General features: G+C 71.4%; 65 protein-coding genes (2 of these 65 only partly in view). 61 read left to right on the top strand and 4 right to left on the bottom strand.

From position 1 onward, the window contains the following. The 38 genes from fusA to glmM form a co-directional block, all read left to right on the top strand. A protein-coding gene (gene fusA, locus ACWEO5_RS03340) for an elongation factor G (protein WP_344552033.1) crosses the window boundary here: on the top strand, positions 1-1,312 show its 3' portion. The gene continues 794 nt to the left of window position 1, outside the view; the window shows 1,312 of its 2,106 coding nt (coding positions 795-2,106); its start codon lies beyond the left edge, outside the window; the stop codon is at positions 1,310-1,312. Positions 1,313-1,517: 205 nt separating this feature from the next. Then, entirely contained in the window at positions 1,518-2,711 is a 1,194-nt protein-coding gene (gene tuf, locus ACWEO5_RS03345) for an elongation factor Tu (RefSeq protein ID WP_030457430.1), read from the top strand. 517 nt (positions 2,712-3,228) lie between these two features. Next, complete coding sequence (gene rpsJ / locus ACWEO5_RS03350) at positions 3,229-3,537, top strand: 30S ribosomal protein S10 (RefSeq protein ID WP_012785157.1); 309 nt, start codon at positions 3,229-3,231, stop codon at positions 3,535-3,537. A 14-nt stretch (positions 3,538-3,551) separates the two neighbouring features. Further along, positions 3,552-4,199: a 50S ribosomal protein L3 gene (gene rplC, locus ACWEO5_RS03355; protein ID WP_014136287.1), complete on the top strand. Its 648-nt coding sequence runs from the start codon at positions 3,552-3,554 to the stop codon at positions 4,197-4,199. A 5-nt stretch (positions 4,200-4,204) separates the two neighbouring features. Further along, positions 4,205-4,882, top strand: coding sequence for a 50S ribosomal protein L4 (rplD, locus tag ACWEO5_RS03360; protein WP_014136286.1), 678 nt, complete (start codon positions 4,205-4,207; stop codon positions 4,880-4,882). Continuing rightward, the gene (gene rplW, locus ACWEO5_RS03365; RefSeq protein WP_014136285.1) at positions 4,882-5,199 is read left to right on the top strand and encodes a 50S ribosomal protein L23; all 318 of its coding nucleotides are present in this window, start codon (positions 4,882-4,884) and stop codon (positions 5,197-5,199) included. Before rplD ends, rplW begins: the two co-directional genes overlap by 1 nt. A 45-nt stretch (positions 5,200-5,244) precedes the next feature. After that, positions 5,245-6,081 carry a 50S ribosomal protein L2 gene (gene rplB, locus ACWEO5_RS03370; protein WP_043914588.1) on the top strand — a complete coding sequence of 279 codons (837 nt, stop codon included), beginning with the start codon at positions 5,245-5,247 and terminating at the stop codon, positions 6,079-6,081. 11 nt (positions 6,082-6,092) lie between these two features. Continuing rightward, positions 6,093-6,374: a 30S ribosomal protein S19 gene (gene rpsS / locus ACWEO5_RS03375; protein WP_014136283.1), complete on the top strand. Its 282-nt coding sequence runs from the start codon at positions 6,093-6,095 to the stop codon at positions 6,372-6,374. 67 nt (positions 6,375-6,441) lie between these two features. Further along, complete coding sequence (rplV, locus tag ACWEO5_RS03380; RefSeq protein ID WP_033250909.1) at positions 6,442-6,789, top strand: 50S ribosomal protein L22; 348 nt, start codon at positions 6,442-6,444, stop codon at positions 6,787-6,789. Further along, positions 6,789-7,625: a 30S ribosomal protein S3 gene (gene rpsC, locus ACWEO5_RS03385; protein ID WP_344552031.1), complete on the top strand. Its 837-nt coding sequence runs from the start codon at positions 6,789-6,791 to the stop codon at positions 7,623-7,625. Before rplV ends, rpsC begins: the two co-directional genes overlap by 1 nt. A 5-nt stretch (positions 7,626-7,630) precedes the next feature. After that, the gene (gene rplP, locus ACWEO5_RS03390; RefSeq protein ID WP_030457415.1) at positions 7,631-8,050 is read left to right on the top strand and encodes a 50S ribosomal protein L16; all 420 of its coding nucleotides are present in this window, start codon (positions 7,631-7,633) and stop codon (positions 8,048-8,050) included. Next, positions 8,050-8,274 carry a 50S ribosomal protein L29 gene (gene rpmC / locus ACWEO5_RS03395; RefSeq protein ID WP_030457414.1) on the top strand — a complete coding sequence of 75 codons (225 nt, stop codon included), beginning with the start codon at positions 8,050-8,052 and terminating at the stop codon, positions 8,272-8,274. The genes rplP and rpmC overlap by 1 nt, the downstream gene beginning before the upstream one ends. Next, complete coding sequence (rpsQ, locus tag ACWEO5_RS03400) at positions 8,274-8,546, top strand: 30S ribosomal protein S17 (RefSeq protein WP_014136278.1); 273 nt, start codon at positions 8,274-8,276, stop codon at positions 8,544-8,546. Before rpmC ends, rpsQ begins: the two co-directional genes overlap by 1 nt. Positions 8,547-8,648: 102 nt before the next feature. Next, entirely contained in the window at positions 8,649-9,020 is a 372-nt protein-coding gene (gene rplN, locus ACWEO5_RS03405; RefSeq protein ID WP_030300391.1) for a 50S ribosomal protein L14, read from the top strand. A gap of 15 nt (positions 9,021-9,035) precedes the next feature. Then, a complete protein-coding gene (gene rplX / locus ACWEO5_RS03410; protein ID WP_030457413.1) occupies positions 9,036-9,347 on the top strand; it encodes a 50S ribosomal protein L24 in 312 nt (103 codons plus the stop codon). Then, the gene (rplE, locus tag ACWEO5_RS03415) at positions 9,347-9,916 is read left to right on the top strand and encodes a 50S ribosomal protein L5 (protein ID WP_030457412.1); all 570 of its coding nucleotides are present in this window, start codon (positions 9,347-9,349) and stop codon (positions 9,914-9,916) included. The genes rplX and rplE overlap by 1 nt, the downstream gene beginning before the upstream one ends. 3 nt (positions 9,917-9,919) lie before the next feature. Further along, entirely contained in the window at positions 9,920-10,105 is a 186-nt protein-coding gene (locus ACWEO5_RS03420) for a type Z 30S ribosomal protein S14 (protein ID WP_008747480.1), read from the top strand. A 267-nt stretch (positions 10,106-10,372) separates the two neighbouring features. Further along, entirely contained in the window at positions 10,373-10,780 is a 408-nt protein-coding gene (rpsH, locus tag ACWEO5_RS03425) for a 30S ribosomal protein S8 (RefSeq protein ID WP_100837834.1), read from the top strand. Positions 10,781-10,802: 22 nt separating this feature from the next. After that, entirely contained in the window at positions 10,803-11,342 is a 540-nt protein-coding gene (rplF, locus tag ACWEO5_RS03430) for a 50S ribosomal protein L6 (protein WP_344552027.1), read from the top strand. A 3-nt stretch (positions 11,343-11,345) separates the two neighbouring features. Next, on the top strand, positions 11,346-11,729 hold the full coding sequence (rplR, locus tag ACWEO5_RS03435; RefSeq protein WP_014136272.1) for a 50S ribosomal protein L18: 384 nt from the start codon (positions 11,346-11,348) through the stop codon (positions 11,727-11,729). 48 nt (positions 11,730-11,777) lie between these two features. Then, complete coding sequence (gene rpsE / locus ACWEO5_RS03440; protein ID WP_030457410.1) at positions 11,778-12,398, top strand: 30S ribosomal protein S5; 621 nt, start codon at positions 11,778-11,780, stop codon at positions 12,396-12,398. Beyond that, on the top strand, positions 12,398-12,580 hold the full coding sequence (gene rpmD / locus ACWEO5_RS03445) for a 50S ribosomal protein L30 (RefSeq protein WP_014136270.1): 183 nt from the start codon (positions 12,398-12,400) through the stop codon (positions 12,578-12,580). The genes rpsE and rpmD overlap by 1 nt, the downstream gene beginning before the upstream one ends. 2 nt (positions 12,581-12,582) lie before the next feature. Continuing rightward, positions 12,583-13,035 (top strand): 50S ribosomal protein L15, encoded by a 453-nt coding sequence (gene rplO, locus ACWEO5_RS03450; protein ID WP_030457409.1) that lies wholly within the window; start codon positions 12,583-12,585, stop codon positions 13,033-13,035. Positions 13,036-13,295: 260 nt separating this feature from the next. Then, positions 13,296-14,603 carry a preprotein translocase subunit SecY gene (secY, locus tag ACWEO5_RS03455; protein WP_452159688.1) on the top strand — a complete coding sequence of 436 codons (1,308 nt, stop codon included), beginning with the start codon at positions 13,296-13,298 and terminating at the stop codon, positions 14,601-14,603. Next, positions 14,603-15,262: an adenylate kinase gene (locus ACWEO5_RS03460; protein WP_452159690.1), complete on the top strand. Its 660-nt coding sequence runs from the start codon at positions 14,603-14,605 to the stop codon at positions 15,260-15,262. The genes secY and ACWEO5_RS03460 overlap by 1 nt, the downstream gene beginning before the upstream one ends. Positions 15,263-15,376: 114 nt before the next feature. After that, the gene (gene map, locus ACWEO5_RS03465) at positions 15,377-16,213 is read left to right on the top strand and encodes a type I methionyl aminopeptidase (protein WP_344552064.1); all 837 of its coding nucleotides are present in this window, start codon (positions 15,377-15,379) and stop codon (positions 16,211-16,213) included. A gap of 109 nt (positions 16,214-16,322) precedes the next feature. Further along, positions 16,323-16,757: a large conductance mechanosensitive channel protein MscL gene (gene mscL, locus ACWEO5_RS03470; protein WP_452159692.1), complete on the top strand. Its 435-nt coding sequence runs from the start codon at positions 16,323-16,325 to the stop codon at positions 16,755-16,757. A 231-nt stretch (positions 16,758-16,988) separates the two neighbouring features. Continuing rightward, positions 16,989-17,210: a translation initiation factor IF-1 gene (infA, locus tag ACWEO5_RS03475; protein WP_003956442.1), complete on the top strand. Its 222-nt coding sequence runs from the start codon at positions 16,989-16,991 to the stop codon at positions 17,208-17,210. Positions 17,211-17,245: 35 nt separating this feature from the next. Continuing rightward, entirely contained in the window at positions 17,246-17,359 is a 114-nt protein-coding gene (gene rpmJ / locus ACWEO5_RS03480) for a 50S ribosomal protein L36 (protein WP_003956441.1), read from the top strand. Between the two features lie 173 nt (positions 17,360-17,532). Continuing rightward, positions 17,533-17,913 carry a 30S ribosomal protein S13 gene (gene rpsM / locus ACWEO5_RS03485; RefSeq protein ID WP_452159694.1) on the top strand — a complete coding sequence of 127 codons (381 nt, stop codon included), beginning with the start codon at positions 17,533-17,535 and terminating at the stop codon, positions 17,911-17,913. A 73-nt stretch (positions 17,914-17,986) separates the two neighbouring features. Next, positions 17,987-18,394: a 30S ribosomal protein S11 gene (gene rpsK / locus ACWEO5_RS03490; protein WP_014136257.1), complete on the top strand. Its 408-nt coding sequence runs from the start codon at positions 17,987-17,989 to the stop codon at positions 18,392-18,394. Positions 18,395-18,527: 133 nt separating this feature from the next. After that, positions 18,528-19,550, top strand: coding sequence for a DNA-directed RNA polymerase subunit alpha (locus ACWEO5_RS03495; RefSeq protein WP_030457404.1), 1,023 nt, complete (start codon positions 18,528-18,530; stop codon positions 19,548-19,550). 127 nt (positions 19,551-19,677) lie between these two features. After that, positions 19,678-20,178, top strand: coding sequence for a 50S ribosomal protein L17 (gene rplQ, locus ACWEO5_RS03500; RefSeq protein WP_033213976.1), 501 nt, complete (start codon positions 19,678-19,680; stop codon positions 20,176-20,178). Between the two features lie 91 nt (positions 20,179-20,269). Continuing rightward, a complete protein-coding gene (truA, locus tag ACWEO5_RS03505; protein WP_452159696.1) occupies positions 20,270-21,202 on the top strand; it encodes a tRNA pseudouridine(38-40) synthase TruA in 933 nt (310 codons plus the stop codon). Between the two features lie 42 nt (positions 21,203-21,244). Next, positions 21,245-22,903, top strand: coding sequence for an ABC-F family ATP-binding cassette domain-containing protein (locus tag ACWEO5_RS03510; RefSeq protein WP_452159698.1), 1,659 nt, complete (start codon positions 21,245-21,247; stop codon positions 22,901-22,903). A 229-nt stretch (positions 22,904-23,132) separates the two neighbouring features. Beyond that, complete coding sequence (gene rplM, locus ACWEO5_RS03515; RefSeq protein ID WP_014136251.1) at positions 23,133-23,576, top strand: 50S ribosomal protein L13; 444 nt, start codon at positions 23,133-23,135, stop codon at positions 23,574-23,576. Positions 23,577-23,623: 47 nt separating this feature from the next. After that, the gene (gene rpsI / locus ACWEO5_RS03520) at positions 23,624-24,130 is read left to right on the top strand and encodes a 30S ribosomal protein S9 (protein WP_014136250.1); all 507 of its coding nucleotides are present in this window, start codon (positions 23,624-23,626) and stop codon (positions 24,128-24,130) included. Between the two features lie 134 nt (positions 24,131-24,264). Next, positions 24,265-25,629: a phosphoglucosamine mutase gene (gene glmM, locus ACWEO5_RS03525; protein WP_452159701.1), complete on the top strand. Its 1,365-nt coding sequence runs from the start codon at positions 24,265-24,267 to the stop codon at positions 25,627-25,629. A 41-nt stretch (positions 25,630-25,670) separates the two neighbouring features. On the opposite strand, the gene coaA is transcribed toward glmM, so the two are convergent. Next, entirely contained in the window at positions 25,671-26,663 is a 993-nt protein-coding gene (gene coaA, locus ACWEO5_RS03530) for a type I pantothenate kinase (protein WP_344552020.1), read from the bottom strand. A gap of 99 nt (positions 26,664-26,762) precedes the next feature. Between coaA and glmS the strand changes: the two genes are divergently transcribed. The 7 genes from glmS (at position 26,763) to ACWEO5_RS03565 (ending at position 34,165) form a co-directional block, all read left to right on the top strand. Then, entirely contained in the window at positions 26,763-28,619 is a 1,857-nt protein-coding gene (gene glmS, locus ACWEO5_RS03535; RefSeq protein ID WP_452159749.1) for a glutamine--fructose-6-phosphate transaminase (isomerizing), read from the top strand. Positions 28,620-28,682: 63 nt separating this feature from the next. Continuing rightward, complete coding sequence (locus tag ACWEO5_RS03540) at positions 28,683-29,051, top strand: holo-ACP synthase (protein WP_344552019.1); 369 nt, start codon at positions 28,683-28,685, stop codon at positions 29,049-29,051. 211 nt (positions 29,052-29,262) lie between these two features. Further along, positions 29,263-30,759, top strand: a complete 1,497-nt coding sequence (locus tag ACWEO5_RS03545) for an NAD(P)H-hydrate dehydratase (RefSeq protein ID WP_452159704.1) — start codon at positions 29,263-29,265, stop codon at positions 30,757-30,759. Positions 30,760-30,959: 200 nt separating this feature from the next. Next, positions 30,960-32,144: an alanine racemase gene (alr, locus tag ACWEO5_RS03550; protein WP_344552017.1), complete on the top strand. Its 1,185-nt coding sequence runs from the start codon at positions 30,960-30,962 to the stop codon at positions 32,142-32,144. A 3-nt stretch (positions 32,145-32,147) separates the two neighbouring features. Further along, positions 32,148-33,302 (top strand): alpha/beta fold hydrolase, encoded by a 1,155-nt coding sequence (locus ACWEO5_RS03555; protein WP_452159706.1) that lies wholly within the window; start codon positions 32,148-32,150, stop codon positions 33,300-33,302. Between the two features lie 62 nt (positions 33,303-33,364). After that, positions 33,365-33,877: a tRNA (adenosine(37)-N6)-threonylcarbamoyltransferase complex ATPase subunit type 1 TsaE gene (gene tsaE / locus ACWEO5_RS03560; RefSeq protein ID WP_452159708.1), complete on the top strand. Its 513-nt coding sequence runs from the start codon at positions 33,365-33,367 to the stop codon at positions 33,875-33,877. A 102-nt stretch (positions 33,878-33,979) separates the two neighbouring features. Further along, positions 33,980-34,165 (top strand): hypothetical protein, encoded by a 186-nt coding sequence (locus ACWEO5_RS03565; RefSeq protein ID WP_452159710.1) that lies wholly within the window; start codon positions 33,980-33,982, stop codon positions 34,163-34,165. A 16-nt stretch (positions 34,166-34,181) separates the two neighbouring features. Here ACWEO5_RS03565 and ACWEO5_RS03570 read toward each other — a convergent pair whose 3' ends face one another. Continuing rightward, positions 34,182-34,751: a L,D-transpeptidase gene (locus ACWEO5_RS03570; protein WP_344552013.1), complete on the bottom strand. Its 570-nt coding sequence runs from the start codon at positions 34,749-34,751 to the stop codon at positions 34,182-34,184. A gap of 167 nt (positions 34,752-34,918) precedes the next feature. On the opposite strand from ACWEO5_RS03570, the gene tsaB reads away from it, so the two are divergent. From tsaB to ACWEO5_RS03595, 5 genes are all read left to right on the top strand, one after another. Next, positions 34,919-35,566 carry a tRNA (adenosine(37)-N6)-threonylcarbamoyltransferase complex dimerization subunit type 1 TsaB gene (gene tsaB / locus ACWEO5_RS03575; protein ID WP_452159713.1) on the top strand — a complete coding sequence of 216 codons (648 nt, stop codon included), beginning with the start codon at positions 34,919-34,921 and terminating at the stop codon, positions 35,564-35,566. 54 nt (positions 35,567-35,620) lie between these two features. Beyond that, positions 35,621-36,100: a ribosomal protein S18-alanine N-acetyltransferase gene (gene rimI, locus ACWEO5_RS03580; RefSeq protein ID WP_344552011.1), complete on the top strand. Its 480-nt coding sequence runs from the start codon at positions 35,621-35,623 to the stop codon at positions 36,098-36,100. Further along, entirely contained in the window at positions 36,093-37,181 is a 1,089-nt protein-coding gene (tsaD, locus tag ACWEO5_RS03585) for a tRNA (adenosine(37)-N6)-threonylcarbamoyltransferase complex transferase subunit TsaD (RefSeq protein ID WP_344552010.1), read from the top strand. The genes rimI and tsaD overlap by 8 nt, the downstream gene beginning before the upstream one ends. Continuing rightward, positions 37,178-37,438: a hypothetical protein gene (locus ACWEO5_RS03590; protein WP_344552009.1), complete on the top strand. Its 261-nt coding sequence runs from the start codon at positions 37,178-37,180 to the stop codon at positions 37,436-37,438. Before tsaD ends, ACWEO5_RS03590 begins: the two co-directional genes overlap by 4 nt. A gap of 67 nt (positions 37,439-37,505) precedes the next feature. Continuing rightward, positions 37,506-38,393 (top strand): polysaccharide deacetylase family protein, encoded by an 888-nt coding sequence (locus tag ACWEO5_RS03595; RefSeq protein ID WP_452159716.1) that lies wholly within the window; start codon positions 37,506-37,508, stop codon positions 38,391-38,393. On the opposite strand, the gene ACWEO5_RS03600 is transcribed toward ACWEO5_RS03595, so the two are convergent. Next, positions 38,369-39,547 (bottom strand): class I SAM-dependent methyltransferase, encoded by a 1,179-nt coding sequence (locus tag ACWEO5_RS03600; RefSeq protein WP_452159718.1) that lies wholly within the window; start codon positions 39,545-39,547, stop codon positions 38,369-38,371. The two genes, ACWEO5_RS03595 and ACWEO5_RS03600, sit on opposite strands and share 25 nt — an antisense overlap. Positions 39,548-39,902: 355 nt before the next feature. On the opposite strand from ACWEO5_RS03600, the gene groES reads away from it, so the two are divergent. From groES to ACWEO5_RS03615, 3 genes are all read left to right on the top strand, one after another. Then, positions 39,903-40,208 carry a co-chaperone GroES gene (gene groES, locus ACWEO5_RS03605; RefSeq protein ID WP_014136232.1) on the top strand — a complete coding sequence of 102 codons (306 nt, stop codon included), beginning with the start codon at positions 39,903-39,905 and terminating at the stop codon, positions 40,206-40,208. Between the two features lie 117 nt (positions 40,209-40,325). Continuing rightward, complete coding sequence (groL, locus tag ACWEO5_RS03610; protein WP_452159720.1) at positions 40,326-41,960, top strand: chaperonin GroEL; 1,635 nt, start codon at positions 40,326-40,328, stop codon at positions 41,958-41,960. 136 nt (positions 41,961-42,096) lie between these two features. Then, positions 42,097-43,098: a LysR family transcriptional regulator gene (locus ACWEO5_RS03615; protein ID WP_344552005.1), complete on the top strand. Its 1,002-nt coding sequence runs from the start codon at positions 42,097-42,099 to the stop codon at positions 43,096-43,098. Positions 43,099-43,180: 82 nt separating this feature from the next. Here the strand turns inward: ACWEO5_RS03615 and ACWEO5_RS03620 are convergent, their stop codons facing one another. Next, positions 43,181-43,507, bottom strand: coding sequence for a WhiB family transcriptional regulator (locus ACWEO5_RS03620; protein WP_030457376.1), 327 nt, complete (start codon positions 43,505-43,507; stop codon positions 43,181-43,183). A 533-nt stretch (positions 43,508-44,040) separates the two neighbouring features. On the opposite strand from ACWEO5_RS03620, the gene ACWEO5_RS03625 reads away from it, so the two are divergent. The 8 genes from ACWEO5_RS03625 to ACWEO5_RS03660 all read left to right on the top strand — a co-directional run. Then, positions 44,041-44,652 (top strand): response regulator transcription factor, encoded by a 612-nt coding sequence (locus ACWEO5_RS03625; RefSeq protein WP_014136228.1) that lies wholly within the window; start codon positions 44,041-44,043, stop codon positions 44,650-44,652. Positions 44,653-44,847: 195 nt separating this feature from the next. Then, entirely contained in the window at positions 44,848-45,570 is a 723-nt protein-coding gene (gene shbA, locus ACWEO5_RS03630) for an RNA polymerase sigma factor ShbA (protein ID WP_452159723.1), read from the top strand. Between the two features lie 264 nt (positions 45,571-45,834). After that, positions 45,835-47,337, top strand: a complete 1,503-nt coding sequence (guaB, locus tag ACWEO5_RS03635; protein WP_344552003.1) for an IMP dehydrogenase — start codon at positions 45,835-45,837, stop codon at positions 47,335-47,337. 162 nt (positions 47,338-47,499) lie between these two features. Beyond that, positions 47,500-48,618, top strand: coding sequence for a GuaB3 family IMP dehydrogenase-related protein (locus ACWEO5_RS03640; RefSeq protein WP_452159725.1), 1,119 nt, complete (start codon positions 47,500-47,502; stop codon positions 48,616-48,618). Positions 48,619-48,863: 245 nt separating this feature from the next. Beyond that, a complete protein-coding gene (locus tag ACWEO5_RS03645) occupies positions 48,864-50,516 on the top strand; it encodes a serine/threonine-protein kinase (RefSeq protein WP_452159727.1) in 1,653 nt (550 codons plus the stop codon). A 161-nt stretch (positions 50,517-50,677) separates the two neighbouring features. Next, positions 50,678-51,769 carry a protein kinase gene (locus ACWEO5_RS03650; protein WP_452159729.1) on the top strand — a complete coding sequence of 364 codons (1,092 nt, stop codon included), beginning with the start codon at positions 50,678-50,680 and terminating at the stop codon, positions 51,767-51,769. A 155-nt stretch (positions 51,770-51,924) separates the two neighbouring features. Beyond that, on the top strand, positions 51,925-53,571 hold the full coding sequence (locus ACWEO5_RS03655; protein WP_452159731.1) for a serine/threonine-protein kinase: 1,647 nt from the start codon (positions 51,925-51,927) through the stop codon (positions 53,569-53,571). A gap of 84 nt (positions 53,572-53,655) precedes the next feature. After that, positions 53,656-54,343 carry the beginning of a succinic semialdehyde dehydrogenase gene (locus tag ACWEO5_RS03660; RefSeq protein WP_452159733.1) on the top strand. The gene runs 920 nt beyond the window's last position, so only the first 688 of its 1,608 coding nucleotides appear in the window; it begins with the start codon at positions 53,656-53,658; its stop codon lies beyond the right edge, outside the window.

Consider the following 54,343-nt stretch of genomic DNA (forward strand, 5'->3'; position numbering starts at 1 on the left):
CGGCTCGGCGTTCAAGAACAAGGGCGTCCAGCCCCTGCTCGACGCGGTTGTGAAGTACCTGCCGTCGCCCCTCGACATCGAGGGCATCGAGGGCACCAAGCCGAACAACCCCGACGAGAAGATCGTCCGTCAGGCCTCGGACGACGAGCCGCTCGCCGCGCTCGCGTTCAAGATCATGTCTGACCCGCACCTGGGCAAGCTCACCTTCGTCCGCGTGTACTCCGGCCGCCTGGAGTCCGGCACCTCGGTGCTGAACTCCGTCAAGGGCAAGAAGGAGCGCATCGGCAAGATCTACCGCATGCACGCGAACAAGCGTGAGGAGATCGACTCGGTGGGCGCCGGCGACATCATCGCCGTCATGGGCCTCAAGCAGACCACCACCGGTGAGACGCTGTCCGACGAGAAGCAGCCGGTCATCCTGGAGTCCATGGACTTCCCGGCCCCGGTCATCCGCGTCGCGATCGAGCCCAAGTCCAAGGGCGACCAGGAGAAGCTGGGTGTCGCCATCCAGCGCCTGGCCGAGGAGGACCCGTCCTTCCAGGTCAACACCGACGAGGAGACCGGCCAGACGATCATCGCCGGCATGGGCGAGCTGCACCTTGAGGTGCTGGTCGACCGCATGCGCCGCGAGTTCAAGGTCGAGGCCAACGTCGGCAAGCCGCAGGTGGCGTACCGCGAGACGATCCGCAAGGCCGTCGAGCGCATCGACTACACGCACAAGAAGCAGACCGGTGGTTCCGGCCAGTTCGCGAAGATCCAGATCGCGATCGAGCCGCTGGAGTCCGGCGAGGGCTACGAGTTCGTGAACAAGGTCACCGGTGGCCGCGTTCCGAAGGAGTACATCCCCTCGGTCGACGCCGGTTGCCAGGAGGCCATGGAGTTCGGCGTGCTCGCCGGCTACCCGCTCCAGGGCGTCCGCGTCAGCCTGCTCGACGGTGCGTCGCACGACGTCGACTCGTCCGAGCTGGCGTTCAAGATCGCCGGTTCCATGGCGTTCAAGGAAGGTGCCAAGAAGGCGTCGCCGGCTCTGCTGGAGCCGATGATGGCCGTCGAGGTCACCACCCCCGAGGACTACATGGGCGACGTGATCGGCGACATCAACTCCCGCCGTGGCCAGATCCGGGCCATGGAGGAGCGTCACGGTGCCCGCGTCGTCAAGGCGCTGGTGCCGCTCTCCGAGATGTTCGGCTACGTCGGTGACCTGCGCAGCAAGACCTCTGGTCGCGCGAGCTACTCGATGCAGTTCGACTCGTACGCCGAGGTTCCGCGGAACGTGGCGGACGACATCATCGCCAAGGCCAAGGGCGAGTGACGTCCCGGTAATCGGGATGAATCAGACCCTTTAGGCTAGAAGGAGGGCACCCGGACGCTTGCCCGTCCGGGTTCCGCCCGGGAGCCCTCCGGCACCCCCACCCGCGGGACGGCAACGGGGCGCGACACCAGCGCCCCGTGCCAACAACCCGATCCAGACCAACTGACGTCGTACGGCGTACAGAACTGTCCTCAGGAGGACTGCAGTGGCGAAGGCGAAGTTCGAGCGGACGAAGCCCCACGTCAACATCGGCACCATCGGTCACATCGACCACGGTAAGACCACGCTGACCGCGGCCATCACCAAGGTGCTGCACGACGCGTACCCGGACATCAACCCCTTCACGCCGTTCGACCAGATCGACAAGGCGCCGGAGGAGCGTCAGCGCGGTATCACCATCTCCATCGCGCACGTCGAGTACCAGACCGAGGCGCGTCACTACGCCCACGTCGACTGCCCGGGTCACGCGGACTACATCAAGAACATGATCACCGGTGCGGCCCAGATGGACGGTGCGATCCTCGTCGTCGCCGCCACCGACGGCCCGATGCCGCAGACCAAGGAGCACGTCCTCCTGGCCCGCCAGGTCGGCGTCCCCTACATCGTCGTCGCCCTGAACAAGGCCGACATGGTGGACGACGAGGAGATCCTGGAGCTCGTCGAGCTTGAGGTCCGCGAGCTCCTCTCCGAGTACGAGTTCCCGGGCGACGACCTGCCGGTCGTCCGCGTCTCGGCGCTGAAGGCGCTTGAGGGCGACAAGGAGTGGGGCGAGAAGCTCCTCGGCCTGATGCACGCCGTCGACGAGGCCATCCCGACCCCGGCCCGCCTCACCGACCAGCCGTTCCTGATGCCGATCGAGGACGTCTTCACGATCACCGGTCGTGGCACCGTCGTCACCGGCCGCATCGAGCGCGGCATCCTCAAGGTCAACGAGACCGTCGACATCATCGGCATCAAGACCACCAAGACCACCACCACGGTCACCGGTATCGAGATGTTCCGCAAGCTGCTCGACGAGGGCCAGGCCGGCGAGAACGTCGGTCTGCTGCTCCGCGGCATCAAGCGCGAGGACGTCGAGCGCGGCCAGGTCATCATCAAGCCGGGTTCGGTCACGCCGCACACCGACTTCGAGGCCCAGGCCTACATCCTGTCGAAGGACGAGGGTGGCCGTCACACCCCCTTCTTCAACAACTACCGCCCGCAGTTCTACTTCCGCACCACCGACGTGACCGGCGTCGTGACCCTCCCCGAGGGCACCGAGATGGTCATGCCGGGCGACAACACCGCCATGACCGTCGCGCTGATCCAGCCCGTCGCCATGGAGGAGGGCCTGAAGTTCGCCATCCGTGAGGGTGGCCGCACCGTCGGCGCCGGCCAGGTCACCAAGATCGTCAAGTAATTGCCGATCTGACCCCTGGTCAACTCCGGGGCCCGGCCCACTCCTTCGCGGGAGTGGGCCGGGCCCTCGGTGTTTTTCCGCCGCCAACGGGTTTGCCGACCGCGCGACGGGTGTGACGTGCACCCCTGCGGGTGAACCCGATTGGCGTATCGCCCGCGTCCTGTGGCAAGATGTCTGAGTTGCTCGGTTGAGTACCGATGCTGCGCGCCTCCCGCCGGGAGGACTGGAAGCGAGTCCCACGTACTCGTCGTTCCCGTGAATGGCCGTTCATGCTCCCACGTGCTGTGTGTGGGTGCAGTGGTGTGTAAGCGACACCGCGGCAGCTGCGGGGCGAAAGTACGGGAATCTTCCGGGAAGCGTGTGCGGGGTACCGGCCCGGCTCCACCTCCCCCAGCAGTTCGAAACCGACGAGATCGTTTCGCCGGTTTTTTGCAAGCGCGAGCGCGACACGCCCGAGCGCGGGGGTCGGAGGAGGAGTCGTGCAGCGACGTACGACACAAAGGACTACGAAGTAGCCATGGCGGGACAGAAGATCCGCATCCGGCTCAAGGCCTACGACCACGAGGTCATCGACTCCTCGGCGAAGAAGATCGTCGAGACGGTGATCAGGACTGGTGCGCAGGTCGCGGGCCCGGTGCCGCTGCCCACTGAGAAGAACGTTTACTGCGTCATCCGCTCGCCGCACAAGTACAAGGACTCGCGCGAGCACTTCGAGATGCGCACTCACAAGCGTCTGATCGACATCCTCGACCCCACGCCGAAGACGGTTGACTCGCTGATGCGTCTCGACCTGCCGGCGGGCGTCGACATCGAGATCAAGCTCTGAGAGGCGCACCGAAGATGGCTAAGCAGATTAAGGGCATCCTGGGCGAGAAGCTCGGCATGACCCAGGTCTGGGACGAGAACAACCGGGTCGTCCCGGTGACCGTCGTCAAGGCTGGGCCCAATGTCGTGACCCAGGTCCACACCGCCGACAGCCCGGCCGGCTACGACGCCGTCCAGATCGGCTTCGGCGAGATCGACCCCCGCAAGGTGAACAAGCCCCTCCAGGGCCACTTCGCCAAGGCCGGTGTCACCCCCCGCCGCCACCTGGTCGAGCTCCGTACCGCGGACGCGTCCGAGTACACCCTGGGCCAGGAGATCACCGCCGAGCTGTTCGAGGCGGGTGTCAAGGTCGACGTGACCGGCACCTCCAAGGGCAAGGGCTTCGCCGGTGTCATGAAGCGTCACAACTTCAAGGGCCTCGGCGCCGGTCACGGCACCCAGCGCAAGCACCGTTCGCCCGGCTCCATCGGTGGCTGCGCCACCCCGGGTCGCGTGTTCAAGGGCATGCGCATGGCGGGTCGGATGGGCCACGAGCGCGTGACCACCCAGAACCTGACCGTGCACGCGGTCGACGCGGAGAAGGGTCTGCTGCTCATCAAGGGCGCGATCCCGGGTCCGAACGGCGGCCTCGTCCTCGTCCGCACCGCGGCGAAGGGGCTGTGAAGGATATGAGCACCATTGACATCCTGTCGCCGGCCGGCGACAAGGCCGGCAGCCTGGAGCTGCCCGCCGAGATCTTCGACGCCAAGGTCAGCGTTCCGCTGATGCACCAGGTCGTCGTGGCGCAGCTCGCCGCGGCTCGCCAGGGCACCCACAAGGTCAAGCGTCGTGGCGAGGTCCGCGGTGGCGGCAAGAAGCCGTACCGCCAGAAGGGCACCGGCCGCGCCCGCCAGGGCTCGACCCGCGCCCCGCAGTTCGCCGGTGGTGGCGTCGTGCACGGTCCCGTGCCGCGCGACTACTCGCAGCGGACCCCGAAGAAGATGATCGCCGCCGCCCTGCGCAGCGCGCTCACCGACCGGGCTCGTCACGAGCGCATCCACGTCGTCACCGGCGTGACCGCGACCGAGGCTCCGTCGACCAAGGCCGCCAAGGTCCTGTTCGGCAAGATCTCCGAGCGCAAGAACCTCCTCCTGGTGGTCGAGCGCGAGGACGAGCTGGGCATCCTGTCCGCTCGCAACCTGCCGAACGTGCACATCCTGGACGCCGGCCAGCTGAACACCTACGACGTGCTCGTCTCCGACGATGTGGTCTTCACCCAGGCCGCCTTCGAGCGTTTCGTGGCCGGTCCGGCCGCGTCCGCCAAGGCCGTTGCTGCTGAGGGCGAGCTCGAAGGGACTGCCGCCTGATGAGCGAGATCACCTCCAAGACGTTCACGGACCCTCGTGACGTCCTGATCAAGCCGGTCATCTCGGAGAAGAGCTACTCGCTCCTCGACGAGAACAAGTACACGTTCGTCGTGTCCCCCGGTGCCAACAAGACCCAGATCAAGCAGGCCGTCGAGGCGGTCTTCTCGGTCAAGGTCGAGGCCGTGAACACGCTGAACCGTCAGGGCAAGCGCAAGCGCTCCAAGACGGGCTTCGGCAAGCGCAAGGACACCAAGCGCGCGATCGTGACGCTGGCCGAGGGCAACCGCATCGACATCTTCGGTGGTCCGGTCGCCTGACCCTCGGGTCAGGGACTGCGATCGTCGTAAAGGACGAGGACAGAAATGGGTATCCGCAAGTACAAGCCGACTACGCCGGGCCGTCGCGGCTCCAGCGTGGCCGACTTCGTCGAAATCACGCGGTCCACGCCGGAGAAGTCGCTGGTTCGCCCGCTGCACAGCAAGGGCGGCCGTAACAACGCCGGTCGTGTCACCGCTCGCCACCAGGGTGGCGGTCACAAGCGCGCCTACCGTCTGATCGACTTCCGTCGTCACGACAAGGACGGCGTGCCGGCCAAGGTCGCTCACATCGAGTACGACCCGAACCGCACCGCGCGCATCGCGCTCCTGCACTACGCGGACGGCGAGAAGCGCTACATCATCGCCCCCCGCGGCGTCGCGCAGGGTGACCGGATCGAGAACGGCGCTGGCGCCGACATCAAGCCGGGCAACAACCTGCCGCTTCGCAACATCCCGGTCGGTACCACCATCCACGCGGTGGAGCTCCGTCCCGGCGGTGGCGCCAAGCTGGCCCGCTCCGCGGGTTCCGGCATTCAGCTGCTCGCCCGTGAGGGTCGCATGGCGCACCTGCGCATGCCCTCCGGTGAGATCCGCCTGGTGGACGCGCGCTGCCGCGCGACCGTCGGCGAGGTCGGCAACGCCGAGCAGTCGAACATCAACTGGGGCAAGGCCGGCCGTATGCGCTGGAAGGGCGTCCGCCCGACCGTGCGTGGTGTGGCCATGAACCCGATCGACCACCCGCACGGTGGTGGTGAGGGTAAGACCTCCGGTGGTCGCCACCCGGTCTCGCCGTGGGGCAAGCCCGAGGGCCGCACCCGTCGCCCGAACAAGGCGTCGGACAAGCTCATCGTGCGCCGCCGCAAGACCAACAAGAAGCGCTAGGAGCAGGTCAGATGCCGCGCAGTCTCAAGAAGGGCCCCTTCATCGACGACCACCTTCAGAAGAAGGTGGACGTGCAGAACGAGGCGGGCACGCAGAACGTCATCAAGACCTGGTCCCGTCGTTCCGTGATCTCCCCGGCCATGCTCGGCCACACGATCGCGGTTCACGATGGCCGCAAGCACGTCCCGGTGTTCGTCACCGAGTCGATGGTCGGCCACAAGCTCGGCGAGTTCGCTCCCACGCGCACCTTCAAGGGGCACGTGAAGGAAGACCGCAAGTCGAAGCGTCGCTAATCGCGATTTGCTCCGCGAGCTGTAGCGCCAGAACGACAAAGTGACTTACTCCATTAAGGGGACAACCATGGAAGCCAGGGCCCAGGCGCGGTACATCCGCGTCACGCCCATGAAGGCCCGCCGCGTGGTGGACCTCATCCGTGGCCTGCCGGCCACGGAGGCCCAGGCGGTCCTGCGTTTCGCTCCGCAGGCTGCCACTGTGCCGGTCGGCAAGGTGCTGAACAGCGCCATCGCCAACGCGTCGCACAACTACAACCACTCCAACGTGGACGACCTCTACATCTCCGAGGCGTACGTTGACGAGGGTCCGACCCTGAAGCGGTTCCGTCCGCGCGCCCAGGGCCGTGCCTACCGGATCCGCAAGCGGACCAGCCACATCACCGTGGTCGTCAGCAGCAAGGAAGGGACCCGGTAATGGGCCAGAAGGTTAACCCGCACGGGTTCCGCCTCGGCATCAGCACGGACTTCAAGTCCCGCTGGTACGCCGACAAGCTGTACAAGGACTACGTCAAGGAAGACGTCGCCATCCGGCGTCTCATGACGAAGGGCATGGAGCGCGCCGGCATCTCGAAGGTGGAGATCGAGCGCACCCGTGACCGCGTCCGCGTGGACATCCACACCGCCCGTCCGGGCATCGTGATCGGCCGCCGCGGCGCGGAGGCCGACAAGATCCGGGGCAACCTGGAGAAGCTGACCGGCAAGCAGGTCCAGCTGAACATCCTTGAGGTCAAGAACCCCGAGCTGGACGCCCAGCTCGTGGCTCAGGGCGTCGCGGAGCAGCTGTCCTCCCGCGTCTCCTTCCGTCGCGCCATGCGCAAGAGCATGCAGTCGACCATGAAGGCCGGCGCCAAGGGCATCAAGGTCCAGTGCTCCGGTCGTCTCGGCGGCGCCGAGATGAGCCGTTCGGAGTTCTACCGCGAGGGCCGTGTGCCGCTGCACACCCTGCGCGCGAACGTCGACTACGGCTTCTTCGAGGCCAAGACCACCTTCGGCCGCATCGGCGTGAAGGTCTGGATCTACAAGGGCGACGTCAAGAACATCGCCGAGGTCCGCGCTGAGAACGCCGCTGCCCGCTCCGGCAACCGCCCGGCCCGTCCCGAGGGCGGTCGTCCCGCCCGCGGTGGCGAGCGCGGTGGCCGTGGTGGCGAGCGCGGCGGCCGCGGCCGTCGTCCCGCCGCTGCCGAGGCCCCCGCGGCCCAGGCCGCGGTGGAGGCTCCGGCTGCTGCCGAGAACACCGGAACGGAGGCCTGACCGCAATGCTGATCCCCCGTCGGGTCAAGCACCGCAAGCAGCACCACCCGAAGCGCCGCGGCGCGGCCAAGGGTGGCACCGAGCTGGCGTTCGGCCAGTTCGGCATCCAGGCCGTGACCCCGGCCTACGTGACGAACCGTCAGATCGAGTCCGCTCGTATCGCGATCACCCGTCACATCCGTCGTGGCGGCAAGGTCTGGATCAACATCTACCCGGACCGCCCGCTCACCAAGAAGCCGGCCGAGACCCGCATGGGTTCCGGTAAGGGTTCGCCGGAGTGGTGGATCGCGAACGTGCACCCGGGTCGGGTCATGTTCGAACTGTCGTACCCGAACGAGAAGATTGCTCGCGAGGCGCTCACCCGTGCCGCGCACAAGCTTCCGATGAAGTGCCGGATCGTTCGGCGCGAGGACGGTGAGAGCTGATGTCGGCCGCTACCAAGGCTGCTGAGCTTCGCGAACTGGACAACGAGGCCCTCGTTGCCAAGCTCCGTGAGGCCAAGGAGGAGCTGTTCAACCTCCGCTTCCAGGCGGCGACCGGGCAGCTCGACAACCACGGACGGCTCCGGCTGGTCCGTAAGGACATCGCGCGGATCTACACCCTGATGCGCGAGCGCGAGCTGGGCATCGAGACGGTGGAGAACGCCTGATGACTGAGAACACCAACGAGACGCGCGGTTTCCGCAAGACCCGTGAGGGTCTCGTCGTCAGCGACAAGATGGACAAGACCGTCGTCGTCGCCGTCGAGGACCGCGTCAAGCACGCGCTGTACGGCAAGGTCATCCGCCGTACCAACAAGCTGAAGGCGCACGACGAGCAGAACGCGTGCGGCGTCGGCGACCGTGTCCTCCTGATGGAGACCCGGCCGCTGTCCGCGACGAAGCGCTGGCGCGTCGTCGAGATCCTCGAGAAGGCCAAGTAACAAGGTTGTTCGCGGTACGGCCGTATGTGCACCAGGCCCCCAGGGGCGCGGGTGTGAGCAGCGGCCGGCCCGTCAACACTTGTTGACGATCAGGAGAAAGCTGTGATCCAGCAGGAGTCGCGACTGCGCGTCGCCGACAACACGGGTGCCAAGGAGATTCTCTGCATCCGCGTTCTCGGTGGCTCCGGTCGCCGCTACGCCGGTATCGGGGACGTCATCGTCGCCACCGTCAAGGACGCGATCCCCGGCGGTTCGGTGAAGAAGGGCGACGTCGTCAAGTGCGTCGTCGTTCGCACCGTCAAGGAGCGCCGTCGTCCGGACGGTTCGTACATCCGCTTCGACGAGAACGCCGCCGTCGTTCTCAAGAACACCGATGGCGACCCCCGCGGTACCCGCATCTTCGGCCCGGTGGGCCGCGAGCTGCGCGACAAGAAGTTCATGAAGATCATCTCGCTGGCGCCGGAGGTGCTCTAACCCATGGCGAACAGCATGAAGATCAAGAAGGGTGACCTGGTCCAGGTCATCACCGGCAAGGACAAGGGCAAGCAGGGCAAGGTCATCCAGGCCATCCCCGCTGACAACAAGGTCCTGGTCGAGGGTGTCAACCGGGTCAAGAAGCACACCAAGCCGGGCCCCGGCACCCAGGGTGGCATCGTGACCGTCGAGGCCCCGGTGCACGTCTCCAACGTCCAGCTGGTCGTGGAGAAGGACGGCAAGAAGGTCGTCACCCGCGTCGGCTACCGCTTTGACGACCAGGGCAACAAGATCCGCGTTGCCAAGCGGACCGGTGAGGACATCTGATGTCTGAGACGACTGTTGAGAAGGTGACCCCCCGCCTCAAGGAGAAGTACCTCTCCGAGGTCAAGGGTCAGCTGCACGAGCAGTTCTCGTACGAGAACGTCATGCTGATCCCCGGCCTGGTCAAGGTCGTGGTCAACATGGGTGTCGGCGAGGCCGCCCGTGACAGCAAGCTGATCGAGGGTGCCATCAAGGACCTGACCGCGATCACCGGTCAGAAGCCGGCCGTCACCAAGGCCCGCAAGTCCATCGCGCAGTTCAAGCTGCGCGAGGGCCAGCCGATCGGTGCCCACGTCACCCTCCGCGGTGACCGCATGTGGGAGTTCGTGGACCGTCTGGTGTCGCTGGCGCTGCCGCGTATCCGTGACTTCCGCGGCCTCTCGCCCAAGCAGTTCGACGGCCGTGGCAACTACACCTTCGGTCTGACCGAGCAGGTCATGTTCCACGAGATCGACCAGGACAAGGTCGACCGTCAGCGCGGTATGGACATCACCGTCGTGACCACCGCTCAGACCGACGATGAGGGCCGGGCGCTGCTGCGCGCTCTGGGCTTCCCGTTCAAGGAGGCGTGAGCCATGGCGAAGAAGGCCCTGATCGCTAAGTCCGAGCGCAAGCCGAAGTTCGGCGTCCGGGCGTACACCCGGTGCCAGCGCTGCGGCCGCCCGCACTCGGTGTACCGCAAGTTCGGCCTGTGCCGTGTCTGCCTCCGTGAGATGGCACACCGCGGCGAGCTGCCGGGCGTGACCAAGAGCTCCTGGTAATCCCTTACCAGCTGTTCTGACATCAGCGAGCAGTGTGCCCGACCTCGACGCTTTTGGGTTCCCGGAAGGGATCCCGTAAGGTGTTGGGGTCGGGCCCCTGCTGCGGCGTCCTCTTCGGGCGAGCCGCGGCCCTCTCGTGAGGGTCCGCGAACATTCAGTCTTACTACGTCGTAGGTCCCCTGCGCTTGTGCCCCTTTCGCACTCCACCGAGTGCGCGGAGGGGGACCTGGTGCGGAGAAACCACGGCGGGAGAGGCCTGAGGCCACCATGACCATGACCGACCCCATCGCAGACATGCTCACGCGTCTGCGTAACGCGAACTCGGCGTACCACGACTCCGTGGCGATGCCGGCCAGCAAGATCAAGGCGCACGTCGCCGAGATCCTGCAGCAGGAGGGGTACATCTCCTCCTACAAGGTTGAGGAGCCCGCTGAGAACGAGGTTGGCAAGAAGCTGACCATCGAGCTCAAGTTCGGCCCCAACCGCGAGCGTTCCATCGCCGGCATCAAGCGCATCAGCAAGCCGGGTCTGCGTGTGTACGCAAAGTCCACCAACCTGCCGAAGGTTCTCGGCGGCCTGGGCGTGGCGATCATCTCCACGTCCTCCGGCCTCCTGACCGACAAGCAGGCCGCCAAGAAGGGCGTAGGCGGAGAAGTTCTCGCCTACGTCTGGTAATTCGGGAAACGGAGGTACAGCAATGTCGCGCATTGGACGGCTGCCCATCCAGGTTCCCGCTGGTGTGGACGTCACCATCGACGGCCAGACGGTCTCGGTGAAGGGCCCCAAGGGCACCCTCACCCACGTCGTCGCCGCGCCGATCGAGATCGGCAAGGGCGAGGACGGCACTCTGGTCGTCACCCGCCCGAACGACGAGCGTCAGTCGAAGGCCCTGCACGGCCTGTCGCGCACGCTGGTGGCGAACATGATCACCGGCGTGACCGCGGGCTACCGCAAGTCGCTGGAGATCAGCGGCGTCGGCTACCGAGTCACGGCGAAGGGCTCCGACATGGAGTTCGCGCTGGGCTACAGCCACCCGATCCTGGTCACCGCGCCGGAGGGGATCTCCTTCGTCGTCGAGACGCCCACCAAGTTCCACGTGGACGGCACCGACAAGCAGAAGGTCGGCGAGATCGCCGCCAAGATCCGCAAGCTGCGCAAGCCCGACCCGTACAAGGCCAAGGGCGTCAAGTACGCGGGCGAGGTCATCCGCCGCAAGGTCGGAAAGAGTGGTAAGTAAGCGATGAGCGTCTCTGTCAAGATCGGCAAGGGCAACGCCTACAAGAACGCCGCCCGCAAGCGCCGTGCCATTCGCGTTCGCAAGCGCGTCGTCGGCACCGAGGTGCGTCCGCGCCTCGTCGTGACGCGTTCGAACCGCCACATGGTCGCCCAGGTCATCGACGACGCCAAGGGTCACACCCTGGCGTCGGCGTCCACCCTCGACGTGTCCATCAAGGGCACCGAGGGCGACAAGACCGAGCTGGCCAAGAAGGTCGGAAGCCTGGTCGCCGAGCGCGCCAAGGCCGCCGGCGTCGAGTCGGTCGTCTTCGACCGCGCGGGCAACCGGTACGCCGGCCGCATCGCCGCCCTGGCGGACGCGGCCCGCGAGTCCGGGCTCGACTTCTAAGCCGCTCGTCGACTCTGTCGGCGGACGTAAACGAGAGAGGTAATTCCAATGGCTGGACCCCAGCGCCGCGGTAGCGGCGCCGGCGGCGGCACCGGTGGCGAGCGGCGCGACCGTAAGCGGGACGAGCGGGGCGGCGCCCCGGTCGCCGAGAAGACCGCTTACGTCGAGCGCGTCGTCGCGATCAACCGTGTCGCCAAGGTTGTCAAGGGTGGTCGTCGCTTCAGCTTCACCGCGCTGGTCGTGGTGGGCGACGGTGACGGCACCGTGGGTGTCGGTTACGGCAAGGCGAAGGAGGTTCCGGCCGCCATCGCCAAGGGCGTTGAGGAGGCCAAGAAGAACTTCTTCAAGGTCCCCCGTATCCAGGGCACCATCCCGCACCCCATCCAGGGCGAGAAGGCCGCCGGCGTCGTGCTGCTGAAGCCGGCGTCCCCCGGTACCGGTGTTATCGCCGGTGGCCCGGTGCGTGCCGTCCTGGAGTGCGCCGGCGTTCACGACATCCTGTCGAAGTCGCTCGGCTCGGACAACGCGATCAACATCGTGCACGCCACCGTGGCCGCTCTGAAGGGCCTCGTGCGCCCCGAGGAGATCGCCGCCCGTCGTGGCCTGCCCCTGGAGGACGTGGCCCCGGCCGCGCTGCTCCGGGCCCGTGCGGCTGGGGTGAGCGCCTGATGGCTCGCCTGAAGGTCACTCAGACCAAGTCGTACATCGGTAGCAAGCAGAACCACCGTGACACCCTCCGTTCGCTCGGCCTGAAGCGGCTGAACGACACCGTGGTGAAGGAGGACCGCCCGGAGATCCGCGGCATGGTCCACACCGTTCGCCACCTCGTCACGGTCGAGGAGGTGGACTGATCATGTCGGACTCGCCGATCAAGCTCCACAACCTGAAGCCCGCCCCGGGCGCCAAGAAGGACAAGATCCGTGTTGGTCGCGGTGAGGGCTCCAAGGGCAAGACTGCAGGTCGTGGTACCAAGGGCACCAAGGCCCGCTACCAGGTTCCGCAGCGCTTCGAGGGTGGCCAGATGCCCCTCCACATGCGCCTGCCGAAGCTGAAGGGCTTCAAGAACCCGGCCCACAAGCAGTTCCAGGTCGTGAACCTGGACCGCCTGGCCGAGCTCTACCCGAACGGTGGCGAGGTCACCGTGGCCGACCTGATCGCGAAGGGCGCCGTTCGCAAGAACGAGCTCGTCAAGGTCCTCGGCCAGGGCGACATCGCGGTGGCGCTGCAGGTGACGGTCGACGCCGTCTCCGGCTCCGCCGCCGAGAAGATCACCGCGGCCGGCGGTTCGGTCACCGAACTGCTCTGACGCCGTCGATCTGACGCACGGACAGACACCGGGCCCCGGCCCCCTCTTGCGAAAGGGGGGCCGGGGCCCGGTGCCGTTGACACCCCTTGCACACGCTCGATTTGTGTGTCAAACCCGGGCAAGCCGTACCCCGTGAGTGGGGGAGCGGCCGCACACGCTTCTTTCCGGGACCCGGGCACTGTTAGAGTCCGTGAAGTTCCCTTTCCCCACATCAGGACCGACCCTTCCGCCGACGACGCGCGGGAGGCGCAGGAGGCACCGTGCTCAGTGCGTTCGCGCGGGCGTTCCAGACGCCCGACCTGCGCAAGAAGCTGCTGTTCACGCTGGGCATCATGGTGCTGTTCCGGCTGGGCGCCCACATTCCGATGCCCGGAATCAACTTCCAGGCCGTTCACGAGTGCGTGAAGGGCCAGAACGAAGGACTGTTCGGGCTGGTCAACCTGTTCAGCGGCAACGCGCTGCTGCAACTGACCATCTTCGCGCTCGGCATCATGCCGTACATCACGGCCAGCATCATCCTGCAGCTGCTCACCGTGGTCATCCCGCGGCTGGAGGCCCTGAAGAAGGAGGGGCAGGCCGGCACCGCGAAGATCACGCAGTACACCCGCTACCTGACCATCGCCCTCGCGGTGCTGCAGGGCACCGGCATCCTGGCGACCGCGTCCAGCGGCGCGCTGTTCTCGGGTTGCGCCCAGGCCAACGACATCGTGCCGAACCAGTCGGTCTTCCGGATCGCCACCATGGTCATCATCATGACCGCGGGCACCACCGTGATCATGTGGCTGGGCGAGCTGATCACCGACCGCGGCATCGGCAACGGCATGTCGATCCTGATCTTCACCTCCATCGCGGCCGGCTTCCCGGGCTCGATGTGGGCGATCAAGACCACCGGCACCCTGCTGGGCGGCTGGGGCGAGTTCGCCTCCGTCATCGCGGTCGGCATCATCGTGGTCTGCCTGGTCATCTTCGTCGAGCAGGCCCAGCGCCGGATCCCGGTGCAGTACGCGAAGCGCATGGTCGGCCGCCGTTCCTTCGGCGGCACCTCGACCTACATCCCGCTGAAGGTCAACCAGGCGGGCGTGATCCCGGTCATCTTCGCCTCCTCGCTGCTGTACATCCCCGCGCTGGTGGTGCAGTTGACCAACTCCCAGGCCGACTGGGCGATCTGGATCAAGAACCACTTCGTCAAGGGCGACCACCCGGTCTACATGGCCACCTACTTCGTCCTGATCGTCTTCTTCGCCTTCTTCTACGTCGCGATCTCCTTCAACCCCGAAGAAGTTGCCGACAACATGAAGAAGTATGGTGGGTTCATCCCGGGCATCCGGGCCGGCCGGCCGACGGCCGAGTACCTGAACTACGTGCTCACCCGCATCACGTGGCCGGGTTCCCTCTACCTGGGCCTCATCGCGTTGATCCCGATGGTCGCCCTGGTCGCCTTCGGACAGCAGACCAACTTCCCGTTCGGCGGCACCTCCGTGCTCATCGTCGTCGGCGTCGGACTCGAAACTGTTAAGCAGATCGAGAGCCAACTCCAGCAGCGCAATTACGAAGGGTTCCTCCGCTGATGCGAATCGTCCTCGTCGGACCCCCCGGGGCCGGGAAGGGTACTCAGGCGCACGTTCTGGCCAAGACCCTGTCCATTCCCCACATCTCCACCGGTGACCTGTTCCGCGCCAACATCAGCCAGGGCACCCCGCTGGGTGTCGAGGCGAAGTCCTACATGGACGCCGGGCGCCTCGTGCCCGACGAGGTCACCATCGGGATGGCCAAGGACCGCATGCTCCAGCCGGACGCCGCGGGCGGCTTCCTGCTGGACGGCTTCCCGCGCAACCTGGGCCAGGCCGAGGCGCTGGACGCCTTCCTGGCCGAGCAGGGCATCGCGCTGGACGGCGTGCTGGACCTTGAGGTCTCCGAGGACGAGGTCGTCAAGCGGATCGCCGGTCGCCGGCTGTGCCGCAACGACGGCGCCCACGTGTTCCACGTGGTGTACAACCCGCCGAAGACCGAGGGCGTCTGCGACGAGTGCGGCGGCGAGCTGTACCAGCGCTCGGACGACACCGAGGAAGCCGTTCGGGTCCGGCTGGAGGAGTACCACTCCAAGACCGAGCCGATCATCGGCTACTACCAGGAGCAGGGCCTGCTGGTCACCATCCCCGCCCTCGGCAAGGTGGACGAGGTGACCGAGCGCGCGGTCGCCGCCCTGGAGCAGAAGAAGAACGCCTGACACCACGGGACGTCGTGAGACGGCCGGGTCGCCCCGAAGCGGGCGACCCGGCCGTCTCGTGCGTCGTACGGTGGAGGGCAGTCCGAGATTCAGAACGTGGAAGGCGTTGACCAGATGGTGGAGATCAAGACCCCCGAGCAGATCGCCAAGATGCGGGCGGCCGGGCTGGTCGTCGCCGAGGCCCTGAAGGCCGCCCGCGAGGCGGTCGCCCCGGGGGTGACCACCGGGGAGCTGAACGACGTCGCGGACGCGGTCATCGCCAAGCACGGCGCCACCTCGAACTTTCGCGCGGACCACGGCGGCCTGTGGTTCCCGGGCGTGATCTGCGCCTCGGTCAACGAGGAGGTCGTGCACGGCATCCCCGGCGAGCGGGTGCTGAAGGCCGGCGACCTGATCTCGATCGACTGCGGCGCGATCCTGGACGGCTGGCACGGCGACGCGGCGATCACCGTCGCGGTCGGCGAGACCGCCGCCGAGAACGTGATGCTGTCGAAGGTCACCGAGGGCTCGATGTGGGCCGGCATCGCCCAGATGAAGAAGGGCAACCGGCTGGTCGACGTCTCCCGGGCGATCGAGGGCTTCATCCGCCGCCAGCCGCTGCCGCCGAAGGGCAAGTGGGGCATCACCGAGGGCTACGGCGGCCACGGCATCGGCACCGCGATGCACATGGAGCCGCACGTGCTGAACTACGTGGCCGGCCGCGGCAAGGGCATGAAGCTGGTCCCGGGCACCGTGCTGGCGATCGAGCCGATGGTCTCGCTCGGCACCCCGCACACCGAGGTACTGGCGGACGACTGGACGGTCGTCACCACCGACGGGACCTGGGCCTCGCACTGGGAGCACTCGGTGGCCGTCACCGAGCAGGGCCCGCTGGTGCTGACCGCCTTCGACGGCGGCCGGGCCGAGCTGGCCAAGCTGGGCGTCACCGCGGCGCCGGACCCGCTGGGCTGACCCGGCCGGAGTGAGTCCCTTCTCTCAGCGGAGCCCGGAGGTTTTGGACCTCCGGGCTCCCTGTCCTATTTTCATCAGCTGACACCTGCAGCTATCCAGGGGAGAGACAGTGCTCAAGGGCTTCCGCGACTTCATGATGCGCGGCAACGTGATCGACATGGCCGTCGGTGTGGTCATCGGTGCCGCCTTCACCGGCGTGGTGACCGGCTTCGTCACCGCCTTCCTCACCCCGGTGGTCGGCGTGGTGGTCGGCGCGGCCGGCGACTTCAGCGCCTACACCTTCTCGGTGGCCGGCGTGCACTTCCCGTACGGGCAGTTCCTGAACGTGCTGATCGCGTTCGTGCTGACCGCCGCGGTGCTGTACTTCTGCGTGGTGCTGCCGGTCTCCAAGGCCACCGCCCGGTACCTGCCGAAGAAGCCCTCGGTGCCCAAGCGCCCCTGCCCGGAGTGCCTGACCGACATCCCCGAGGCCGCCCGCCGCTGCGCGGCGTGCACCGCCGTGGTGGAGCCGGTCGTCCCGCTCCAGGTCACCGCGAAGCGCTGAGCCGCGGAACGCCGGGCGGTGCCGGGCCGCGCCGCGGGACGCCGGGCCGCGGCGCCGCGCTGTGCTGATTTCGCTCCGGTGCGGTGCTTGGTTTACGATGGTGCGTCGGCTCTCTCGTAGCGTGTTCCCGCACGCCCTCCGCCCAGGGGATTCCCCGGGTCGAGGTGAAGCCTGGTTCGCACGAGCGTTCCGCATACGGTAGCCGGACCCGAAGGGTGGATCTCGCAGTTCATGGCTAAGAAGCAAGGCGCCATTGAGATCGAGGGCACCGTGATCGAGTCTCTTCCGAACGCGATGTTCAAGGTCGAGCTGCAGAACGGTCACAAGGTCCTCGCGCACATCAGCGGCAAGATGCGCATGCACTACATCCGCATCCTCCCGGATGACCGGGTCGTGGTGGAGCTCAGCCCCTACGACCTGACCCGCGGCCGGATCGTCTACCGCTACAAGTAACAACCGCCAGATCTAGACCCCGGAGAACCTGAATCATGAAGGTCAAGCCGAGCGTCAAGAAGATCTGCGACAAGTGCAAGGTGATCCGCCGCCACGGCCGGGTCATGGTGATCTGCGACAACCTGCGCCACAAGCAGCGCCAGGGCTGATCCACCCCGCATTTCTCGTAGGACCTTCGCGCGACGCGCACCAACGTCATAAGCGGGCCGCCCGATCCGTCCGATGGACGGACTGCCACCCCCGGTCAGAGGCCGGGGCTCCCTGTCGAGAGACAGCGAGTAGGCGGCACGTCAGACCTCTGAGAGAACCACAGGAGCCTTGAATGGCACGCCTTTCCGGCGTTGATCTCCCCCGCGAGAAGCGGATCGAGATCGCCCTCACCTACGTCTACGGCATCGGCAAGACCCGCGCCCAGCAGGCGCTCGCCGAGACCGGCGTGAGCGGTGACGTCCGCGTCCGCGACATCACCGAGGACGACCTCGTCAAGCTGCAGAAGTTCGTCGACGCGAACTTCGAGGTCGAGGGTGACCTCCGCCGCCAGGTCGCCGCCGACATCCGCCGCAAGGTCGAGATCGGCTGCTACGAGGGCCTGCGCCACCGCCGCGGCCTGCCCGTCCGCGGCCAGCGCACCCACACCAACGCGCGTACCCGCAAGGGCCCGCGTCGCGCGATCGCCGGCAAGAAGAAGCCGGGCAAGAAGTAGTCCGTCCCGTCAACCGGACATCCCTCCGGCCCGCGGGTTAGCGGACCGACCACCTCAGTAGGAGAACAGACTTATGCCCCCCAAGGGTCGTCAGGCTGCCGGCGCGAAGAAGATCCGCCGCAAGGAGAAGAAGAACGTCGCCCACGGGCACGCTCACATCAAGAGCACGTTCAACAACACCATCGTTTCGATCACCGACCCCTCGGGCAACGTGATCTCGTGGGCCTCCGCCGGCCACGTCGGTTTCAAGGGCTCGCGCAAGTCCACCCCGTTCGCCGCGCAGATGGCCGCCGAGGCCGCTGCCCGTCGCGCGCAGGAGCACGGCATGCGCAAGGTCGACGTCTTCGTCAAGGGTCCCGGCTCCGGCCGTGAGACCGCGATCCGCTCGCTCCAGGCCACCGGCCTGGAGGTCGGCTCGATCCAGGACGTCACCCCCACCCCGCACAACGGCTGCCGTCCGCCGAAGCGCCGCCGCGTCTGACGCGGAGCCTGGGTTCACCAGGCGCCCGGTGTTTTAAACCTCGTACGGGCTCCCGTTTGTCGCGGGAGCCCGTACGCTTGAGTTCTATCGGCATCAAATAGTGGGTGCCGAAGACAACTGGAGGATCCAGAACATGCTGATCGCTCAGCGTCCTTCGCTGACCGAAGAGGTCGTCGACGAGTTCCGCTCGCGGTTCGTGATCGAGCCGCTGGAGCCGGGCTTCGGCTACACCCTCGGCAACTCGCTCCGCCGCACGCTCCTCTCCTCGATCCCCGGTGCCGCCGTCACCAGCATCCGGATCGACGGCGTCCTGCACGAGTTCACCACCGTGCCGGGCGTCAAGGAGGACGTCACCGACCTCATCCTGAACATCAAGCAGCTGGTCGTCTCCTCGGAGCACGACGAGCCGGTCGTGATGTACCTGCGCAAGCAGGGCCCGGGTGTGGTCACCGCCGCCGACATCGCGCCCCCGGCCGGTGTCGAGGTGCACAACCCCGAGCTGGTCCTCGCCACGCTGAACGGCAAGGGCAAGCTGGAGATGGAGCTGACCGTCGAGCGCGGTCGCGGCTACGTCTCCGCCGTGCAGAACAAGGCCTCGGGCCAGGAGATCGGCCGCATCCCGGTCGACTCCATCTACAGCCCGGTGCTCAAGGTCACCTACAAGGTCGAGGCGACCCGTGTCGAGCAGCGCACCGACTTCGACAAGCTGATCGTCGACGTCGAGACCAAGCCCGCCATGCGTCCGCGCGACGCGATGGCCTCGGCCGGCAAGACCCTGGTCGAGCTGTTCGGCCTGGCCCGCGAGCTCAACGTCGACGCCGAGGGCATCGACATGGGCCCGTCGCCGACGGACGCCGCCCTGGCCGCCGACCTGGCGCTGCCGATCGAGGAGCTGGAACTCACCGTCCGCTCCTACAACTGCCTCAAGCGCGAGGGCATCCACACCGTGGGTGAGCTCGTCGCCCGCTCGGAGGCCGACCTGCTCGACATCCGCAACTTCGGTGCGAAGTCGATCGACGAGGTCAAGGCGAAGCTGGCCGGCATGGGCCTGGCCCTCAAGGACAGCCCGCCCGGGTTCGACCCGACCGCCGCCGCCGACGCCTTCGGCGCCGACGACCTGGACGACCAGGGTTACGCGGAGACCGAGCAGTACTGAGTTTCGACACCGGGGGCGGTCCTTCGCCGGACCGCCTCCGGTGGCGTGAGAAGTCGTGCGGACGCGGTGTCCGCACGCCCGCCGCGGTACCTGGTACGGCCGCGGTCGGAGATCCAAGGAGCTGAACATGCCCCGTCCCACCAAGGGTGCCCGTCTCGGCGGCGGCCCGTCCCACGAGCCGCTGCTGCTGGCCGGCCTGGCCCGCGAGCTGTTCCAGTACGGCCGCATCACCACCACCGAGGCCAAGGCCCGTCGCCTGCGCCCGCTGGCGGAGAAGCTGATCACCAAGGCGAAGAAGGGCGACATCCACAACCGTCGCCTGGTGCGCAAGACCATCACCGACGTGTCGGTCCTGCACACCCTCTTCACCGAGATCGCCCCGCGGTTCGAGAACCGCCCCGGCGGTTACACCCGCATCACCAAGATCGGCGGCCGTCGCGGCGACAACGCGCCCATGGCCGTGATCGAGCTGGTCGAGGGCGAGATCGCCACCAAGGCGACCGTCGCCGAGGCCGAGGCCGCCACCAAGCGCTCCGTCAAGGAGGCCGAGACCAAGGCCGCCGAGACCAAGGCCGCCGAGGCCGAGGAGACCAAGGCCGACGAGGCCGCCGAGACCACCGAGGCCTGAGCTTCGCCGTAGGTCTTCGTCCGGGCCCGTTCTCCCGCTCGCCGGGGGAGCGGGCCCGTTCGCATCCCAGCAGGGAGACAGGGGAGTTGGAGTGGTGAACGACTGCGCGGAGCTGCCGCCGGTGAAGGACGGCCCGGCGGACGGGCACACCCGGGTCAGGCTGGACCTCGCCTACCACGGCGCGGAGTTCTCCGGCTGGGCCCGGCAGCGCGAACGGCGCACCGTGCAGGGCGAGTTGGAGGACGCGCTGCGGATCGTGCTGCGCAGCGAGCAGAACTTCCCGCTGACCGTGGCCGGCCGCACCGACGCCGGGGTGCACGCCCGCGGCCAGGTCGCGCACGTCGACCTGCCGGACGCGCTGTGGGACCGGCACGGGGAGAAGCTGCTGCGCCGGCTCGCCGGGCGGCTGCCCGCCGACGTCCGGGTGTACCGGGTCGCCGCGGCGCCGCACGGCTTCGACGCCCGGTTCGCGGCGATCTGGCGCCGCTACGCGTACCGGGTCGCCGACCACCCCGGCGGGGTCGACCCGCTGCTGCGCGGGCACGTGCTGTGGCACGACCGGCCGCTCGACCTGGAGAAGATGAACGAGGCGGCGGCGCTGCTGGTCGGCGAGCACGACTTCGCGGCGTACTGCAAGAAGCGCGAGGGCGCCACCACCATCCGCACCCTGCTGGAACTGCACTGGGACCGGGTGCCGATCGACCCGTACGCGGCCCAGGAGGGCTCGCTCGCGGTGGCCACCGTGCGGGCGGACGCGTTCTGCCACAACATGGTGCGCGCGCTGGTCGGGGCGATGCTGCTGGTCGGCGACGGGCACCGGCCGGTGGAGTTCCCGGGCGAGGTGCTGGCCGGCGGGGTGCGCAACTCGGCGGTCAACGTGATCCGGCCGCACGGGCTGACCCTGGAGGAGGTCGGCTACCCGGCCGACGAGCTGCTCGCGGAGCGCAACCGGATCTCCCGGCGGCTGCGGACGCTGCCGGGCGCCGACGGGGGCGTGACCGGCGGGGGAGCGGCGGGCGGGTAATCCGTTTTGTCGCGGGGTGGGGGCTTGGCACAATTCCTTCGCATGGGACACGTCGAGATTTCGCACCTTGAGTACTACCTGCCGGACGGGCGGGTGCTGTTCGACGACGCGTCCTTCCGGGTCGGCGAGGGCGCCGCGGTCGCGCTGGTCGGCGCGAACGGCGCCGGCAAGACCACGCTGCTGCGGATGATCGCGGGGGACACCCAGCCGCACGGCGGCTCGGTGACGGTCACCGGCGGGCTGGGCGTGATGCGGCAGTTCGTCGGCACCACCGGCCGGGAGAGCACCGAGGACGCCCCGGGCGCGCTGCCCGCCGACGCCTCGGTGCGCGACCTGCTGGTCTCCGTCGCCCCCAAGCGGATCGCCGACGCGGCCCGCCGGGTGGACGCCGCCGAGCTGGCGATGATCGCCCAGGACGACGAGAAGTCGCAGATGGCCTACGCCCAGGCGCTGTCCGACTGGTCGGACGCCGGCGGCTACGAGTACGAGGCGGACTGGGACGTCTGCACCACGGCCGCCCTCGGGATGCCCTTCGACCGGGCCCAGTGGCGCGGCCTGAACACGCTCTCCGGCGGCGAGCAGAAGCGGCTGGTGCTGGAGGCGCTGCTGCGCGGCCCGGACGAGGTGCTGCTGCTCGACGAGCCGGACAACTACCTGGACGTGCCGGGCAAGCGCTGGCTGGAGGAGGCGATCCGGGCCACCAACAAGACCGTGCTGTACATCTCGCACGACCGCGAACTGCTCTCCCGTACCGCCGAGAAGATCATCGCGGTGGAGTCCGGCGCGACCGGCTCCAGCGTCTGGGTGCACGGCGGCGGCTTCGACACCTTCCACGAGGCCCGCAAGGCCCGGTTCGAGCGCTTCGAGGAGCTGCGCCGCCGCTGGGACGAAGAGCACGCCAAGCTGAAGAAGCTGGTGATCACGCTCCGGCAGGCGGCCGCAGTCAGCCACGAGATGGCCTCCCGGTACGCCGCCGCGCAGACCAGGCTGAAGAAGTTCGAGGAGGCCGGCCCGCCCGAGGCGCCGCCGCGCGAGCAGTCGATCACCATGCGGCTCAAGGGCGGCCGCACCGGCGTGCGGGCCTTCACCATGCAGGGCCTGGAGCTGTCCGGCCTGATGAAGCCCTTCGACCTGGAGGTCTTCTACGGCGAGCGGGTCGCGGTGCTGGGCTCCAACGGCTCCGGCAAGTCGCACTTCCTGCGGCTGCTGGCCGGCGACGACACGGTGAAGCACGGCGGCACGTGGAAGCTCGGCGCCCGGGTGGTCCCCGGCCACTTCCGGCAGACCCACGCCCACCCGGAGCTGCTCGGCCGCACGGTCCGCTCGATCGTCGAGGAGGAGCACGCGCTCTCCCGCGGCGCGGCGATGTCCGCGCTGCGCCGCTACGAGCTGGACCGGCAGGAGGAGCAGAAGTTCGAGTCGCTGTCCGGCGGCCAGCAGGCCCGGCTGATGATCCTCAAGCTGGAGCTGTCCGGCTCGACCGCGCTGTTGCTGGACGAGCCCACCGACAACCTGGACCTGGAGAGCGCCGAGGCGCTGCAGCAGGGCCTGGAGGCGTTCGACGGCACCGTGCTGTGCGTCACCCACGACCGCTGGTTCGCCCGGAGCTTCGACCGCTTCCTGGTGTTCGGCTCGGACGGCCGGGTCTACGAGGCCCCGGAGCCGGTCTGGGACGAGACCCGGGTGGTCCGGGACCGCTGAATCGAAGTCCGTCACGCCGGGCCGGTTTGGATTCCACCCCACCGGCCCGGTAAGGTTGGCCGCTGTTGTGCGTATTGGCTCGCTCTATCTCACGTGAGAGGTCGGTACGCCGGAGACGACAGGCCGAACTCCAGCGGCTGCCCGAATTGCGTCCGGGCGGATCGGCTGGAGGCCCCGGGCCTTGGTGCTCCTGTCAGGACCCACTCACTGAAAAGCGAAGGCTACGACCGTGCGTACGTACAGCCCCAAGCCCGGCGACGTCCAGCGTCAGTGGCACGTCATCGACGCGACCGACGTCGTGCTCGGCCGCCTGGCCTCCCAGGCCGCCAACCTCCTGCGGGGCAAGCACAAGGCGATCTACGCGCCGCACGTTGACACTGGTGACTTCGTCATCATCATCAACGCCGACAAGGTGCACCTCTCGGGCAACAAGAAGACCCAGAAGCTGGCCTACCGCCACAGCGGCTTCCCGGGCGGTCTCCGCTCGGTCCGCTACGACGACCTGCTCGCGAACAACCCGGAGAAGGCCGTCGAGAAGGCCATCAAGGGCATGGTTCCGAAGAACAGCCTGGGCCGTCAGATGCTCTCGAAGCTGAAGGTCTACTCGGGCGACCAGCACCCGCACGCTGCGCAGCAGCCGGTGCCGTTCGAGATCACCCAGGTCGCGCAGTAATTCCGGCCACCCACACCCCAACTGACGTAGAAGAGCTGAGGAACACCGTGGCCGAGACTGCCATCGAGAGCACCCTCGAGGTCGAGTTCGACGACGAGAACGTCGACGAGTACACCACCGAGACCGAGTACACCACCGAGTCGCTGGCCGGCCGCTTCGGCGAGGCCGTCCCCGGCGCCGGCCTCGGCCGCCGCAAGGAGGCGATCGCCCGCGTGCGCATCGTCCCCGGCACCGGCCAGTGGAAGATCAACGGTCGCACCCTGGAGAACTACTTCCCCAACAAGGTGCACCAGCAGACCGTGAACGAGCCCTTCAAGCTCCTTGAGCTGGACGGCCGTTACGACGTCATCGCCCGCATCGCCGGCGGCGGCGTCTCCGGCCAGGCGTACGCGCTGCGCCTCGGTGTCGCCCGTGCGCTGAACGAGGCGGACGTGGACAACAACCGCGCCGCGCTCAAGAAGGCCGGCTTCCTGACCCGTGACTCGCGCGCCGTCGAGCGCAAGAAGGCCGGTCTCAAGAAGGCCCGCAAGGCGCCGCAGTACAGCAAGCGCTAATCGCACCCTTCATGCGATCCTCGCCCCGGAGCACTCTGTGCTCCGGGGCGTTGTGCCTCCCGGACCGTGCGGGGTCCGCGGGGACGGCAGCACCCGAGCCCAACACCGGCGCGACAGGACGGACGAACGCGAACATGGCACGACTCTTCGGTACGGACGGGGTGCGCGGGGTGGCCAACGAGGGCCTGACCGCGGAGCTGGCGCTTGGCCTGTCGGTGGCCGCCGCCCATGTGCTCGGCGACGCCAACGCGTTCGAGGGGCACCGGCCGGTGGCCGTGGTCGGCCGAGACCCCCGGGCGTCCGGAGAGTTCCTGGAGGCCGCCGTGATCGCCGGCCTGGCCAGCGCCGGGGTGGACGTGCTGCGGGTCGGCGTGCTGCCCACCCCCGCGGTGGCGTACCTGACCGGCGCGCTCGGCGCGGACTTCGGCGTGATGCTGTCCGCCAGCCACAACGCGATGCCCGACAACGGCATCAAGTTCCTCGCCCGCGGCGGCCACAAGCTGGACGACGCGCTGGAGGACGCCATCGAGGCGCACTACCGCCGCTACGGCGCCGGCGACGAGAGCTGGAAGCGCCCCACCGGCGCGGCGGTCGGCCGGGTCCGCCAGTACAACGAGGGCTTCGACCGGTACGTGGCGCACCTGGTCGCGGTGCTGCCGAACCGGCTCGACGGGGTGCGGGTGGTCATCGACGGCGCGCACGGCGCGGCCGCCCGGGTCGCCCCGGAGGCGTTCGCCCGGGCCGGCGCCGAGGTGGTGTACACCCTGGGCACCGAGCCGACCGGCCTGAACATCAACGACGGCGTCGGCTCCACCCACCTGGAGCGGCTGCGCGCCGCGATGAAGGAGCACCGGGCCGACCTCGGCGTCGCCCTGGACGGCGACGCCGACCGCTGCCTGGCCGCCGACGCGGAGGGCAACGAGGTCGACGGCGACCAGATCATCGCGATCCTGGCGGTCGGCATGAAGGAGGCCGGCACGCTGCGCCGCAACACCGCCGTCGCCACCGTGATGTCGAACCTGGGCTTCACCCTGGCGATGGAGCGCGAGGGCATCGACCTGGTGCGCACCGCGGTCGGCGACCGGTACGTGCTGGAGGAGATGAAGCAGCACGGCTACGCGCTGGGCGGCGAGCAGTCCGGCCACGTGATCCTGCTGGACCACGCCACCACCGGCGACGGCACCCTGACCGGCCTGATGCTGGGCGCCCGGCTGGCCGCCACCAAGCAGCCGCTGGCGGACCTGGCCTCGGTGATGACCCGGCTCCCGCAGGTGATGATCAACGTCAAGGGCGTGGACAAGGACCGGGTGGAGTCCTGCGTCGAGCTGCAGGCCGCGCTCGCCGCGGCGGAGGCCGAGCTCGGCACCACCGGCCGGGTGCTGCTGCGCAAGTCCGGCACCGAGCCGCTGGTGCGGGTGATGGTCGAGGCGGTCGGCCACGAGCAGGCGCAGGACGTCTGCCAGCGGCTCGCCGACGCGGTGCGGCTGCACCTGGGCTGAGGCCGGGCCGGGGGAGGGGCCGTCCCTCCCCCGGCGCGGGCTCAGAGCTTGCGCAGCAGCGCCCGGCGGACCTTGTGGTCCTGGCCCTTCTGCAGGACCAGGGTGGCCCGGCCGCGGGTGGGCAGCACGTTCTCCAGCAGGTTGGGCCGGTTGATGGTCCGCCAGACCTGGCGGCCGTAGTCCATCGCCTCCTCCTCGGGCACCTCGGTGAAGCGCCGGAAGTAGGAGTTCGGGTCCTGGAAGGCGGTCTGCCGCAGCTTGCGGAACCGGTCCAGGTACCAGGCCTCGATGTCGTCGGTCCGGGCGTCGACGTAGATCGAGAAGTCGAAGTAGTCGGCGACCGCCATCCGGGTCCGCCCGTCGGTGCCCGGCAGGGCCGGCTGCAGCACGTTCAGGCCCTCGACGATCAGGATGTCGGGGCGCTCCACCACCAGCTGCTCGTCCGGCACGATGTCGTACACCAGGTGCGAGTACACCGGCGCGGTGACCCGCTCCTTGCCGGCCTTCACGTCCGCGACGAAGCGCATCAGCGCCCGGCGGTCGTACGACTCGGGGAAGCCCTTGCGGGCCATCAGGCCGCGCCGGCGCAGCTCCGCGTTGGGGAGCAGGAAGCCGTCGGTAGTGACCAGCTCGACCCGGGGGTGTTCGGGCCAGCGGGCCAGCAACGCCTGCAGCAGCCGGGCCGTGGTGGACTTGCCGACCGCGACCGAGCCGGCCACGCCGATGATGAACGGGGTGCGCACCCGCTCGGTGTCCGGCGTGTCGAGGAAGCTCCCGATCGCGCCGCGCAGCTCGTGGGTGGCGTGTACGTACAGGTTCAGCAGGCGCGACAGCGGCAGGTAGACGTCCCGGACCTCGTCGAGGTCCAGGGCCGTGCCGAGCCCGCGCAGGCGCTCGACCTCCTCGGCGGTCAGCGGCAGCGGGGTGCGCTCGCGCAGCGCGCTCCACTCGGCGCGGTCCAGATCCACGTACGGGGAGGGGGTGGGCGCGGGGGGCGCACCCTTCGTACAGAGTTCGGTCAGCACGGTGTCCATTGTGGGCCGTCCGCAGGGTGCCGGGTGCTGTGGTGTCGGTCACCCGGTGTGGTCATCCGACCCCCCGGGGGTCGAACATCCGCACATATGCTGGCGCACATGTGCGGAATTGTTGGATATACGGGGCCACAATCGGCCCTCGACGTAGTGATCGCGGGACTGCGGAGGCTGGAGTACCGGGGTTACGACTCGGCCGGCGTCGCGGTCCAGACGGAGGGCGCCGCCGGGCAGTGGCTCCTCTCCACCGACAAGCGGGCCGGAAAGCTCGTCAACCTTGAGAAGTCGCTGGCCGAAACCCCTCTCCCGGCCGGCACCACGGGCATCGGACACACCCGGTGGGCCACCCACGGCGGCCCCACCGACGCCAACGCCCACCCCCACCTGGACGACCACCGCAAGGTCGCGGTGGTCCACAACGGCATCATCGAGAACTTCGCGCGGCTGCGCGCCGACCTCGCCGACCGGGGCCACACCCTCCGCTCCGAGACCGACACCGAGGTCGTCGCCCACCTGCTCGCCGAGGCCTACGACGGCGACCTGGCCGAGGCCATGCGCGCCGTCTGCCGCCAGCTCGACGGCGCCTTCACCCTGGTCGCGGTGCACGCCGACGCCCCCGGCACGGTGGTCGGCGCCCGCCGCAACTCGCCGCTGGTGGTCGGCGTCGGCGACGGCGAGAACTTCCTCGCCTCGGACGTCGCCGCGTTCATCGCGCACACCCGCGAGGCCGTCGAGCTCGGCCAGGACCAGGTGGTCGAGCTGCGCCCCGAGGGCGTCACGGTCACGAACTTCGACGGCACCCCCGCCGAGGTCCGCGAGTACCACGTCGACTGGGACGCCTCGGCCGCCGAGAAGGGCGGCTACGACTACTTCATGCTCAAGGAGATCGCCGAGCAGCCGAAGGCCGTCGCCGACACCCTCCTCGGCCGGATCGGCACCGACGGCCGGCTCACCCTCGACGAGCTGCGCATCCCCGACCAGGTGCTGCGCGAGGTCGACAAGGTGGTGATCGTCGCCTGCGGCACCGCGTTCCACGCCGGCATGATCGCCAAGTACGCGATCGAGCACTGGACCCGCGTCCCCTGCGAGGTCGAGGTCGCCAGCGAGTTCCGCTACCGCGACCCGATCATGGACGACCGCACCCTGGTGATCGCCATCTCGCAGTCCGGCGAGACCATGGACACCCTGATGGCGCTGCGGCACGCCCGCGAGCAGGGCGCCAAGGTGCTGGCGATCTGCAACACCAACGGCTCGACCATCCCGCGCGAGTCCGACGCCGTCCTCTACACCCACGCCGGCCCCGAGGTCGCGGTCGCCTCCACCAAGGCGTTCCTCACCCAGCTGGTCGCCTGCTACCTGGTCGCCCTCTACCTGGGCCAGGTGCGCGGCACCAAGTGGGGTGACGAGATCTCCTCCGTCATCCGCGAACTCGGCGACGCCCCCCGGCAGGTCGAGCAGGTCCTCGGCACCATGGAGCCCGTCCGCGAGCTCGCCCGCTCGCTGGCCGACGCCCGCTCGGTGCTCTTCCTCGGCCGGCACGTCGGCTACCCCGTGGCCCTGGAGGGCGCGCTCAAGCTCAAGGAGCTCGCCTACATGCACGCCGAGGGCTTCGCCGCCGGCGAGCTCAAGCACGGCCCGATCGCCCTGATCGAGGAGGGCCTGCCGGTGGTCGTGGTGGTGCCCTCGCCGCGCGGCCGCTCGGTCCTGCACGACAAGATCGTCTCCAACATCCAGGAGATCCGGGCCCGCGGCGCCAGGACCATCGTGATCGCCGAGGAGGGCGACGAGGCCGTCGTCCCCTACGCCGACCACCTGATCCGCATCCCGGCCACCCCGACCCTGCTCCAGCCCCTGGTCTCCACCGTCCCGCTCCAGGTCTTCGCCTGCGAGCTGGCCACCGCCAAGGGCCACGAGGTCGACCAGCCGCGCAACCTGGCCAAGTCCGTCACGGTCGAGTAGCCCGCGTATCGTCCATCCCCGGGGCGGTCGGCCCGTCCCGGGGACGGACGAGGGAGTACGCAGGTGATCATCGGGGTCGGCATCGACGTGGCGGACATCGGACGGTTCGAACAGTCCCTGGAACGCACCCCCGGGCTCGCCGAACGCCTCTTCACCCCCGCCGAACTCACCCTCCCCTCCGGCCAGCGCCGCGGCACCGCCTCGCTGGCCGCCCGGTTCGCCGCGAAGGAGGCCGTCGCCAAGGCCCTCGGCGCCCCGCCCGGCCTGCGCTGGGAGGACGCCGAAGTCCGGGTCGAGGAGTCCGGCCGCCCCCTGCTCCACATCACCGGCACCGTCGAGGCCCGCGCCGCCGCGCTCGGCGTCACCTCCTGGCACGTCTCGCTCAGCCACGACGCGGGCGTCGCCTCGGCGGTGGTCATCGCCGAAGGCTGAGACGTTTCGGGAGCGCGCGCATTCAGGGGCCCGGGGAACGGCGGGTCCGTGCTGCTGGTGGTCGGAGCCCACCGGAGGTTCGTGCTGCTGCGTGTCTTCAACGGAACCGGAAGCAGATGCGCGCCACGGCAGTGAACCGGCAGCAGCCTGGGCCTCGCCGTTCCCCGAGCCCCTGGTGGTGCTCCTCCCCCCCCGAGAACGGAGAATCCGCATGCGCCACGCCCACACCGTCGAGCAGGTCCGCGCCGCCGAGGCCGCGCTGATGGCACGGTTGCCGGAGGGGACGCTGATGCAGCGGGCCGCCGCCGGGCTGGCCGCGGTCTGTGCCGGGTTGCTGCCCCGGGTGTACGGGAGCCGGGTGCTGGTGCTGGCCGGGTCGGGGGACAACGGGGGCGACGCCCTCTTCGCGGCCGCCCGGCTGGCCCGGCGCGGGGCCCGCGCCGAGGCGCTGCTGCTGGACCCGGCGAAGGCGCACACCGGGGGCCTGGCCGCGCTGCTCGCCGCCGGCGGGCGGGTCACCGCGGACCCGGACGCCTTCGGCCGGGCCGACCTGGTGCTGGACGGCATCGTCGGCATCGGCGGCCGCGGCCCGCTGCGCCCGGCCGCCGCCCCGTTCGCCACCGCGCCGCGCCGCGGCCGCGTGGTCGCCGTGGACGTCCCGTCCGGGGTGGACCCGGACACCGGAGAGGTCGCCGGGCCCGCGCTGCGCGCCGACGTCACGGTCTGCTTCGGCACCCACAAGCCCGGCCTGCTGATCGACCCCGGCGCCGGGTACGCGGGCGTCGTCCACCTGGTCGGCCTCGGGCTCGACCTGCCGCCCGCCCCCGTCGAGGCGCTCCAGCGGGCCGAGTTGGCCGCGCTGCTGCCCGTCCCCGGCGCGGAGAGCGACAAGTACCGGCGCGGGGTGGTCGGCGTCGCCGCCGGGTCCGCCCGCTACCCGGGCGCGGCCGTGCTGGCCGTCGCCGGGGCGCTGTACGGCGGCGCCGGGGCGGTGCGCTACACCGGGCACGCCGCCGCGGAGGTGGTCCGCCGCCACCCCGAGACGCTGGTCACCGAGGACGGCCCGGCCCGGGCCGGACGCGTCCAGGCGTGGGTGGTCGGCCCCGGCGGCGGCGCCGACGCCGAACGCGCGCTGCGCGAGGCGCTGGACACCGGCGTGCCCGTCCTGGCCGACGCCGACGCGCTCACCGAACTCGCCCGCCTCGGCCCGGCCGCGCTGGCCGGGCGGGACGCGCCCGTCCTGCTCACCCCGCACGCCGGGGAGGCGGCCCGGCTGCTCGCGGGCGTCGACGAGGAGGCCGACGCCGAGGAGGTCGCCGCCCGGCGGCTGTGGGCGGCCCGGCTGCTCGCCGCGAGGTACCGGGCGACGGTGCTGCTCAAGGGCTCCACGACGGTCGTCGCCGACCCGGACGGCCGGGCCCGGGTCAACTCCACCGGCACCGGCTGGCTCGGCACCGCGGGCAGCGGCGACGTCCTCTCCGGCCTGGCCGGCTCCCTGCTCGCCACCGGCCTCACCCCGCTGGACGCCGCCTCCGCCGCGGCCCACCTGCACGGCCTGGCCGGCCGCCACGCGGCGGGCGACGGCGCCCCGATCACGGCCCTGGACCTGGCGGGAGCGCTCCATCAGGCATGGGGGACGATCCAGGGGCCCGGGGAACGGCGAGAGCCCCGCCGGGGGCTCGGGGAACGGCGAGCCCGGGTCTGCTGACGGTGCACTGCCGTTGCGCGCGTCGGCTTCCGGTTCGGTTGAAGACACGCAGCAGCACAAACCTTCGATGGGCTCCGGCCGTCAGCAGCACGAGCCCGCCGTTCCCCGGGCCCCTGATTTCGCCTCCCGCCGTCCCCGAGCCCCCGAATGCGCGCCCTGAATACCGACCCTCCGGCCGCGGTCTGGGAGACTGATACGCGATGACGACTGCGAACACCACCGGGACGCCCGCGCTGGCCCAGGGAGCGCGGGCCGAGGCGACCATCGACCTGGCCGCGCTGCGCGACAACCTGGCCGCGTTGCGGGCCCGTACCGACGGGCCTGAGCTGATGGCGGTGGTCAAGGCGGACGCCTACGGCCACGGCGCGCTCAGGTGCGCCCGGGAGGCCGTCGCGGCCGGGGTCGGCTGGCTGGGGACGGCGACGCCGGAGGAGGCGCTCGCGCTGCGGGCCGCCGGGATCGGACCGGAGCAGGTCCGGATCCTGTGCTGGCTGTGGACGCCGGGCGGGCCGTGGGCGCGGGCGCTGCGGGAGTCGGTGGACATCTCGGTGAGCGGCCAGTGGGCGCTGGACGAGCTGCTCGCCGCCGTCCGGGAGACCGGGATCCCGGCCCGGGTGCACCTGAAGGCCGACACGGGGCTGGGCCGCAACGGCTGCCAGCCGCACGACTGGCCGGACCTGGTGGAGAACGCCGTCAAGGCGCAGGCGGACGGCCTGCTGCGGGTGGTCGGCGTCTGGTCGCACTTCGCGGCGGCCGACGAGCCCGGGCACCCGTCGATCCAGGCCCAGCTGGACTCGTTCGCGCAGGCCCTGGCGTTCGCCGAGCGGGCCGGCGTCGATCCCGAGGTGCGGCACCTGGCGAACTCCCCGGCGACGCTGCTGCTGCCGCAGTCGCACTACGACCTGGTCCGGCCCGGCCTGGCGATGTACGGCCTGTCGCCCGTCCCGGAGGTCGGCGCGCCCGCCGACTTCGGGCTGCGCCCGGTGATGTCGCTGGCGGCCCGGCTGGCGCTGGTCAAGCAGGTCCCCGGCGGTCACGGCATCTCGTACGGGCACCACTACACGACCTCCGGCCGGACCACGCTCGGCCTGGTGCCGCTCGGCTACGCGGACGGCGTGCCGCGGCACGCCAGCAACACCGGCCCGGTGCAGATCGGGTCGAGCTGGTACCGGGTGGCCGGGCGGGTCGCGATGGACCAGTTCGTCGTCGACCTCGGCGGGGACACCCCGGAGATCGGCGAGGAGGTGCTGCTGTTCGGTTCCGGCGAGCGGGGCGAGCCCACCGCCGAGGACTGGGCGCGGGCCTGCGGCACCATCGCGTACGAGATCATCACCCGGATCGGGGGGCGGGTCCCGCGGCGCTACGTCGGCGGGCTGCGGGGGTGACGGATGGCTGAGGAGTCCTCCTCCGGCGGGGTGTCCCGGGCCGGGCTGATCGGCATCTCGCTGGGCGTGCTGGCGGCCGGGGCGGCCGCCGGGGTGGCGATCGAGCGGCTGACGGTCGGGAGAGCGATGCGCAGGCGGGCCCGCGAGGAACTGGACGCGGCGGCCGCCTTCGGCTCGCTGCGCGGCACCGCGACGACCGTGCCCGCCGCCGACGGCACCGAGCTGTACGTCGAGGTCGACGAGGCGCCGCCCGGCGCCGGGCCGACCGTGGTGTTCTGCCACGGCTACTGCCTCAACCAGGACAGCTGGCACTTCCAGCGGGCCGCGCTGCGCGGCGCGCTGCGCACCGTGTTCTGGGACCAGCGCAGCCACGGCCGCTCCGAGCGCTCCCGCTCGTACCTGGCCGGCGAGGCCGCCTCGATCGACGGGCTCGGCGCCGACCTGAAGGCGGTGCTGGACGCGGTCGTGCCCGAGGGGCCGATCGTGCTGGTCGGGCACTCGATGGGCGGGATGACGGTGATGGCGCTCGCCGACCGGCACCCCGAGCTGTTCGGGCCCGGCGGCCGGGTGGCGGGCGTCGCGCTGGTCGGCACCCTGGCGGGCGACTGGGACGCGGTGCCGCTGGGCCTGCCCGCGGTCGGCGCCAAGGTGGTCAAGCGGGTCGCGCCCGGGGTGATAAGGGCGCTGGGCCGTCAGGTCCAACTGGTCGAGGCGACCCGGCGCTGGGGCTCCGACCTGGCCGCGGTGTTCTACCGGCGGTTCTCGTTCGGCGGCAAGGACGTCGACCCGGCGGTCGTCCGGTTCGCCGAGCAGCTGCTGGACGCCACCCCGATCGACGTGGTCGCCGAGTTCTACCCGACGTTCTCCGCGCACGACAAGCGCGCCGCGCTGGCCGCCCTGGAGGGCCTGCCGGTCCTCGTGCTGGCCGGCACCAAGGACCTGCTGACCCCGCCCGAGTACTCCGAGGCGATCGCCGCCGCGCTGCCCGGCGCCCGGCTGGTGCTGGTCGAGGGCGCCGGGCACCTGGTGATGCTGGAGCGCCCCGGCACCGTCGACCGGGAGCTGGCCGGGCTGCTGGAGCGCGCCGCCGAACGGGCCGGGACGGGCCCGCTGCCGGACGCGCTGCGGGAGCGGGCGCAGCAGCCGGCCGAGGACTGAGCGGAGCGCTTCGCCCGGTGTGGCACCTTATGGAGTGGCCGCAACGATCGAAGAAGGACGCCATGGGTTCGCAGACCACTCTGACCGTCGAAACCGCGGAGCGGATGACCGGCCTCGGCCGGCGCCTGGCCGCCCTGCTGCGCCCCGGCGACCTGGTGCTGCTCTCGGGGGAGCTGGGCGCGGGCAAGACCACGCTGACCCGCGGCCTGGGCGAGGGCCTGGGGGTGCGCGGCGCGGTCACCTCGCCGACCTTCGTGATCGCCCGGGTGCACCCCTCGCTGACCGGCGGCCCGGCGCTGGTGCACGTGGACGCGTACCGGCTGGGCGGCGGGCTGGACGAGATGGAGGACCTCGACCTGGACGTGTCGCTGCCCGAGTCGGTGGTGGTGGTCGAGTGGGGCGAGGGCAAGGTCGAGGAGCTGTCCGAGGACCGGCTGGAGATCCGGATCGAGCGGACCCTCGGCGGCGAGGCGGTGGACGCGCCGGACGAGGAGGCGGACGGGCGGCGGGTCACCCTCACCGGGCTGGGCGGTCGCTGGGACGGCGCGGAACTCACCGGATTGGGTGAGAACTGAGCCGGGTTTCCGACAGCGCGTCGGGAAACGGTTGCGGCGCACCGCGCGGGCGTGATGGGATGGCGTCAGCAGGTTAGGTATGCCTAACTAGGGAGGCGCCCGATGCCGAGCACACCCCCCACCGAGAACACCGAGAACGCCGGGGCCCGTCCGGGGCCGATGCCCGCCGCCACCGCCGAGCCCGGCCCGCCGCGCACCGCCGCCGGGCCGGTGCCGATGCGCGTCCTGCTGGCCGCCGGCCGGGCCGCCGAGGCGGTCTCCACTCCGCCGGAGCGCCGCGCCGCGTAGCGCCGCGGGCCGCCGATCAGGCGACCACGACCACCCGGGTGCCGTTCGGCGCGAAGTCCCACAGCGCCTGGCCGTCCGCCCGGGTGGCCCGGATGCCGCCGGTCTTCTTCTTCGGGTCCTGCGACGGGGCCGGGGCCTTCTCGTCCACCAGCGCGCTGAAGCCGAACACCGTGCCCGACTGCTGGGCGAACCGCACCACGTGCTCGATCTGCCGCCCGTCGGTGCCGGTGCCCGCCGCGGTCCGGCTGGCGACGCTGTAGGTGCCCGCCGCGGGCAGGGTGTTGCCCGGCACCACCTTGAACGAGGCCAGCACCGGGTTCGGCTTCTTCGGGTCGACCAGCCACACCTGCTGGTCCTTCAGCGAGTACACCACCCGCACCCCCGTGCCGGAATCGGCGGGCAGCGGCGGCGGGGTCGGCCGGCCGCTCTCCGGGGCGGAGGCCGAGGGGGCGGCGCTCGACGCTGACGGCACGGCCGCCACCGCGCGCGAGGCCGCGCCGTTCGCCTGGAAGGCCAGCAGCCCGATCACCGCCAGGGCGCCCAGGGTCAGCCCGCCGACCACCACACCAGGACCCAGCTTCGCCACGTCAGCTCCTCAACGCTCCGCGCCGCACCGTATCGACCTCAGCGAAGCCCATCGTGCCAGGTGCGGACCGCCGTTCCGGCCTCTTGGCGATCGTGTGTTCCCGGCCGGGGCGGTGCCGGCGCGGGCGCGGTGCGGGCCCCGGGGGCGGACCCTCTAACCTTGGACCCGTGCTCCTCCTCGCCTTCGACACCGCCACCCCCGCCGTCACCGCCGCCGTCCACGACGGCGGGAAGGTGCTCGCCGAGTCCTACGAGGTCGACGCCCGGCGGCACGGCGAACTGCTGCTGCCCACCGTCGCGGCCGTGCTGCGCGCCGCCGGCGTGGACAAGCGCGAGCTGACCGCCGTCGCCGTCGGGGTCGGCCCCGGCCCGTACACCGGCCTGCGGGTCGGCCTGGTCACCGCCGCCGCCCTCGGCGACGCGCTCGGCCTGCCCGTGCACGGCGTCTGCACCCTGGACGCGATCGCCCACCAGGCCCGCACCGAGGGCCTGGAGGGGGCGTTCACCGTCGCGACCGACGCGCGCCGCAAGGAGGTCTACTGGGCCTCCTACGACGCCGACGGCGCCCGGGTGAGCGGCCCCGCGGTGGACCGCCCGGCCGAGATCGAGCCCGGCGACCGGACGGTCGGCGCGGGCGCCCTGCTGTACGCGCTGCCCGCGGCGAGCGGCCCCGAGCACGTCTCGGCGGGCGCGCTGGCCGACTTCGCGGTCCGCGAGCTGGCGGCCGGCCGGGAGCTGCTGCCGAACGCCCCGCTGTACCTGCGGCGGCCGGACGCGCAGGTGCCCGCGGGCTACAAGGCGGTGCTCCCGGCATGACGCCCCCCTGGGCCGGGACGGTCGGCCGGCGTGGCTAGGTACGCGCTGCGTCCCATGCGGTGGTGGGACATCGAGCCCGTCATGGTGCTGGAGCACCGGCTGTTCCCCGAGGACGCGTGGTCGCGCGGGATGTACTGGTCGGAGCTGGCCGAGGCGCACCCGGGCGGGAGCCGGCACTACGTGGTGGCCGTGGACGGGGCCGGGGCGGTCGTCGGGTACGCCGGGCTGATGGCGGTCGGGTCGGACGGCGACGTGCAGACGATCGCGGTGGACTCCGGCCACCAGGGGGCGGGCCTCGGCGGGATGCTGCTGGCGGAGCTGACCGCGGAGTCGGTCCGGCGCGGCTGCGCCGAGCTGCTGCTGGAGGTGCGGGTGGACAACCTGCGCGCGCAGCGGCTGTACGAGCGGTTCGGGTTCGAGCCGGTCGGGATCCGGCGGGGCTACTACCAGCCCGCCAACGTGGACGCACTGGTGATGCGTCTGGACCACCTGGCAAGTGACGCAAGCGATCTGAAGGATCATCACAATGGCTGACGAACCCCTCGTCCTCGGCATCGAGACCTCCTGCGACGAGACCGGCGTCGGCATCGTCCGCGGCACCACGCTGCTGGCCGACGCGGTCGCCTCCAGCGTCAACGACCACGCCCGGTACGGCGGCGTCGTGCCGGAGATCGCCAGCCGGGCGCACCTGGAGGCGATGGTCCCGACCATCCGGCGGGCGCTGGACACCGCCGGGATCAAGGCGAGCGACCTGGACGGCATCGCGGTCACCGCGGGCCCCGGCCTGGCGGGCGCGCTGCTGGTGGGCGTGAGCGCCGCCAAGGCGTACGCGTGGGCGCTGGACAAGCCGCTGTACGGGGTGAACCACCTGGCCTCGCACATCTGCGTGGACCAGCTGGAGCACGGCCGGCTGCCGGAGCCGACGATGGCGCTGCTGGTCTCCGGCGGGCACTCCTCGCTGCTGCTCAGCAGCGACATCACCTCCGACGTGCGGCCGCTGGGCGCGACCATCGACGACGCGGCGGGCGAGGCGTTCGACAAGGTGGCGCGGGTGCTCGGGCTGGGCTTCCCGGGCGGACCGGTGGTGGACCGGATGGCGAAGGACGGCGACGGGAAGGCGATCGCCTTCCCGCGCGGCCTGAACAACGCGGGGGACCCGGCGTACGACTTCTCGTTCTCCGGCCTGAAGACCGCCGTGGCGCGCTGGGTGGAGGCCAAGCGGCGGGCCGGGGAGGAGGTGCCGGTGGCGGACGTCGCGGCGTCCTTCCAGGAGGCGGTCACCGACGTGCTGACCCGCAAGGCGGTGCGGGCGTGCAAGGACAACGGCGTCGACCACCTGATGATCGGCGGCGGCGTGGCGGCCAACTCGCGGCTGCGCGAGATGGCGCAGCAGCGTTGCGACCGGGCGGGCATCGTGCTGCGGGTGCCGCGGCCGGGCCTGTGCACCGACAACGGCGCGATGGTGGCGGCGCTCGGCTCGGAGATGGTCTGGCGCGACCGCGCCCCGTCCTCCTTCGACCTGTCGGCGGACTCCTCGCTGCCGGTCACCGAGACCCACGTCCCGGGCACCGGGCACGAGCACTTCCACGCGCACGCGCACGAGGCGCTGAAGTGACCCTGGCGGCGATGTGGGAGGCCCGGGCCGCCGACGGCCTGGGCGCCGAACTGCACGCCTGGGCACGGGAGTCCGCGCTGCCCGCGGTGCGCGGCGCGGCCGGTCTGGAGCGGGTGGAGCTGTTCACCGCGCCGGGCGAGCGGGTGCTGCTGATCGCGCTGTGGACGGGCGAGCCGGTGCCGGTGCCGGAGCCGCCCGCGCACCTGCTGGCCCGGCCGGTGCACCGCTGGACCTTCACCCGCACGGACGCGGGGTAGCAACCGGGCAGTCCGATCCGATCGTCCTATTATCGACACGCGTGTCGAGGACGAGCGGGGGACATCGGTGAAGCAGCGGGTGCGGGTCGGGTACGGGGTGGGCGCCCTCGCGGTGCTGCTGGCGGCCGGCGGGTGCAGCAGCGGCCCGGAGCCCGCCGGCTCCCCGGCCGTCCCGGCCAAGCCGGTCGCCGCCACCTCCCCGGCCGCCCCCGCCGCCGGCTCGCCCTCGGCGGCGGCCCAGGACGCGGTGCCCGAGGCCGCCTGGGCGAAGTGGGGCCTCAAGCCGATGCCCAAGGCGCCCGCGCCGCCCGCCGTCCCGCCGATCAAGCTCACCAGGACCGGCACCGTGCCGGTGTTCAGCGAAGTCCCGACCTCCGACAAGGTCGTGTTCGTCACCATCGACGACGGGGCCGAGAAGGACCCGGAGTTCGTCGAGATGCTCACCGAGCTGAAGGTGCCGGTCACGATGTTCCTGACCAAGGACATCGTCAAGAACGACTACGCCTACTTCAAGCCGCTGCAGGCGCTCGGCAACAGCATCCAGAACCACACCGTCAGCCACCCGGTGATGAGCAAGCTCCCGGCCGCCCAGCAGAAGGCGCAGGTCTGCGACGACCAGGCGGCCCTCACCGAGCAGTACGGCACCGCCCCGTACCTGTTCCGCCCGCCCTACGGCGACGGCGCCAACACCGCCGCCCTGAACGCCGCCGTCCAGGAGTGCGGGCCGCGCGCCGTCGTGCTGTGGCGGGAGTCCATGCAGATCCACGACATGCAGTACCAGGCCGCCGACAAGAAGCTGCGCAACGGCGACATCATCCTCGCCCACTTCCGCGGCCCGTCCGAGCTCAAGGGCGAGACCATGACCCGGATGTTCGGCGAACTGCTCTCCCGGATCCAGGAGCAGGGCTTCGCGGTCGCCCGCCTCGACGACTACGTCGCCCGGCCCACCGGCTGACCCAGCATCATCACCGGGCCGGCCGCGGTGCGGGCCACGAGCACCGTCACCGCGTTCGGCCCGGCCGGCTTCAGCTGCCGCCGCAGCTCCTCCGGGACGACCGACGCCCCGCGCTTCTTGATCACCACGGTGCCGATCCGGCGCTCCTTCACCAGCGCCTTCAGCCGCTTCACCTGGAACGGCAGCACGTCGGTCAGCTCGTACGCCTGCGCGTACGGCGTCGGCCGCAGCTCGTCCGAGGTGACGTAGGCGATCATCGGGTCGATCAGCCGCCCGTCCACCGCCGCCACCACCTCGGCGACCATCCGGCCGCGGATCACCGCCCCGTCCGGCTCGTACAGGTAGCGGCCCACCGGGCCCACCGGCGGGGCGGGCAGCGCGCCGCCGGACAGCGAGTGCGGGCCGGGCAGCAGCGTCGCCCGGTACGGCTCGGCGGCGGCCGTGCCGAACCACAGCACCGCCTCCTTCACCTCGCCCCGGTCCGACACCCACTCCGCCTCGGCGCCCTCCGGCACCAGCTCGTGCGGGATGCCCGGCGCCACCTTCAGCGCGCCGAACGGGGCGCCGCGGGCCGCCTCCACCGCCCAGGACAGCGGCGGCGAGTACGCCTGGGGATCGAACACCCGGCCGTGCGAGGTGCGCCGCGCCGGATCGGTGAACACCGCGTCGAAGCCCGCCGTGTCGACGTCCGCGACGTCCGCCCGGCGGACCTCCACCAGATCGGCCACGCCCAGCGCCGCCGCGTTCGCCCGGGCCACCTCGCAGGTGAGCCCGTCCCGGTCGACCGCCAGCACCGCGATCCCGGCCCGGGCCAGCGCGACGGCGTCCCCGCCGATCCCGCAGCACAGGTCGGCCAGCCGCCGCACCCCCAGCGCCGCGAACCGGCCCGCCCGCCACTCGGCCACCGAACGCCGGGTCGCCTGCTCCACCCCGTGCTGGGTGAAGTACATCGCGTCCGCGTCCGCCCCGAACTTCGCCCGGGCCCGCTGCCGCAGCCGGGCCTGCTCGAACGCCGCCCGCACCAGCTCCGCCGGGTACTCCCGCCGCAGCCTGGTCGCCAGCGCCAGCTCCCCGGCCGCCGTGAACCCCCGCAACTCGGCCAGCAGCGCCTGCCCCTGCTCGGTCAGCAGCGCCCGGAACGACTCGATCTCCACCGGGCCATTGTCCCGGGTCGGACCAGTGCCCGAGCACCGCGCCCGCCCCGCCGCGAGGAGCGCGTCCCGTCCGCGGACGGCCGCTTCTTCGCCATCTGCCCATCTTGGCAAGGGAATTCGCGCAGCTGTTGAGTATCCGCACCGGGAACGGCCCGGCATCGAACGGAAACTCGAATCCGACGTCGTTGGCACTCTGGTTGACTGAGTGCTAACGGCGTCCTAAGGTCGTCTCTGGCACTCCCCCCAGGGAGAGTGCTAACGCGATGAAGCGTGTCCGACCCCCGCGACGGCGGCCGCGCAGACTTCGCCACCTACCTGTTAGACAACCCCGTAATCTCCGAAGGGGAGCTCGGACGTGACCACCAGCAGCAAGGTTGCCATCAAGCCGCTTGAGGACCGCATCGTGGTCCAGCCGCTCGACGCCGAGACCACCACCGCCTCCGGCCTGGTGATCCCGGACACCGCCAAGGAGAAGCCCCAGGAGGGCGTCGTCCTGGCCGTCGGCCCGGGCCGCTTCGAGGACGGCCAGCGTCTGCCGCTCGACGTCGCCGTCGGTGACATCGTCCTGTACTCGAAGTACGGCGGCACCGAGGTGAAGTACCAGGGCGAGGAGTACCTCGTCCTCTCGGCCCGCGACGTCCTCGCGATCATCGAGAAGTAAAGACGTCCGTGCAGTAAGACGTCCCAGCCCCGCCCCGGAACCGTGTCAGCACTGACAGGGGCCCGGGGCGCGGTTGTTGCTCCACGTACGCAGACCTACCCCTGAGGAAACGGGACCATGGCGAAGACCCTGCAGTTCGACGAGGACGCCCGCCGCTCGCTGGAGCGCGGTGTCAACAAGCTGGCCGACACCGTCAAGGTGACCATCGGCCCCAAGGGCCGCAACGTCGTCATCGACAAGAAGTTCGGCGCCCCCACCATCACCAACGACGGTGTGACCATCGCCCGCGAGGTCGAGCTCGACGACCCGTACGAGAACCTCGGCGCGCAGCTGGTCAAGGAGGTCGCCACCAAGACCAACGACGTCGCGGGCGACGGCACCACCACCGCCACCGTGCTGGCCCAGGCCCTGGTCAACGAGGGCCTGCGCAACGTCGCCGCGGGCGCCGGCCCGGCCGCCCTGAAGAAGGGCATCGACAAGGCCGTCGCCGCCGTCTCCGAGCACCTGCTCTCGGTGGCCCGCGAGATCGAGGGCAAGGACGACATCGCCGCCGTCGCCTCCCTCTCCGCCCAGGACACCCAGGTCGGCGAGCTGATCGCCGAGGCGATCGACAAGGTCGGCAAGGACGGTGTGATCACCGTCGAGGAGTCCAACACCTTCGGCGTCGAGCTTGAGTTCACCGAGGGCATGCAGTTCGACAAGGGCTACCTGTCGCCGTACTTCGTCACCGACGCGGAGCGCCAGGAAGCCGTCCTGGAGGACCCGTACGTCCTGATCAACCAGGGCAAGATCTCCTCCATCCAGGAGCTCCTGCCGCTGCTGGAGAAGGTCCTGCAGGCCGGCGGCTCCCGCCCGCTGCTGATCATCGCCGAGGACGTCGACGGCGAGGCCCTCTCCACCCTGGTGGTCAACAAGATCCGCGGCACCTTCAACGCGGTCGCGGTCAAGGCCCCCGGCTTCGGCGACCGCCGCAAGGCCATCCTCGGCGACATCGCCACCCTCACCGGCGGCCAGGTCGTCTCCGAGGAGGTCGGCCTCAAGCTCGACCAGGTCGGCCTGGACGTGCTCGGCACCGCCCGCCGCATCACCGTCACCAAGGACGAGACCATCGTCGTCGACGGCGCCGGCGACTCCGCCGAGGTCGCGGGCCGGGTGGCCCAGATCAAGGCCGAGATCGCCAACACCGACTCCGACTGGGACCGCGAGAAGCTCCAGGAGCGCCTCGCCAAGCTGGCCGGCGGCGTCTGCGTGATCAAGGTCGGCGCGGCCACCGAGGTCGAGCTCAAGGAGCGCAAGCACCGCCTGGAGGACGCCATCTCGGCGACCCGCGCCGCGGTCGAGGAGGGCATCGTCGCCGGCGGCGGCGCCTCGCTCGTGCACGCCGCGAAGGTCCTGGAGGACGGCCTCGGCCTGTCCGGCGACGAGGCCACCGGTGTCGCCGTGGTCCGCAAGGCGCTCGCCGAGCCGCTGCGCTGGATCGCCCAGAACGCCGGCCTGGAGGGCTACGTCATCACCTCCAAGGTCTCCGAGCTGGAGCCCGGCCAGGGCTACAACGCCGCCACCGGCGAGTACGGCGACCTGGTCAAGGCCGGCGTCATCGACCCGGTCAAGGTCACCCGCTCCGCCCTGGAGAACGCCGCCTCCATCGCCTCCCTGCTGCTCACCACCGAGACCCTCGTGGTGGAGAAGAAGGAAGAGGAGGAGGCCGCGGGCCACGGCCACTCGCACGGCGGCCACGGCCACAGCCACTGAAACGGCTAGCCGGCAGGCACTGAAGGGCGCGAGGAACCGCGCGACCGACCACGCACTCCCGTAGTGCGGGGCTCGGGCCGCGGGGCCTCGCGCCCTTTCGCGTTCCGCCGTTTTCCGGCTCCCCTAGAGTTGAAGCGTGATCGAAGCCCGCCACCTCCGTGTCCTGCACGCCGTCGCCCGGACCGGGTCGTTCTCCGCCGCGGCGCGCGAACTGGGGTGCACGCAGCCGGCGGTGAGCCAGCAGATGAAGGCGCTGGAGAAGGCGGTCGACACCCCGCTGGTGGTGCGGGCGGGGCGGGAGATGCAGCTGAGCGAAGCCGGGCGGGTGCTGCTGCGGCACGCGGACGGGATCCTCGCGGGGCTGTCGGCCGCGGAGGAGGAGGTCGCGGCGATCGCCGGGCTGCGGGCCGGGCGGGTGCGGCTGGTCTCGTTCCCGACGGCCAGTTCGACGCTGGTGCCGCGGTCGGTGGCGCAGGTGCGGGCGGCGCACCCGGGGGTGCGGGTCTCGCTGGTGGAGGCGGAGCCGGTCCAGGCGCTGGCGATGCTGCGCGGCGGGGAGTGCGAGGTGGCGCTGGCGTTCCGGTACCCGGACTCGCAGGGCGGGCCGAGCCTGCCGTCCCCGCACGCGACGCTGCGCGAGGCGCGGGCCGAGGCGGCGCTGGAGGCGGCGGCGACGGCGGCCGCGAACGACTGGTCGGACCTGGTGGTGCGCCCGCTGCTGGACGACCCGATGGTGGGGCTGGTCCCGGCGGGGCACCCGCTGGCGGAGCGGGGCGAGGACGCACCGGTGGACCTGGCGGAGCTGGCGGGGGAGCAGTGGATCGCGGGCTGCCCGCAGTGCCGGGGGCACCTGGTGGAGCTGTGCACGGACGCGGGTTTCGCGCCGGCGATCGAGTTCGCCACGGACGACTACCCGGCGGTGGTGGGCCTGGTCGGCGCGGGCCTGGGGGTGGCGGTGCTGCCGGGGCTGGCGCTGGAGTCGGTGCGGCACCCGGGGGTGGCGGCGGTGCCGGTGCGGGTGGCGTCGGGCGAGCCGGCCCGGCGGGAGGTGGTGGCGCTGACCCTGCCGGACCTCGCGGAGGTTCCGGCGGTGGCGCTGATGCTGGACCAGCTCGCGGCGGCGGCCGCCGCCCGCTGAGCGCGGCGCCGGCCGGGGACGGGCGGGCGGCGCGGCGGGGCGCGGTCCGCTGCGGCGGGGACGGCCGCGGCGGGACGGGCGGTCAGCGCCGGATGGTCTGCGGCATCGCCAGCGGTACCTCGGCCAGCCGGTTGCGGGAGCGGCCGAGCAGCTCCTCGCGCTCGTCCTCCGTCATGCCGCCCCAGACCCCGTAGGGCTCGCGGACGGCCAGGGCGTGGGCCGCGCACTGGGTGCGGACCGGGCAGCGCATGCAGACCTCCTTGGCGCTCGTCTCGCGGGAGGTCCGGGCCGCGCCGCGCTCGCCCTCGGGGTGGAAGAACAGCGAGCTGTCGACGCCGCGGCAGGCTGCGGAGAGCTGCCAGTCCCAGAGGTCTGCGTTGGGGCCGGGGAGGCGGGAGAAATCTGCCATGGTTCGTTCCCTTCATGGCTCGGGACCTGGCGGCTCGGTCGCGGTCGCTGCGGCGAGGCTGCACGGGGCCGGTACGGACACCTGGAAATATGACTTAAGCCAGCTACACGGACAAGTCACCCACACAGCGACGAATCAGTCAATGACCTGACAGAAGCTATAAAAACGGACAAAAGGGGCGATAGGTTTGAACCCGAATGCTCCATCGATCGGGTGTCCGACCGGGCGCGAGCGGCCCGCGGAGGGCGCGCGCGGCGCGGACACCGCGTGCGAGCTGCACAAAAGTGCGGCGCGTGCACCGCGAGGTGGCTCTTGTGTGATGGGTCGGCCACGTACAGTGGTGGAGATGGAGGTGAAGCCGTAACTCATTCGAGTGACGGTCGTTGGAAGTACGGAGGCGGTCAGAGGGCGCAGGACATCGGGAACGGTCGCGCAGCGAGGCGATCGGAACGGGTCCGTCCCGGGGCCGTGTCGGAGAGGTTCGTACCAGCCAGGAGGCTCAACGTGACGCGGATCAGCTGCGGAGGACGGTCATGACATCCGTACTCGTCTGCGACGATTCCCCGCTCGCCCGGGAGGCGCTTCGCCGTGCGGTGGCGACCGTGCCCGGCGTCGACCGGGTGACCACTGCGACGAACGGTGAGGAGGTCCTCCGCCGCTGGGTGGCCGACCGTTCCGATCTCGTTCTGATGGACGTCCGGATGCCCGGCCTCGGCGGGGTGGAGACGGTCCGCCGGCTGCTGTCGGCCGACCCGGGCGCCCGGATCATCATGCTCACCGTCGCCGAGGACCTGGACGGGGTGGCCCTCGCGGTCGCCGCCGGGGCCCGCGGCTACCTGCACAAGGACGCCTCGCGCGCCGAGCTGCGGGCCACCGTCACCCAGGCGCTGGCCGATCCGACCTGGCGCCTGGCGCCGCGCCGGCTGCGCAGCCCGGACATGGGCGCCGCGCCGACCCTGACGGCCCGTGAGATCCAGGTGCTGGAGGGGATGAGCCACGGCCGTTCCAACGCCGAGATCGGCCGCGAGCTGTTCCTGTCCGAGGACACCGTGAAGACGCACGCCAGGCGCCTGTTCAAGAAGTTGGGCGCCTCGGACCGCGCGCACGCGGTGGCGCTGGGCTTCCGTTGGGGCCTGGTCCGCTGAGCGGGCGCGCGAACTGCGCTCGCTCGGACGTGTGACGTTGTGGTCCCGAGGCTGCACCATGGAGTAGTGGAGCACCTCGGGGACCAGCGGACAGGCAGGGGAGGCGGCACGGTGCACGCGGCGACGGATAACGTTCCGATGCACAAGTCCGGACGCGGTGCCGCGTTTTCCGGCCCGACCAGGCACCATGGACCGATGCGTGACGACGAGGAGGCCGCCGGGCCCGACCCGGTGCAGCCCGCCCCCGGGGGTGCGGCTGCCGATCCGTCGTCGGCACCGGAGGGTGCGGTGACCGCGGCCGACGGCCCGTCGGGAGCGCCGGTCCGCCCGCCCGTCCTCGGCGCGGGGACGTCGCCGGAGGTGGCCGAACTGGTCGCCGCGGCGGTCCGCGGGGACGGCCCGGCGATCGAGGCGCTGCTCGGCTACGTGCTCCCGCTGGCGCTGCGGTACTGCCGCGGCCGGCTGGTGCGGCTGCCCGGCGGGGCCCGGCACCACGTGGACGACGTGGCCCAGGAGGTCTGCGTCGCGGTGCTTTGCGCACTGCCCCGCTACCGGGACACCGGGCGTCCGTTCGAGGCGTTCGTGTACGGGATCGCCGCGCACAAGATCGCCGACCTGCAGCGGGCCGCGATGCGCGGGCCCGGTTCGACGGTGATCCCGCCGGACGACCTGCCGGAGACGCCGGACGACTCGCTCGGGCCGGAGGAGCGGGCGCTGCTGTCCAGCGACGCCGAGTGGATCAAGGAGCTGCTGTCGTACCTGCCGGCCCGTCAGCGCGAGCTGGTGCTGCTGCGGGTGGCGGACGGGCTGTCGGCGGAGGAGACCGGCGAGGTGCTCGGCATGTCGCCCGGCGCGGTGCGGGTCGCCCAGCACCGGGCGCTGTCGCGGCTGCGGGCGCTGGCGGAGGAGACCGGCTGATCCCGGTCCGCGCTGCTGGACGCGCGTGGACGGCCGTCCGGGCCGGGGTGGAAGAAGCGCGGCCGACCGGGTGTTGTCAAGAGGGCGCGACGACCTACCCCGCGTCACCAGTACCATGGGGTATCGGCGCCTGGTCGGGTCGCCAAAGTTTCTCCGGTGCGCGCGGGGTTCCGTTGGAGGTTCCTCCAGGCACCGGGCGTCTTGGCGGCCGATGACAGCCGGGCGCCCGTGCGCAGAACGACGGCCCGCCACGGAAGGTTCCCCATGTCTTACAACGCCGCCGGCGTACCCGAGAAGTTCGCGATGCTCGGACTCACGTACGACGACGTCCTGCTGCTGCCCGGGGCCTCCGAGGTGCTGCCCAACCAGGTCGACACCTCCTCGCGGATCTCCCGGAACGTGCGGGTCAACATCCCGCTGCTGTCGGCGGCGATGGACAAGGTCACCGAGTCGCGGATGGCGATCGCGATGGCCCGCCAGGGCGGCGTCGGCGTCCTGCACCGCAACCTCTCGATCGAGGACCAGGTCAACCAGGTCGACCTGGTGAAGCGCTCCGAGTCCGGCATGGTCACCGACCCGATCACGGTCGGCCCGGAGGCGACGCTGGCCGAGGCCGACGCGCTGTGCGCCCGGTTCCGGATCTCCGGCGTGCCGGTGGCCACCCCCGAGGGCAAGCTGCTGGGCATCGTCACCAACCGCGACATGGCCTTCGAGACCGACCGCAGCCGCAAGGTCGGCGACATCATGACCCCGATGCCGCTGATCACCGGCAAGGTGGGCATCTCCGGCGAGGACGCGGTCGCGCTGCTGCGCCGCCACAAGATCGAGAAGCTGCCGCTGGTCGACGACGAGGGCCGGATCAAGGGCCTGATCACCGTCAAGGACTTCGTCAAGGCGGAGAAGTACCCGAACGCCGCCAAGGACGCCGAGGGCCGGCTGCTGGTGGGTGCCGCCGTCGGCGCCTCCGCCGAGGCCTTCGACCGCGCCCAGGCGCTGGTCGGCGCGGGCGTGGACTTCCTGGTCGTCGACACCTCGCACGGGCACTCGCACAACGCGCTGTCCTGGATCTCCAAGATCAAGGCCGCCGTGCCGGTCGACGTGGTCGGCGGCAACGTCGCCACCCGGGACGGCGCCCAGGCGCTGCTCGACGCGGGCGTGGACGGCGTGAAGGTCGGCGTCGGCCCCGGCTCGATCTGCACCACCCGGGTGGTCGCCGGCGTCGGCGTCCCGCAGGTCACCGCGATCTACGAGGCCGCCCAGGCCTGCCAGGACGCGGGCGTCCCGATCATCGGCGACGGCGGCCTGCAGTACTCCGGCGACATCGGCAAGGCGCTGTGCGCCGGCGCCGACACCGTGATGCTCGGCTCGCTGCTGGCCGGCTGCGAGGAGTCGCCCGGCGAGCTGCTGTTCATCAACGGCAAGCAGTTCAAGTCGTACCGCGGCATGGGCTCGCTGGGCGCCATGCAGACCCGCGGCCAGGCGAAGTCCTTCTCCAAGGACCGCTACTTCCAGGCCGAGGTCTCCTCCGACGAGAAGCTGATCGCCGAGGGCATCGAGGGCCAGGTGCCCTACCGCGGCCCGCTGTCCGCGGTGCTGTTCCAGCTGGTCGGCGGCCTGCGCCAGACCATGGGCTACGTGGGCGCCGCCACCATCGAGGAGATGCAGACCAAGGGCCGGTTCGTCCGGATCACCTCGGCCGGCCTCAAGGAGAGCCACCCGCACGACATCCAGATGACCGTCGAGGCGCCGAACTACAACGCCCGCTGAGGCCACCGGAACCGCCCGGCCGCGGATCGACCGCGACCGGGCGGTTCCGTGCGTCCGGCCCCGGGCGCGCCCCTGGCGGGGCAGGTGGGGGCGAGTACGGGATACTTGGGGCGTGGCCGGGGTGACCCGGTCGGGAGATGGAAAGCAGCAGAAGGGCTCGAAGTGACTGAGATCGAGATCGGGCGAGGCAAGCGCGGCCGCCGGGCGTACTCCTTCGACGACATCGCCGTCGTCCCCAGCCGCCGTACGCGTGACCCGAAGGAGGTCTCGATCGCCTGGCAGATCGACGCGTACCGGTTCGAACTGCCGTTCCTGGCCGCGCCGATGGACAGCGTGGTCTCGCCGCAGCAGGCCATCGCGATCGGGCAGCTCGGCGGCCTGGGCGTGCTGAACCTGGAGGGGCTGTGGACGCGGTACGAGGACCCGCGGCCGCTGCTGGAGGAGATCGCCGCGATCACCGACGAGGCGGCGGCGACCCGGCGCCTGCAGGAGGTGTACGCGGAGCCGATCAAGGCCGAGCTGATCAAGGAGCGGATCAAGGAGGTCCGTGACTCCGGCGTCGTGACCGCCGCGGCCCTCTCGCCGCAGCGCACCGCTGAGTTCTCCAAGGCCGTGGTGGACGCCGGCGTCGACGTGTTCGTCATCCGCGGCACCACCGTCTCGGCCGAGCACGTCTCGGGCGCGGCCGAGCCGCTGAACCTCAAGCAGTTCATCTACGAGCTCGACGTCCCGGTGATCGTCGGCGGCTGCGCCACCTACACCGCCGCGCTGCACCTGATGCGCACCGGCGCGGCCGGCGTGCTGGTCGGCTTCGGCGGCGGCGCCGCGCACACCACCCGGGGCGTCCTGGGCATCCAGGTCCCGATGGCGACCGCCGTGGCGGACGTCGCCGCCGCCCGCCGCGACTACATGGACGAGTCCGGCGGCCGGTACGTGCACGTGATCGCGGACGGCGGCGTCGGCTACAGCGGCGACATCCCGAAGGCCGTCGCCTGCGGCGCGGACGCGGTGATGATCGGCGCCGCGCTGGCCCGCGCCACCGACGCGCCCGGCCGGGGCTACCACTGGGGCATGGAGGCCGTCCACGAGGAGCTGCCGCGCGGCAAGCGGGTCCACCTGGGCACCGTCGGCACCACCGAGCAGATCCTGACCGGCCCGTCGCACACCCCCGACGGCACGATGAACCTGTTCGGCGCGCTGCGCCGGGCGATGGCCACCACCGGCTACACCGAGCTCAAGGAGTTCCAGCGGGTCGAGGTCACGGTCAACCCCGGCCGCTGACACCCCCGCTGAGCGAAACCCAGTACGACCGGAGGGCCCCCGCCGTGACCACGGCGGGGGCCCTCCGGCCACGGGCGGGCCCGGTGGCCCGGGCGGTCGGGCGAGGGGGCGGGTGGCCGGGGAGGGACGGGACAGGGGATGATGGGTGTCCGGCGTGCGACCGCCACCTCCGGTGGTCCGACACGCCGTCAGGTCACGGTCGGGATGCCCGCCGTCGACCGCAACACCATGGGGAGAGCGCACCGATGACGCAGCCGCAGGAACCGACCGGCCGACTGCTGGCGGACCGCTACCGGCTCGGCGAGGTGCTCGGACGCGGCGGCATGGGCACCGTCTGGCGGGCCGAGGACGAGATACTGGGCCGGATCGTCGCGGTCAAGGAACTCCGGATGACCGGCACCGTCGACGAGATCGAGAAGCACCGGCTCGTCGTCCGCACCCTGCGGGAGGCCAAGGCCACCGCGCGGATCCGGCACACCGCCGCCGTCACCGTCTTCGACGTGGTCGAGGAGGACGACCGGCCGTGGATCGTGATGGAACTCGTGGCCGGCCGGTCGCTGGCCGACGTGGTCGCCGAGGACGGCCCGCTCGCCCCCGAACGGGCCGCGCAGGTCGCGCTCGACCTGCTCGGCGTGCTCGGCGCCGCGCACGCCCAGGGCATCCTGCACCGGGACGTCAAGCCGTCGAACGTGCTGATCGGCGAGGACGGGCGGACCGTGCTCACCGACTTCGGCATCGCCAGCGTCGAGGGCGACACCTCCATCACCTCCACCGGCATGCTGGTCGGCGCCCCCTCCTACATCGCCCCCGAGCGCGCCCGCGGCAAGCTGCCCGGACCGCCCTCCGACCTGTGGTCGCTGGGCGGCACGCTGTACGCGATGGTCGAGGGCGTCCCGCCGTACGACCGGGGCGACGCGCTGGCCACCCTCACCGCCGTGATGACCGAACCGCTGCCCGCCCCGCGCAACGCCGGGCCGCTGCGCCGGGTCATCGAGGGCCTGCTGGAGAAGGACCCGGCCGAGCGGATGGACGCCGACACGGCCCGGCCGCTGCTCGAACTCATCGCCGCCGGGAAGCCGCTGCCGGACGCCGAGACGGTGGTCGTCCCGGCCCCGCCGGCCCCGGTGGAGGCGGCCGCCCGGACCGCCGAACTGCCCGCCGCGGCCGGGTCGTCCGGCGGGCGGCGGCGCGCGGTGCTGACCGGCGCGGCGCTGGCCGCGGTGCTGGTGCTGGTCGCGGCGCTGGTGGCGTTCTGGCCGAAGGGCGACCGGGAGCCGGCGGCCGGGGCCGGGGCGACGCAGGTGGCGGCGGTGCCGCCGGCCGGTCCGGCGGACGGCGGTTCGGCCTCGGCGTCCCCCTCCGCCCCGGCGTCGCCTTCCGCCCCGGCGTCGGCGTCGGCCACCGCGTCGGCCCCGGGCACGGCGTCGCCGTCGGCCTCCGGGGGGCAGGTGCCCGCCGGGTTCAAGGTGTACAAGGACCAGTCCGGGTTCAGCATCACGCTGCCCGAGTGGATGGCCGACCAGGGGCCGGACTACCGCGCCACCAGCCGGCGCTTCGAGGGCCGCGGGCTGCGGCTGGTCGTCGACTGGCAGAGCCCCGCCGGCGACAGCGCGCTGAAGGACTGGCAGGCGTCCGACCGCAACGCGAAGATGACCAACTACCGCAAGGTCCGGGTGGAGGCCATCTCCTACCGCGACTGGACCAACGCCGCCGACTGGGAGTGGACCTACACCGGCAAGACCGGCACCCTGCTGCACTCGCTCAACCGCGGCTTCGTCACCGGGGGCGGCAAGTACGGGTACGCGATCTACTGGACCATGCCCGAGGAGGTCTGGACGGCCCCGGAGGGCTCGCAGGCCCGGCAGGTCTCCTTCGAGAGCTTCCAGCCCGCGCCGTAGCGGGCAGCCGCGGGGGACCGCCGGGGCGGCTCCGGCGCGGGCGGGGCGGGGGCCCGGGGCGGCGGGGCGGCTCCCGGTGGTGGGGCGGAAAGCGCGTACCGAGCGGTCGCGGGGGCAGGCGTGGGCCGTACGCTGGCGGGACTACGGCGTGAGGAACAGGCATGCGAGCGGCCCCGGGGCAAGTGGTGGCCGGGCGGTACCGGGTGACGGACCGTCCGGAGGGTGAGGTCGGTGTTCCCGCGGTGGACGTCCACGGCGGGGCGCGGGTGCGGCTGTTCGGGCTGGAGCTGCCCGAACTGCTGGTGCCGGGGCACCCGGTGGGGGCGCCCGCGCCGTCGTACGGGCCGCGGGTGACCGCGCGGGTCGCGCAGGTCGCGGCGGCGGCGGGGACGCACCCGCGGCTGCTGCGGGGGCTCGCGGCCGGGCCCGAGGACGAGGTGCTGTGGGTCGCCGAGGAGGCGGTCGCGGGGGTGCCGCTGGAGCGGCTGGCGGGCAACGGCCCGGTCTCGCCGTACCGGGTCGCGGAGATCGGGGCGGACCTGGCGGGCGCGCTGCGCTCGCTGCACGAAGCCGGTCTGACGCACGGGAACCTGACCCTGCGCACGGTGCTGGTCTGCGAGGACGGCGCGGCGATGCTCGGCGGCCTGCTGCTGGGCGCCGCCGAGGAGGAGCTGTGCGCGGCGCTGGGCGGCGAGGTGCCGCGCCGGGTGTACGAGACCCGGGCGCTGATGCTCGGAGCGCTCGCCGAGCGCTGGGCGATCGACCCGGGCGCCCCCGCGGACACCTGGGCGCTGGGGGTGCTGCTGTACCGGCTGCTGACCGGCCACGGCCCCTACCCGGAGGACGACCTGCCGACGCTGCTGGCGGCCGTCCGGGACGGGCGGCACCGCCCCGCCGACGGCTGCGGGCCGCTGCGGCCGCTGGTCGAGCGGCTGCTGCGGCCGGACGCCGCGGCCCGGCCGGACGCGGCCGCCGTCCAGCGGGAACTGCGCGAACTGCTGGTGTTCGCACCCGAACCGGGCTTGGACGGACCGCCCGACCCGCTGCTGCCGGTGCCCCGCCCGGTGGCGGGCCCGCTGGTGCCGCGGCAGCGCGGCCGGCGCCCGGCGCGGGCGGCGCGGCAGGAGACGGACCGTCAGCTCCCGGTGCGCCCACCGCGGGTGCCGCCCCGGCTGCTCGGACCGCTGGTGCTGGGCGGCGTGCTGCTGCTGTTGGTCGCGGCGCTCGCCGGGATCGTGGCGGTCGCAGGCTGAGAGCGGCCGGTCACGGTGCGATTCGTAGCCCGGGGTGCGATTCCCGGGGGGCCCGGCGCAGCCTAGGCTTGTCTCCTGAACCGTCGGTGCGAGCAGGCACACGGTCTGCCAGGACCCCGTCCGACCGGCGGTGGGGGAGCGAAGGGGGGACGGTCATGGGCGCACAGGACCAGTCGACCGGCCGTCTGCTGGCCGGGCGGTACGCGCTCGGCGAGCGCCTGGGACGCGGCGGGATGGGGACCGTCTGGCGTGCCAGGGACGAGATGCTGGACCGGGAGGTGGCCGTCAAGGAACTGACGGTCAGCCACCTCTCGGAGGAGGACCGGGAGATGCTCCAGACCCGGATGCAGCGGGAGGCCCGGGCCGCGGCCCGGATCAAGCACCCGGGCGTGATCACCATCCACGACGTGCTGGAGCAGGACGGCCGGCCGTGGATCGTGATGGAGCTGGTGGACGGCCGCGCGCTGTCCGACGTGATCACCCAGGACGGCACCCTGACGCCCCGGGAGGCCGCCGACGTCGGCCTCCAGGTGCTCGCCGCCCTGCACCGCGGTCACCAACTGGGGGTGCTGCACCGCGACGTCAAGCCCGCCAACGTGCTGCTGGAGCACGGCACCGGGCGGGTGGTGCTGCTCGACTTCGGCATCGCCAAGTTCGAGGGCGCGATGGACATCACCCGCCCCGGTGACCTGGTCGGCTCGCCCGACTACCTGGCCCCGGAGCGGGCCCAGGGCCAGCGGCCCGGACCGGCCTCCGACCTGTGGGCGCTCGGCGCGACGCTGTACCACGCGGTCGAGGGCGAGTCGCCGTTCCGCCGCGACAACCCGCTCAGCACGCTCACCGCCGTCGTCGACGAGCCGCTGCCCGAACCGCGCCGGGCCGGCGGGCTCGGGCCGGTGCTGGCCGCGCTGATGGCCAAGGACCCGGACGGGCGGCCCGGCGCCGACGAGGCGGGCCGGATGCTGCGCGAGGTCGCCGACGGACACACCGTCAGCATCCGGGTGCCCGAGCAGGCCGGCGCGGGCCGGCTGCCCACCCAGCTCGTCCCGGTGGTCGACCGGGTCGCGGAGGGCGAACCCGCCGCCCCGGCGGCCGAGGCGGCCACCGAGTCCGGCCCGGACCGGGCGGCGACGCCCGTCGCACCGCCCGCCCCCGCCCCGCAGGCCGCACCGCCCCGGCGGCGCGGCCGGGCCGTGCTGTGGGCGGCCGTCGGCGTGCTGCTGCTGGCCGGAGTAGGCGGCGGCGCGTACTACTACCAGCAGCACCGCGGGACGCCGGTCGTGACGCCCGGCCCGGTCGCGTCCGGCACGGACAACCCGCTGCCCACCGACAGCCCGCTGCCCAGCGGCGCGCCCGCGCCCGCCGGGTACACCTGGCAGGACGACCCGGCCGGGTTCCGCTTCCTGCTGCCCACCGACGGGGACTGGGTGCGCACCGAGAAGCCCGGCGGGCAGATCTACTACTCGCCGGACAACCTGGAGCACTTCCTGCTGTTCGCGGTCACGGTCGGCCAGCCGCTCTCCCCGCAGGAGCACTTCCTGCAGATGGAGACCTCGCTGAGCAAGAGCCTGAAGGACTACCAGCGCACCAGCCTCGCCATCGCCAAGATCAAGGGCGAGGAGGGCGCGGTGTGGGAGTTCGGCTTCGGCGCCAAGGACGCCCGCCGGAGCGCCAAGGAGGTCGAGTTCCGGCGCGCCGACGGGACGGCGTTCATGGTGTACGTGTCGGGCCCGGAGAAGGACTGGCGCGACAGCCTGCGGCAGTTCACCACGGTGCTGAACAACTTCACCCCGACCTCCTAGGCTCCGTCCGGCCGGGGCGACACGTTCGGCTTTCGCTGTTACCGGCGGGTACACAAGTCGGGGTCCAGGGCCTAGGCTGCCCGCATGACGGAGAGCACGATCCAGGCCCGGCGCAACCCTGCGGCGAAGGGCGCGGCGCGCGGCGTCGCTTCGGCGGTGCCCGCGGCGCTGGTCGCCCGGCTGGCCAAGGGCGTCACCGCCACCGGTGGGCAGCGCGCGCAGACCCTCGCGCCGCTCACCGGCGAGGCGCTGGCCGACCTGCCGGTGTCCTCGGAACAGGACGTGGAGCTGGCGTTCGCGCAGGCCCGGCGGGCCCAGCCGGCCTGGGCCGCGCTGTCGGTGCGGTACCGGGCGGGCGTCCTGCTGCGCTTCCACGACCTGCTGCTGGCGCGGCAGGACGAGGTGCTGGACCTGATCCAGGCGGAGACCGGCAAGGCCCGGCTGCACGCCTTCGAGGAGGTGATGGCCGTCGCCTCGGCGGCCCGGCACTACGGCCGCACCGCGCACTCCTACCTGAAGGACCGCCGCCGCGGCGGCGCCGTCCCCGGGCTGACCAGCGCCGTCGAGTCCCGCCGCCCCAAGGGCGTGGTCGGGCAGATCTCGCCGTGGAACTACCCGCTGGAGCTGTCGGTCGGCGACGCGCTGCCCGCCCTGGTGGCCGGCAACGCGGTGGTCAACAAGCCGGACACCCAGACCGCGCTGACCGCGCTGTGGGCCCGCGAGCTGTTCGTCGAGGCCGGACTGCCCCCGCAGCTGTGGCAGATCGTGCTCG

The sequence above is a fragment of the Kitasatospora sp. NPDC004272 genome, assembly GCF_053603035.1.

What these genes read in the sequence shown, in the direction of transcription:
- rpsJ (WP_012785157.1), top strand. Translation starts at nt 3,229, where the DNA reads ATGGCGGGACAGAAGATCCGCATCCGGCTCAAGGCCTACGACCACGAG.
- rplC (WP_014136287.1), top strand. Translation starts at nt 3,552, where the DNA reads ATGGCTAAGCAGATTAAGGGCATCCTGGGCGAGAAGCTCGGCATGACC.
- rplD (WP_014136286.1), top strand. Translation starts at nt 4,205, where the DNA reads ATGAGCACCATTGACATCCTGTCGCCGGCCGGCGACAAGGCCGGCAGC.
- rplW (WP_014136285.1), top strand. Translation starts at nt 4,882, where the DNA reads ATGAGCGAGATCACCTCCAAGACGTTCACGGACCCTCGTGACGTCCTG.
- rplB (WP_043914588.1), top strand. Translation starts at nt 5,245, where the DNA reads ATGGGTATCCGCAAGTACAAGCCGACTACGCCGGGCCGTCGCGGCTCC.
- rpsS (WP_014136283.1), top strand. Translation starts at nt 6,093, where the DNA reads ATGCCGCGCAGTCTCAAGAAGGGCCCCTTCATCGACGACCACCTTCAG.
- rplV (WP_033250909.1), top strand. Translation starts at nt 6,442, where the DNA reads ATGGAAGCCAGGGCCCAGGCGCGGTACATCCGCGTCACGCCCATGAAG.
- rpsC (WP_344552031.1), top strand. Translation starts at nt 6,789, where the DNA reads ATGGGCCAGAAGGTTAACCCGCACGGGTTCCGCCTCGGCATCAGCACG.
- rplP (WP_030457415.1), top strand. Translation starts at nt 7,631, where the DNA reads ATGCTGATCCCCCGTCGGGTCAAGCACCGCAAGCAGCACCACCCGAAG.
- rpmC (WP_030457414.1), top strand. Translation starts at nt 8,050, where the DNA reads ATGTCGGCCGCTACCAAGGCTGCTGAGCTTCGCGAACTGGACAACGAG.
- rpsQ (WP_014136278.1), top strand. Translation starts at nt 8,274, where the DNA reads ATGACTGAGAACACCAACGAGACGCGCGGTTTCCGCAAGACCCGTGAG.
- rplX (WP_030457413.1), top strand. Translation starts at nt 9,036, where the DNA reads ATGAAGATCAAGAAGGGTGACCTGGTCCAGGTCATCACCGGCAAGGAC.
- rplE (WP_030457412.1), top strand. Translation starts at nt 9,347, where the DNA reads ATGTCTGAGACGACTGTTGAGAAGGTGACCCCCCGCCTCAAGGAGAAG.
- ACWEO5_RS03420 (WP_008747480.1), top strand. Translation starts at nt 9,920, where the DNA reads ATGGCGAAGAAGGCCCTGATCGCTAAGTCCGAGCGCAAGCCGAAGTTC.
- rpsH (WP_100837834.1), top strand. Translation starts at nt 10,373, where the DNA reads ATGACCATGACCGACCCCATCGCAGACATGCTCACGCGTCTGCGTAAC.
- rplF (WP_344552027.1), top strand. Translation starts at nt 10,803, where the DNA reads ATGTCGCGCATTGGACGGCTGCCCATCCAGGTTCCCGCTGGTGTGGAC.
- rplR (WP_014136272.1), top strand. Translation starts at nt 11,346, where the DNA reads ATGAGCGTCTCTGTCAAGATCGGCAAGGGCAACGCCTACAAGAACGCC.
- rpsE (WP_030457410.1), top strand. Translation starts at nt 11,778, where the DNA reads ATGGCTGGACCCCAGCGCCGCGGTAGCGGCGCCGGCGGCGGCACCGGT.
- rpmD (WP_014136270.1), top strand. Translation starts at nt 12,398, where the DNA reads ATGGCTCGCCTGAAGGTCACTCAGACCAAGTCGTACATCGGTAGCAAG.
- rplO (WP_030457409.1), top strand. Translation starts at nt 12,583, where the DNA reads ATGTCGGACTCGCCGATCAAGCTCCACAACCTGAAGCCCGCCCCGGGC.
- ACWEO5_RS03460 (WP_452159690.1), top strand. Translation starts at nt 14,603, where the DNA reads ATGCGAATCGTCCTCGTCGGACCCCCCGGGGCCGGGAAGGGTACTCAG.
- map (WP_344552064.1), top strand. Translation starts at nt 15,377, where the DNA reads ATGGTGGAGATCAAGACCCCCGAGCAGATCGCCAAGATGCGGGCGGCC.
- infA (WP_003956442.1), top strand. Translation starts at nt 16,989, where the DNA reads ATGGCTAAGAAGCAAGGCGCCATTGAGATCGAGGGCACCGTGATCGAG.
- rpmJ (WP_003956441.1), top strand. Translation starts at nt 17,246, where the DNA reads ATGAAGGTCAAGCCGAGCGTCAAGAAGATCTGCGACAAGTGCAAGGTG.
- rpsM (WP_452159694.1), top strand. Translation starts at nt 17,533, where the DNA reads ATGGCACGCCTTTCCGGCGTTGATCTCCCCCGCGAGAAGCGGATCGAG.
- rpsK (WP_014136257.1), top strand. Translation starts at nt 17,987, where the DNA reads ATGCCCCCCAAGGGTCGTCAGGCTGCCGGCGCGAAGAAGATCCGCCGC.
- ACWEO5_RS03495 (WP_030457404.1), top strand. Translation starts at nt 18,528, where the DNA reads ATGCTGATCGCTCAGCGTCCTTCGCTGACCGAAGAGGTCGTCGACGAG.
- rplQ (WP_033213976.1), top strand. Translation starts at nt 19,678, where the DNA reads ATGCCCCGTCCCACCAAGGGTGCCCGTCTCGGCGGCGGCCCGTCCCAC.
- ACWEO5_RS03510 (WP_452159698.1), top strand. Translation starts at nt 21,245, where the DNA reads ATGGGACACGTCGAGATTTCGCACCTTGAGTACTACCTGCCGGACGGG.
- glmM (WP_452159701.1), top strand. Translation starts at nt 24,265, where the DNA reads ATGGCACGACTCTTCGGTACGGACGGGGTGCGCGGGGTGGCCAACGAG.
- coaA (WP_344552020.1), bottom strand. Translation starts at nt 26,663, where the DNA reads ATGGACACCGTGCTGACCGAACTCTGTACGAAGGGTGCGCCCCCCGCG.
- glmS (WP_452159749.1), top strand. Translation starts at nt 26,763, where the DNA reads ATGTGCGGAATTGTTGGATATACGGGGCCACAATCGGCCCTCGACGTA.
- ACWEO5_RS03545 (WP_452159704.1), top strand. Translation starts at nt 29,263, where the DNA reads ATGCGCCACGCCCACACCGTCGAGCAGGTCCGCGCCGCCGAGGCCGCG.
- alr (WP_344552017.1), top strand. Translation starts at nt 30,960, where the DNA reads ATGACGACTGCGAACACCACCGGGACGCCCGCGCTGGCCCAGGGAGCG.
- ACWEO5_RS03555 (WP_452159706.1), top strand. Translation starts at nt 32,148, where the DNA reads ATGGCTGAGGAGTCCTCCTCCGGCGGGGTGTCCCGGGCCGGGCTGATC.
- tsaE (WP_452159708.1), top strand. Translation starts at nt 33,365, where the DNA reads ATGGGTTCGCAGACCACTCTGACCGTCGAAACCGCGGAGCGGATGACC.
- ACWEO5_RS03565 (WP_452159710.1), top strand. Translation starts at nt 33,980, where the DNA reads ATGCCGAGCACACCCCCCACCGAGAACACCGAGAACGCCGGGGCCCGT.
- rimI (WP_344552011.1), top strand. Translation starts at nt 35,621, where the DNA reads ATGCGGTGGTGGGACATCGAGCCCGTCATGGTGCTGGAGCACCGGCTG.
- tsaD (WP_344552010.1), top strand. Translation starts at nt 36,093, where the DNA reads ATGGCTGACGAACCCCTCGTCCTCGGCATCGAGACCTCCTGCGACGAG.
- groL (WP_452159720.1), top strand. Translation starts at nt 40,326, where the DNA reads ATGGCGAAGACCCTGCAGTTCGACGAGGACGCCCGCCGCTCGCTGGAG.
- ACWEO5_RS03620 (WP_030457376.1), bottom strand. Translation starts at nt 43,507, where the DNA reads ATGGCAGATTTCTCCCGCCTCCCCGGCCCCAACGCAGACCTCTGGGAC.
- ACWEO5_RS03625 (WP_014136228.1), top strand. Translation starts at nt 44,041, where the DNA reads ATGACATCCGTACTCGTCTGCGACGATTCCCCGCTCGCCCGGGAGGCG.
- shbA (WP_452159723.1), top strand. Translation starts at nt 44,848, where the DNA reads ATGCGTGACGACGAGGAGGCCGCCGGGCCCGACCCGGTGCAGCCCGCC.
- guaB (WP_344552003.1), top strand. Translation starts at nt 45,835, where the DNA reads ATGTCTTACAACGCCGCCGGCGTACCCGAGAAGTTCGCGATGCTCGGA.
- ACWEO5_RS03645 (WP_452159727.1), top strand. Translation starts at nt 48,864, where the DNA reads ATGACGCAGCCGCAGGAACCGACCGGCCGACTGCTGGCGGACCGCTAC.
- ACWEO5_RS03650 (WP_452159729.1), top strand. Translation starts at nt 50,678, where the DNA reads ATGCGAGCGGCCCCGGGGCAAGTGGTGGCCGGGCGGTACCGGGTGACG.
- ACWEO5_RS03655 (WP_452159731.1), top strand. Translation starts at nt 51,925, where the DNA reads ATGGGCGCACAGGACCAGTCGACCGGCCGTCTGCTGGCCGGGCGGTAC.